The sequence below is a fragment of the Deinococcus sp. genome (assembly GCF_018260405.1).
In the GTDB taxonomy this organism is placed as follows: domain Bacteria; phylum Deinococcota; class Deinococci; order Deinococcales; family Deinococcaceae; genus Deinococcus.
The window spans coordinates 1-44200 of sequence record NZ_JAGLBG010000008.1 but is presented as its reverse complement, the minus strand read 5'-3'; the positions used below and the strand labels follow the sequence as shown (position 1 = coordinate 44200).

At 62.5% G+C, this 44200-nt stretch carries 40 protein-coding genes; 27 read left to right on the top strand and 13 right to left on the bottom strand.

Translation table 11 applies throughout. From position 1 onward, the window contains the following. Positions 1-578 (bottom strand): ABC transporter substrate-binding protein (locus tag QZ269_RS02585; RefSeq protein WP_291423995.1); only part of this gene is annotated, 578 nt, incomplete at its 3' end. Between the two features lie 184 nt (positions 579-762). Between QZ269_RS02585 and QZ269_RS02580 the strand changes: the two genes are divergently transcribed. Further along, positions 763-2574 (top strand): DNA polymerase/3'-5' exonuclease PolX, encoded by a 1812-nt coding sequence (locus QZ269_RS02580; RefSeq protein WP_291423993.1) that lies wholly within the window; start codon positions 763-765, stop codon positions 2572-2574. A 128-nt stretch (positions 2575-2702) separates the two neighbouring features. Here the strand turns inward: QZ269_RS02580 and QZ269_RS02575 are convergent, their stop codons facing one another. Next, positions 2703-3497 (bottom strand): histidinol-phosphatase HisJ family protein, encoded by a 795-nt coding sequence (locus QZ269_RS02575; RefSeq protein WP_291423991.1) that lies wholly within the window; start codon positions 3495-3497, stop codon positions 2703-2705. A 189-nt stretch (positions 3498-3686) separates the two neighbouring features. On the opposite strand from QZ269_RS02575, the gene QZ269_RS02570 reads away from it, so the two are divergent. Both QZ269_RS02570 and QZ269_RS02565 read left to right on the top strand, forming a co-directional pair. Further along, positions 3687-5582 (top strand): alkaline phosphatase PhoX, encoded by a 1896-nt coding sequence (locus tag QZ269_RS02570; RefSeq protein WP_291423989.1) that lies wholly within the window; start codon positions 3687-3689, stop codon positions 5580-5582. 584 nt (positions 5583-6166) lie between these two features. Further along, positions 6167-8179 (top strand): hypothetical protein, encoded by a 2013-nt coding sequence (locus QZ269_RS02565; RefSeq protein ID WP_291423987.1) that lies wholly within the window; start codon positions 6167-6169, stop codon positions 8177-8179. A gap of 204 nt (positions 8180-8383) precedes the next feature. On the opposite strand, the gene QZ269_RS02560 is transcribed toward QZ269_RS02565, so the two are convergent. Together QZ269_RS02560 and QZ269_RS02555 are read right to left on the bottom strand one after the other, a co-directional pair. Next, positions 8384-9292, bottom strand: a complete 909-nt coding sequence (locus QZ269_RS02560; RefSeq protein WP_291423985.1) for an EamA family transporter — start codon at positions 9290-9292, stop codon at positions 8384-8386. Positions 9293-9401: 109 nt separating this feature from the next. Further along, positions 9402-9917 (bottom strand): hypothetical protein, encoded by a 516-nt coding sequence (locus QZ269_RS02555; RefSeq protein ID WP_291423983.1) that lies wholly within the window; start codon positions 9915-9917, stop codon positions 9402-9404. A gap of 287 nt (positions 9918-10204) precedes the next feature. Here QZ269_RS02555 and argF point away from each other — a divergent pair, with 287 nt between their 5' ends. The 15 genes from argF to QZ269_RS02480 all read left to right on the top strand — a co-directional run bounded on the left by argF (position 10205) and on the right by QZ269_RS02480 (position 24353). Continuing rightward, the gene (argF, locus tag QZ269_RS02550; protein ID WP_291423981.1) at positions 10205-11236 is read left to right on the top strand and encodes an ornithine carbamoyltransferase; all 1032 of its coding nucleotides are present in this window, start codon (positions 10205-10207) and stop codon (positions 11234-11236) included. A 41-nt stretch (positions 11237-11277) separates the two neighbouring features. Beyond that, positions 11278-11796, top strand: a complete 519-nt coding sequence (locus QZ269_RS02545) for an NUDIX domain-containing protein (RefSeq protein WP_291423979.1) — start codon at positions 11278-11280, stop codon at positions 11794-11796. Positions 11797-12086: 290 nt separating this feature from the next. Next, entirely contained in the window at positions 12087-13028 is a 942-nt protein-coding gene (argC, locus tag QZ269_RS02540; RefSeq protein WP_291423958.1) for an N-acetyl-gamma-glutamyl-phosphate reductase, read from the top strand. A 244-nt stretch (positions 13029-13272) separates the two neighbouring features. Further along, positions 13273-13569: a V-type ATPase subunit subunit G family protein gene (locus QZ269_RS02535; protein WP_291423956.1), complete on the top strand. Its 297-nt coding sequence runs from the start codon at positions 13273-13275 to the stop codon at positions 13567-13569. Continuing rightward, positions 13566-15674, top strand: a complete 2109-nt coding sequence (locus QZ269_RS02530; RefSeq protein ID WP_291423954.1) for a V-type ATP synthase subunit I — start codon at positions 13566-13568, stop codon at positions 15672-15674. Before QZ269_RS02535 ends, QZ269_RS02530 begins: the two co-directional genes overlap by 4 nt. 155 nt (positions 15675-15829) lie before the next feature. After that, complete coding sequence (locus QZ269_RS02525) at positions 15830-16135, top strand: V-type ATP synthase subunit K (RefSeq protein WP_291423952.1); 306 nt, start codon at positions 15830-15832, stop codon at positions 16133-16135. A gap of 1 nt (position 16136) precedes the next feature. Then, entirely contained in the window at positions 16137-16694 is a 558-nt protein-coding gene (locus QZ269_RS02520; RefSeq protein ID WP_291423950.1) for a V-type ATP synthase subunit E, read from the top strand. Between the two features lie 18 nt (positions 16695-16712). Further along, positions 16713-17693, top strand: a complete 981-nt coding sequence (locus QZ269_RS02515) for a V-type ATPase subunit (protein WP_291423948.1) — start codon at positions 16713-16715, stop codon at positions 17691-17693. After that, a complete protein-coding gene (locus tag QZ269_RS02510; protein WP_291423946.1) occupies positions 17690-18052 on the top strand; it encodes a V-type ATP synthase subunit F in 363 nt (120 codons plus the stop codon). The genes QZ269_RS02515 and QZ269_RS02510 overlap by 4 nt, the downstream gene beginning before the upstream one ends. Before the next feature lie 103 nt (positions 18053-18155). After that, positions 18156-19904 carry a V-type ATP synthase subunit A gene (locus QZ269_RS02505; RefSeq protein ID WP_291423944.1) on the top strand — a complete coding sequence of 583 codons (1749 nt, stop codon included), beginning with the start codon at positions 18156-18158 and terminating at the stop codon, positions 19902-19904. After that, positions 19901-21316 (top strand): V-type ATP synthase subunit B, encoded by a 1416-nt coding sequence (locus tag QZ269_RS02500; RefSeq protein WP_291423943.1) that lies wholly within the window; start codon positions 19901-19903, stop codon positions 21314-21316. The genes QZ269_RS02505 and QZ269_RS02500 overlap by 4 nt, the downstream gene beginning before the upstream one ends. Before the next feature lie 104 nt (positions 21317-21420). Beyond that, the gene (locus tag QZ269_RS02495) at positions 21421-22095 is read left to right on the top strand and encodes a V-type ATP synthase subunit D (protein ID WP_291423941.1); all 675 of its coding nucleotides are present in this window, start codon (positions 21421-21423) and stop codon (positions 22093-22095) included. A 143-nt stretch (positions 22096-22238) separates the two neighbouring features. After that, on the top strand, positions 22239-23033 hold the full coding sequence (locus QZ269_RS02490; RefSeq protein WP_291423939.1) for a thymidylate synthase: 795 nt from the start codon (positions 22239-22241) through the stop codon (positions 23031-23033). A 337-nt stretch (positions 23034-23370) separates the two neighbouring features. Further along, positions 23371-23868, top strand: a complete 498-nt coding sequence (locus QZ269_RS02485) for a dihydrofolate reductase (protein WP_291423937.1) — start codon at positions 23371-23373, stop codon at positions 23866-23868. Next, positions 23865-24353, top strand: coding sequence for an LD-carboxypeptidase (locus QZ269_RS02480; RefSeq protein WP_367272188.1), 489 nt, complete (start codon positions 23865-23867; stop codon positions 24351-24353). The genes QZ269_RS02485 and QZ269_RS02480 overlap by 4 nt, the downstream gene beginning before the upstream one ends. Before the next feature lie 87 nt (positions 24354-24440). On the opposite strand, the gene QZ269_RS02475 is transcribed toward QZ269_RS02480, so the two are convergent. Then, on the bottom strand, positions 24441-25301 hold the full coding sequence (locus QZ269_RS02475; protein WP_291423935.1) for a stage 0 sporulation family protein: 861 nt from the start codon (positions 25299-25301) through the stop codon (positions 24441-24443). A gap of 229 nt (positions 25302-25530) precedes the next feature. On the opposite strand from QZ269_RS02475, the gene rpsF reads away from it, so the two are divergent. The 7 genes from rpsF to QZ269_RS02440 all read left to right on the top strand — a co-directional run bounded on the left by rpsF (position 25531) and on the right by QZ269_RS02440 (position 30490). Beyond that, complete coding sequence (gene rpsF, locus QZ269_RS02470) at positions 25531-25839, top strand: 30S ribosomal protein S6 (protein WP_291423933.1); 309 nt, start codon at positions 25531-25533, stop codon at positions 25837-25839. A 128-nt stretch (positions 25840-25967) separates the two neighbouring features. Beyond that, entirely contained in the window at positions 25968-26888 is a 921-nt protein-coding gene (ssb, locus tag QZ269_RS02465) for a single-stranded DNA-binding protein (protein ID WP_291423931.1), read from the top strand. A 96-nt stretch (positions 26889-26984) separates the two neighbouring features. Beyond that, a complete protein-coding gene (gene rpsR, locus QZ269_RS02460; RefSeq protein WP_291423929.1) occupies positions 26985-27263 on the top strand; it encodes a 30S ribosomal protein S18 in 279 nt (92 codons plus the stop codon). A 12-nt stretch (positions 27264-27275) separates the two neighbouring features. Then, on the top strand, positions 27276-27716 hold the full coding sequence (gene rplI, locus QZ269_RS02455; protein ID WP_291423927.1) for a 50S ribosomal protein L9: 441 nt from the start codon (positions 27276-27278) through the stop codon (positions 27714-27716). A 379-nt stretch (positions 27717-28095) separates the two neighbouring features. Next, complete coding sequence (locus QZ269_RS02450) at positions 28096-29034, top strand: hypothetical protein (RefSeq protein ID WP_291423925.1); 939 nt, start codon at positions 28096-28098, stop codon at positions 29032-29034. After that, positions 29031-29795: a hypothetical protein gene (locus tag QZ269_RS02445; protein ID WP_291423924.1), complete on the top strand. Its 765-nt coding sequence runs from the start codon at positions 29031-29033 to the stop codon at positions 29793-29795. Before QZ269_RS02450 ends, QZ269_RS02445 begins: the two co-directional genes overlap by 4 nt. Beyond that, the gene (locus tag QZ269_RS02440) at positions 29792-30490 is read left to right on the top strand and encodes a hypothetical protein (RefSeq protein WP_291423922.1); all 699 of its coding nucleotides are present in this window, start codon (positions 29792-29794) and stop codon (positions 30488-30490) included. The genes QZ269_RS02445 and QZ269_RS02440 overlap by 4 nt, the downstream gene beginning before the upstream one ends. A 78-nt stretch (positions 30491-30568) precedes the next feature. Here the strand turns inward: QZ269_RS02440 and QZ269_RS02435 are convergent, their stop codons facing one another. The 3 genes from QZ269_RS02435 to lspA form a co-directional block, all read right to left on the bottom strand. Continuing rightward, the gene (locus QZ269_RS02435; RefSeq protein WP_291423921.1) at positions 30569-32035 is read right to left on the bottom strand and encodes a glutamate synthase subunit beta; all 1467 of its coding nucleotides are present in this window, start codon (positions 32033-32035) and stop codon (positions 30569-30571) included. A 187-nt stretch (positions 32036-32222) separates the two neighbouring features. Continuing rightward, the gene (locus tag QZ269_RS02430) at positions 32223-37031 is read right to left on the bottom strand and encodes a glutamate synthase-related protein (protein ID WP_291423999.1); all 4809 of its coding nucleotides are present in this window, start codon (positions 37029-37031) and stop codon (positions 32223-32225) included. Positions 37032-37310: 279 nt separating this feature from the next. Continuing rightward, positions 37311-37883: a signal peptidase II gene (gene lspA / locus QZ269_RS02425; RefSeq protein ID WP_291423997.1), complete on the bottom strand. Its 573-nt coding sequence runs from the start codon at positions 37881-37883 to the stop codon at positions 37311-37313. 161 nt (positions 37884-38044) lie between these two features. Here lspA and QZ269_RS02420 point away from each other — a divergent pair, with 161 nt between their 5' ends. Next, positions 38045-38938 (top strand): MBL fold metallo-hydrolase, encoded by an 894-nt coding sequence (locus QZ269_RS02420; protein ID WP_291423919.1) that lies wholly within the window; start codon positions 38045-38047, stop codon positions 38936-38938. A gap of 47 nt (positions 38939-38985) precedes the next feature. Then, the gene (locus tag QZ269_RS02415; RefSeq protein ID WP_291423917.1) at positions 38986-39597 is read left to right on the top strand and encodes a Dps family protein; all 612 of its coding nucleotides are present in this window, start codon (positions 38986-38988) and stop codon (positions 39595-39597) included. A gap of 285 nt (positions 39598-39882) precedes the next feature. Here the strand turns inward: QZ269_RS02415 and QZ269_RS02410 are convergent, their stop codons facing one another. The 5 genes from QZ269_RS02410 to QZ269_RS02390 all read right to left on the bottom strand — a co-directional run. Beyond that, on the bottom strand, positions 39883-41127 hold the full coding sequence (locus QZ269_RS02410; protein ID WP_291423915.1) for a serine hydrolase: 1245 nt from the start codon (positions 41125-41127) through the stop codon (positions 39883-39885). Positions 41128-41130: 3 nt separating this feature from the next. Continuing rightward, positions 41131-41838 carry an ABC transporter ATP-binding protein gene (locus QZ269_RS02405; RefSeq protein WP_291423913.1) on the bottom strand — a complete coding sequence of 236 codons (708 nt, stop codon included), beginning with the start codon at positions 41836-41838 and terminating at the stop codon, positions 41131-41133. After that, the gene (locus QZ269_RS02400) at positions 41831-42640 is read right to left on the bottom strand and encodes an ABC transporter ATP-binding protein (protein ID WP_291423911.1); all 810 of its coding nucleotides are present in this window, start codon (positions 42638-42640) and stop codon (positions 41831-41833) included. The genes QZ269_RS02405 and QZ269_RS02400 overlap by 8 nt, the downstream gene beginning before the upstream one ends. Next, a complete protein-coding gene (locus tag QZ269_RS02395) occupies positions 42633-43610 on the bottom strand; it encodes a branched-chain amino acid ABC transporter permease (protein ID WP_291423909.1) in 978 nt (325 codons plus the stop codon). The genes QZ269_RS02400 and QZ269_RS02395 overlap by 8 nt, the downstream gene beginning before the upstream one ends. Beyond that, on the bottom strand, positions 43607-44200 hold a 594-nt coding region (locus QZ269_RS02390), incomplete at its 5' end, for a branched-chain amino acid ABC transporter permease (protein WP_291423907.1). The genes QZ269_RS02390 and QZ269_RS02395, both read right to left, overlap by 4 nt.

The window sequence follows — 44200 nt, the reverse complement described above, 5'->3', positions numbered from 1 at the left end:
CCCTGATCCTTGGCGGTCTGCTGGAACGTGCCGGTTTCGGACACCGAGAAGGCGTCATTCTGCGCGTACAGCACCGCTACCTTCTTGATCTTGGGGTCGAGCTTCAGGGCCTGCTTGATGGCCGCCGGAGCCACCACCGAGACGGGCGCCGACACGCGGGCAATGTACTCACCAATCTGCGGAATGCCCTTAGCGGTGTTGCTTGGCCCCAGCACCGGCACCTTGGCGCGGTCGGCGATAGGGTCGGCGGCGAAGGCCTGCTGCGAGAGGGTCGGGCCGACAATGGCAACCACATGATCCTTGTTGATCAGGTTTTGAAAGGCGTTAATAGCGCTGTTCTCGTCGCCCGCCGCGTCCTGAAAGACCAGCTTGAAGGGCGTGCCGCCAATCCCGCCGCGTCCATTGAGAAACTTCTCGGCGGCTCTGGCCCCGATCAGCTGTTCTTGTCCGAAGAGAGACACGTTACTGGTCTGGGCCACCGCAATCCCGATTTGAATAGGGGTATCGACTTTCTGAGCGCCAGCGAACCCCACCAGGGCCGCCGTTAAGGCTGCCGCAAACAATTTGGCCTGTTTCATTTTTATTCCTCCTGTCGGTCCATGTTCAGCCGCGCTAGGGCGGCACGTGGAAACACGCCAATATAAAGGTTCGGGTCCAGGCCGGGTGAAGTGGCCTGCGGCACAGTCAGGGGGAACTCACGTCGCCCAAAAATGAGAGCAAAGGTTCGGCAGCCGCCCCAGACGGTCGCCCTAGACTGTACCCATGACCCGCCCCACCTCGGCCCGCCAGCCCACCCGCAAACTTCTGGTGCTGACCCTGGAACGCACCGCCGACCTGCTGGACATCCTGGGCGCAGATGAGTTTCGTTCACGCGCCTACCGGGGCGCCGCCCGCAGCCTGGAGGCACTGACCCAGCAAACCCCCGAACTGCTGGCAAAGAACTTTGCCGGGATTCCCAAAGTCGGTAAGGGCATCGCCGCCGAGCTGACCGACTTTGCCCGCACCCATACCTTTGCCCCGTACGAAGAGGCCGCCGCGCAACTGCCGCCGGGTGTGCTGGAACTGCTGGACGTGCGCGGGCTGGGGCCGAAGAAAATCCGTGCCCTGTGGCAAGCCGGAATAGAGTCGCTGGAACGGCTGCGCGAGGCGGGTATCAGCGGCGAACTGGCCGCCCAGAAGGGCTTCGGGGCCAAAAGTGCGGCGACCATTCTGGAGAATGTAGAGTTCCTGTTCGAGGCGCGAAAGCGGCAGCTGCTGTCTACCGGTCTGGCCACGGCACAGGCCCTGCTAGGCACGCTGGACGGTTTGTCCCCCCGGATTTCCGGCGACGTGCGGCGCGGCCTGGAAACGGTGCGGGTGGCGCGGGTGACGGTCACGGGCAGCGCTGGGGACGTGCAGCAGCGGCTGCCAGGGCTGCAACAGATTGAAGGCAAACCCGTCGTGGCAGGCGAGCTAGACGGCGTTCCTGTTGAAGTGGCCTATGCCAACGCCGAAGCGCGCGGCGCACTGGACTTGCTGATGACCGGCAGCGCCGAATACCGCGAGCAGCTCCAGGCTCAAGCGGCAGCAAAGGGCTATGACCTGACCGGGCGCGGTCTGCTGCGCGGCACCGAAGTGATGCCGATGCCCACCGAGCAAGACGTTTTCCGCGAACTTGGTTGGTCTACCCCTCTTCACCTGCCCGGGAGGGATACCGCGCAGCGAGGGCGAGGGGGAGGCACGCCGGAAACGCAGTCTCAAGCGGCCTCCCCAACTCTGGCCTTGCGCCCCCCCGAGTACCGCGAACCCGAACACGACGCCCTCTGGCAAACGCTGCCGCCCGCCGCCGAGCTGATTCAGGTGTCTGACCTACGCGGCATGATTCATACCCATTCCACCTGGTCCGATGGGCAGGCCAGCATCGCTGAGATGGCCGCCGAAGCGGTGCGCCTGGGTCACGAATTCCTGGGCACCGCCGACCACAGCCGCGCCGCGCACTATGCCAACGGCCTGAGCATCGAGCGTTTGCAGGCACAACTCAAGGAGGTGCGCGAGTTGCAGGCGGCGGGCGTGCCGCTGGTGGCAGGCAGCGAGGTGGACATCCTCGAAGACGGCTCGCTGGATTTCCCCGACGATGTGCTGGCCGAGCTGGATTACGTGGTCGCCAGCGTTCACAGCGGCTTTACCCTCGACGCCGCCAAACAGACCGAGCGCCTGATTAAAGCCGCGTCTCACCCGTTGGTCACGGTGCTGGGCCACCCCACCGGGCGGCTGTTGCTGCGGCGTCCCGGCTACCCGCTGGACATAGACGCCGTGCTAAGGACGTGCGAGACCGCCGGAACAGTGGTCGAAATCAACGCCAATCCTGCCCGGCTTGACCTCGACTGGCGCGACGTGCTGCGCTGGCGCACTCGCCTCAAGTGGGCCATCAACACCGACGCCCACGTTCCCGGCTCCCTGACCGATGCCTGCTACGGCGTGGCGGTGGCGCGAAAGGCGGGCCTGACTGCGGCGATGGTCGTCAACACGCTGACCCGCGAGGAATTCCTGACCTTCGTGGCGTGGCAGCGCCAGCAGCGTACGCTGAGTAAATAGGTCTATAGCTACCGGGTGTAAATGAGGCTGTCATACAGCTTCCGCCAAACCTGTCTTTGTGCCTCCGTACCCCCGCTCAGACTGAATCCAAAACGGCCCGGTTCAATCGGCAGCTTGTATAAGCCCGTTTAGCCTTGCCTTGTGCGCCCCCGGAACGTCACCACTTTGCCCCCCACCTCCCCGATTTCCTTTACCGCGTCGGCAAAACGGTAACCCACCTCTTCAGGCTTGTGGGCGTCGCTGCCCAGCACGAAGGGAATTGCGCGCTCAGCCGCCGCCCGCACCAGATTGGGGGCCGGGTACGCCTCGGCTACGGGCTTGCGCCAGCCCGCCGTGTTGAAATCAAGGGCCAGCCCCGCCGCTGCAATGGTGTCCAGGGCGTGCAAAGCTGCTTGCCCTTCCGGGTCGCAGTGGCCGAACTTTTTGGGCAAATCCAGGTGCCCGATGGAATCGAACAGACCGGAGCGGGCGGCGGCGGCGGCCAGAGCGTAGTAGTCGCGGTACAGCCCGCTCAGGTCGCGCTCGGCGTACTCGTCCACGAATTCCGGGTTATCGAAACCCCACGCGCCCAGGTAGTGAATACTGCCGATGACATAGTCCCACTCGTGCATTCCCAGCACCTTTTCCACAAACTGCTCGGTGCCAGGATGAAAGTCGGCCTCTAGACCCAATCTCACGTCTAGCCGCCCGGCGAATTCCTGCTGCACAGCCTGAATTTCTCCGATGTACTCCGGCAACTGCTCCAGCGACATGCGCCACGGGGCGTCGTACCAGCGCGGCATAGGCATGTGGTCGGTAAAGCAAATCCCCGCGAGTCCGGCGTCCAGAGCAGCCTGGGCATACTCGCGGGGCGTGCCCGTCGCGTGACCGCACAGGGGCGTGTGGGTGTGCGCGTCGCTGAGAGAGGAAGCATTTGCGGTCATGCCTCAGGGTAGCGGGTTCAGCCAGCCTTCAGCGAACCTGGCTGCCGGAAAAACAGCCTGCGCTGCCCGCAACATCCCGGCCCCTTTGGGCGCAGCATAAGACTGGCTTTTAGACCTAGTTTAACTCTTCGCGCCTTACGGCAGACGCCTACCTGACAATTGGTTTCTACGGTGAGAGGGATGAAAAATATGAAGCCTTCGCTGTTTCTCCCGGGTCTTGCCCTGACGCTGGGCGTCACCTCCTGTGCGCCGACCATGAGCGCCCAAAACAGGGCCGTCAAAAGTGTGGTATTCAGCAATACCCCCGCGCCCCAGAGCGACGAGGAAATGCTGAGCACGTACACCAAGTCGGTGGCGACTGTCACCTACGCCGACGGCAGCACCAAGGATTTTCCGCTGACCTACGACGTGCTGTTCAAGAACACCGACCAGATCAACACGGTGAACGGCAAGACCTATCAGGCCGGACAGCTCTTCGACGCCAAGATGAACCCGATCATGGACAAGAACGGTGACCCGGTGGTGGCCGAAACCGCCGACGGCACCAGTCTGCTGAACGTGGGCGGCAAGCCTTACCTCGTCAACCACTGGGAATACGACAACATCCTGGCAAACGGCCAGGAAGCCTACAAGGTCGAGGGCTGGTACTCGCGGATGCCCATGGAAATGAGCCTGAGCAGCCTGAAGCAGGGTGCAGACGGCAAGTTCAGCGTCGAGCGCCAGACCAGCGTGGACTTCAGCAGCGTGGGCGGCGGCTGGATCTTCTGTGCGGGCGGCACCACCCCCTGGAACACCCACCTGGGCGGCGAGGAAGACTACGACCTGTACTTCGTGCCCGGCGAAAAGGCCTACAAAACCACCGAAGCGGGCCTGAAGGCCATGAACGAGGTCTACTTCAAGGGTGAGAAGCGGGCCAACCCCTACGACTACGGGTACCCGATTGAAGTGGCGGTTAAGCCTGACGGCGGCTACGACGTGACCAAGCACTACGAGATGGGGCGCGGCACCTGGGAAATTGCCCGCTTCGCCAACGACGGGCGCACGGCGGTCTACGGCGACGACGGCGCGTACTCGGGCATCTTCATGTTCGTGGGCGACAAGCAAAACGACCCCAAGGCGGGCGGCAACCTCTACGCCGCCAAGTGGCAGCAGACCAGCGACCAGAACGGCGGCGCGGCTAACATCAGCTGGGTTCGCCTGGGCCACAGCACCTACGCCGAGATCAAGGCGCTGCGCGATAAGGGCCTGACCCTGGGCGACATCTTCGAATATTCGCTGGAAGCCAAAGAAGGCTTCAAGCCCACCCGCGCGGGCAGTGCCCAGACCATCTGGCTCAAGCTTAAGCCCGGCATGGAGCAGGCCGCCGCGTTCCTGGAAACCCGCCGTTACGCCGCCTACCTGGGAGCTACCACCGAGTTCACTAAGGGCGAAGGCGTGACCTTCAATGACGCCGACAAGAAGATGTACTACGCCATGAGCTACGTGCAGACCAGCATGAAGGCCGAGAAAGACGTGCCCGCCGACGACGTGCAACTGCCCGAGAACAAGGCGGGCGCGACCTACACCTTCGAGCTTTCGGGCGGTCAGAAGGACACCAGCGGCAACCCGATCAACAGCACCTATGTCGCCACGCGCACCTACGTCGAGCCGGGACTGCTGGGGCATATGCTCGACAAGGCCGACGCCCAGGGCAACACCGCCGACGTGAACGCCATCGCCAACACCGACAACCTGTACTACTCCGAGGCCATGAAGACCCTGTTCATCGGTGAGGACAGCGGCAACCACGTCAACAACTACCTGTGGGCCTACAACGTAAGCACCAAGAAGCTGAGCCGCATCATGACGCTGGCGGCGGGTTCGGAATCCACCGGCCTCAACGTGGTCGAGAGTATGGGCAACTACGCCTACATCACCAGCAACAACCAGCACCAGGGCGACTGGCTCGCCAGCCAGCCCAAGGAACAGATCGACCGCCTCGAAGCTCTCGCCAAGACCAAGTGGGGGGCCAACAAGTACGGCGTGCTGAACTACAAACTGCAAAACAGCGTCGGCTACCTGCGCGGCCTGCCTGCCGTCAGGTAATACGGCTTCGGATTGAATCCAGCAGTTTCGCCTTCAATCCGAGCTAACGCGAGTAGGTAAGAGTAGCTCTGAGCGGCAGCGGAGGGGGTCTGGGGAAAGCGCCCAAACCCCCTCCGCTTCTACCGGAAGCTACTTTTTTCTTTCTCGCTTCGCCCGGTCAATCTAAAGAGTAACTTCGTGTACCTAGTTCGCCCCGCTCGCTCCCTCCCCTTCTAGAGAGGGTCAAAAGAGCAGGGTCTTTATGCAAGATGCTGTAGTACGGCCTGCCGATTAAACCGCGTAGTCTAGCGACTTAGTTCTAGCAGAGGCGAGTAGAAAAAGCGGCGTGTTTTGGCGTTATAGATGGAAGCGTAGGCGGTGCCCTCTTGACCAGAGCGGTACCCAGGATGGGGCCTGACCGCCTCTTGGTCAGAACGGGCACCCATGAAGGGGCCTGACCGCCTCTTAGTCAGAACGGCACCCATGAAGGGGCCTGACCGCTTCCTGGATAGGCTGGAATTAAGCGGAAGTACGTATAGAGAGCGCGGGGCAGGTGGCCTGAAGTTCCCCTTTTTTAGCCTTTCGACCCACCGGAGAACTCTTATATGGCTCTACAGAAAAATCAGTGGCAGCTCCTTGGCGGCGCGGCGCTATCGGCAGTGCTGGCGGGGGCATTGTTCGGCGTTCAGGCGCAGGGTAGTGGCCCGGCCCGCCTACCGCTGCGGGGCGACTTCATCAGCCGGGCCACCTTTCCTAACCAGCACGCCCACATTCCGGCGCAGTGTTACGCGGAAACCAGTTTCGGCACCCAGAACGCCTGCCAGTATTGCCACACCAACGGGGTCGCCCAACTCGATCTGGGCAACAACAACCCGCAGGCGGGCGACAACCCCAACATCGGCAACTTGCAGGCCGAGTACGCGTTCGGGGCCTACGACTACCCGCGTGTGCAAAATCCCAGTGTCAACCCCTGGGACAACGTACTGCACCCCGAAGTGCTTCAGCAGCTGCTTAGCGCCGAAGGCCAGCGCCCCGCCGGGTGGGATATGCAGGCGTATATTCGCCAGGACAACTGGCGGGCCGCTTACGCCCAGCGTCCCGGCCCGGCGCAGGACTGGGACGGCGGCAGCGACTCGCCTTACCGACTTTTCCCCTCGCTCTCGCCCGACGATCTGCCCGCCCAGGCCGACGGCTATGTGCGCTCGGCAGCCCAGACACGCGGCGTGTTCCGCGACGACCAGTTTCACAATGGGCACAGCTGGGTGACCGGCTGGCGGGCCATTAACTTTATGCCCTACGGCATTTTTACGCCCCAGACGGGCAGTGTCTCGGGCGTGTACATCCGGCTGCCGCAGCCCTTCATGAAAGATGCGGCGGGCCGGTTCGACCTCGCCACCTACAGCCGCAACCTTGATCTGGTGCAGCGTAACGTACAAGACCGCCTCAGCGGTGAAACGGCGTATGTCGGGGCGGCTTCGGGCATTCAGATTGTGCGCGGGCAGTACCCGCTGGGCACCGAATTCGCCCACCCGCTGCATTACGTGGATTTACAGGCCGACGGCTCCGATAAAACCATCAGCCCTTTTCCCGGTACCCGCGCCCACCGCGTCAAGGAAATTCGGTGGATGTACAAGAGCCGCGAGTGGCACCCCGACGAATTCGGGCTGGCGATCAAGGAAGAGTCGGCTCCGGTGTACGCCAGTCGTTCGCAGGGCTGGATTGACAACGGCGTGGGCTGGCTGCTGGGCGGTTGGATCGAGGACAAAACCGGGAATCTCCGCGCCCAGACGCCCAGCGAGCTAACCCAGTGCGCCGCTTGCCACTCGGGCAACGTGCGCCAGTCTGATATCGGCCAGAACTCCACTTTTACCTCTGGCACAGGCAATACCATCGATTCCACCTGGGCCATGCCGAGGCAACTGTCGGGCGCGGCAGGCTGGCACGAGATGGATTATTTGGGTTACAAAGCCCCCAAAAACGGCGCGGCGTTCGGCACCCTCAGCACGCCCGAACCGGTCAACCGGGGCAAGAACGTGGGCGAGTACCGTTACTTCCTCGACCATGTGGTCGGCGTGTCGCTGTTCGGCAATATGCCCGCCAGCGTGGACCACTTCCTGAACGCGCAGATCACGGAGAAAGGGGGCTACAGTGCCGACTGGCCCGCACTGGACACGGAAGTGAAAGGCAAAAATCCGGCGGGCGTGAAAGCCGCGCAGCAACTCCGGCAAAAGCTGATGCGTGAATTCACGGCGCGGGGGGCGTACCTGAACCCAGACGGGGCCGTTCGCTCCGAACTGTTTGTGCCTACCCAGCCGGACGCGCTGGAAACGGCCCGGCGCTACCGCTCGGTGGTCGCTACCCAGCGCTACGACTTCGGCAAGGACATCTTTCCCGAAACGCCCTTTACCTACCGCTACTTTCGCACGCCCGACACGGCTTTTACGCACCAGAACGGCCAGGCGTACCAGCCCGGCGAGGTCATCACCGACCGACCGGTAGACGAAACGCCGCGCAACCTGACCTACGGCCTTGGCCTGACGCCTACCCTGATCGACCCCGAGAAGCCCGCCACCCAGGGCGGCAATTTCGTGCCTGATTACGTGCCGCTGCTGAAGTGAGGCCAATGCTTGGAACGTGGAATACTTGCTGCCCTCCCTGGCCTCCCCTTCCTGCGGAGCTTTTCAGGTCTGCAAGCAGCCGCGCAAGTCCATACCGCTAAACCCGTATCTTTATCTACTGGCCTGCGCCCGGACTGAATCCGAAACGGCCCGGTTCAGTCGGCAGTCCGTAGTACAAAGCCCTGAAAAGTGACCAGTGGTCATTTAGTTTAGAGTGGGCAATTTTTTGACCCACCATTTGCCCCCGAACACATGAAGCACCAGTCCCAAGGCGATCAATAAGGCTCCCAGCACCTTGCCTGCCGGAAATCCCTCGTGGAAGATAACGGCGCTGGCCATCATCCCGAAAACCGGCACCAGCAGCGACAGCGGCGCGACCTTCGATGCCCCGTGGCGCTGAATGAGGGTGGCCCAGATGCCGAATCCCACCACCGTGTTTCCCAGCCCCATAAACAGTACGGCGGCCCACAGCGGCCAGCTCCCGTGCGTCAGGCTGTGGACAACCGGCCCCCAGCCCGCCGTAAGGCCCGCCAGGATAGTTAGCGGAATAGGCGGAATCAGGGCACTCCAGACCACCAGACTGAACACGTTGGCCCCGCCCGAGGCCCGCACCAGCAGGTTGCTGCACGCCCAGCCCAGCGCCGCCAGCAGGGTCAGGAGCAGCGGAAAGGCCGGAACGTCGCCGCCCGCCAGTAGCCCGATCAGGCCCATGCCCCCAAAGGCCAGCGTCATCCCGGCGGCCTGCCAGGGCATGATCTTCTCGCCAAACACGCGGGCGGCCAGCAACGCCGTAAAAAAAGCCTGAGTCTGCATCAGCAAGCTGCCCATGCCCGCGCTCATGCCCAGCTGAATGGCGAGGTACAGCAGCCCGAACTGAATGACCCCCGAGGTCACGCCGTAGCCCCACAGGATGCGGGCGGGCACCGCCGGGCGCGGCACGAAAAACACGGCGGGCAGCGCGGCGACCAGAAAGCGCAGGGCTGCGACCAGCAGCGGTGAAACGTCATGCACCGACCATTTAATAACCACAAAGTTGATGCCCCAGATAAAGGTAATCAGTAGCGCCAGCAGCAGACTGCGGGCGGTCATGGGCTGGTGGAGCGGGGCGGTCATGCGGGGCAGTGTAGTACGGACTGCCGCGCAGTACCCCCGAAGCCCGGTAGCCCACCAGGAAAATAGAAAAAAAGGCAGCTCAGCGGCTGCCCCTAGCTACGCGCAAAGTCTACTGGCAGTGGGACGGGCCGACCAGACCATTGTTGTAGCGGTCAAGCGTGGTCATCCAGCTCAGAACCTGGGCCTGCTGGGACGCGCTCAGGCCGCTCCAGTCGGCGGCGTTGTGTTGGGCCAGGAAAGCGTCGGCCTGCGTTACCGTGTCCTGAATGCTGGAAATGTCCGTGCCGCCGAAAGCTCCAAGCTTGCTGGCCAGCAACTGGGCGTACAGCTTGACGATGCCGTTGGAGGCGTTGCCCTTGAAGGTGAGCAGCTGAGTGGCCTGCGCCACGTTATCCACCAGAAGGGACTTGCTGCCCCCGAATTTCCCCAGCTGAACGGGCAAAAGGGCGGCCAGCTGCTGAGGATGATTCTTCCAGTAGCCGATGGTCCGGGTGCAATTGGGGCCGGTAGGCGTCTGAATGTCCTGGGCACTCAGCGTAGTAGCCGCAGAAGGGGCAACCTGTTGCCCACAGCTCGCCAGCAGGGAAACTCCGCAGACCAAACCAATTTTGACAATGTTTCGCATATTTTTTCTCCTTAGTAGAGATGGGAACGAACATGGGCCTTGCGGGATATATAGAAAAACTATAGACACTCGTGTGCCGCAGTTAAAGATGACTTTCTTCACATTCTGGGGGGGCCTCAGGGGAACAGTCAGGCGGGCACAACCGGCACAGCGACTCGCCACAGGTGCTGACTCGCCACAGGTGCTCCGTTTTTCTCCGACCAGCGAGGGTGCATAATTAGTCAAACAGTTGAATATTAATTCGTCAGGAGCGAGCCTCTCCAAGCGGGCACGGTATACTTCTGGCTATGACCAAGGCTCAGCGCGGTGGTAAAAAAACCTCGAATCTGGCGACAAAAGCTCCAAAATTTCCGCAAGCCAGCCTGCATACTTCTGCTTCGCTGCCCCCGCCGACGCTGGCAGGCCGCGACTTCCTGAGCAATCTGGACATGTCCCCGGCAGAACTCCGCACCGTGCTGGACACCGCCCACAGTATGAAGCGCGGCGAGTGGCGGGAGGTCAAGCCGCTGTCCGGGCTGTCGCTCGCGCTGGTATTCGAGAAGTCCTCGCTGCGTACCCGCACCACCTTCGACGTCGGGATGTATCAGCTTGGCGGCCACGCCATTACGCTGTCCAACACTGAAATTGGCCTCGGCACCCGCGAGCGCGTGTCCGACGTGGCCCGCAACCTGGAACGCTGGGTCGACGCCGTCATGGGGCGCGTGTACCTGCAACAGACCCTGGTGGAACTGGCCGAACACGCCAGCATCCCGGTCATCAACGGCCTGAGTGACATGCTGCACCCGGCGCAACTACTGGCCGACTACCAGACCATCGAAGAGGAGTTCGGCACCGATCTGCGCGGCAGGCGCGTGGTGTACATCGGTGACGGCAACAACCTCGCCAACAGCCACATTCATATGGGCGTGCTGACCGGCAGCAGCGTAACCATCGTGACCCCGGTGGGCTACGAACCCAACGCGGGCGTGCTGATGGACGCGGTGAAGGCGGGCGTGACGATCAACCTGACCAACGACCTTGAAGCTGTGCAGGGCGCAGACGTGCTGTACACCGACGTGTGGATCAGCATGGGTATGGAGGCCGAGGCCGACATCCGCCGCCGCGCCTTTAAGGGCTATCAGGTAACGCCGCAGATGCTCGACACTATCGCGCCGGACGGCATTTTTCTGCACTGCCTGCCCGCGCACTACGGCGAGGAAACCGTGCCGGAAGCTACCGAGCACCCCAAAAGCCGCGTGTTCGATCAGGCCGAAAACCGCCTGCACGCGCAAAAGGCGCTGCTGTATCACCTTCTAGGCGGGATGAAGCCGAGGTGGTGATGGGCCGTGAGCTATAGGCTATGCGGGGCGTGGGCTTAAGCATGGTTTCTGATGAACTGCTAGACCTCGTCAACGAAAAAGATGAAGTCATCGGCCAAATCAGCCGCGCCGACCCCGCCTTGCGTTGGAAAGACGTGCGCGTCGTCAATGCTTTCATTCGCAACCAACGCGGCCAGCTGTGGATACCGCGCCGCAGCCCCAGCAAAAGCCTTTTTCCGGGGGCGCTGGACGTAAGCGTGGGGGGGGCCGTGCAGAGTGGTGAGACGTATCTGGAGGCCCTGCGCCGCGAGAGTGCCGAGGAGGTTCGCTTAAATCTTAGCACTGTGCAGTGGCACGAACTCGCCGCTTTTTCGCCGTATCAGACGGGCCTTAGTAGCTTTGTGCGCGTCTACGAAATCTGCACAGACACTGCCCCCGACTTCAACCCGGCTGATATTGCGGGTGGCGAGTGGCTGACGCCGGGGCAGGTGCTTTCACAGATTGCAGCGGGCGCGGCGGCGAAGGAGGATTTGGCGGAGTTGGTGCGGCGGTGTTATGGAAGCGTGACGGATGGACTATGACGCTTATCCCTGCGTGTCAGGGAGCAAAAAGTGGCTGCTGGTGGAAGGGGACTCATAGAGCTGCTTCCAGAGCGGATTCGGGCGCTTTCCCCGGATACGCGCAACTGCGACCGGGAACTACTTAGAGCATTTTGCAAAAGGGTGGTGCTCTTTTGACCATCTTTTTGCCGAGTGAAACGAGTGAACAAGAAAGAGCAGGACGTAGCATGAAGGGGGCGGCGATGTGTTTCCGACGTGCCCATCATTCGGAGAACTGCTCTAACAAATCCGCTCTATCTGGAGGAACTTTTATGACCTCATCCCGACCCCAAATTTTCATCGACGGCGAGGCCGGAACCACGGGCCTGCAAATCAGAGAACGCCTCAGCGGGCGCACCGACCTTGAACTGCTTAGCATCGACCCGGCGCGGCGCAAAGACCCGGCAGCACGCGCCGAACTGCTCAACGCCGCCGACGTGTCTATCCTGTGCCTGCACGACGATGCGGCGCGGGAAGCCGTGCAGCTAACCACCAACCCCGCCTCAAGGCTGCTGGACGCCAGCACCGCGCACCGAACCGACCCCGCGTGGGCCTTCGGATTTCCCGAACTGAACGCCAATCAGCCCGGAAAAATTCGCGCGGCCCGTTACGTTTCCAATCCGGGATGCTACAGCACGGGCGCCATCGCGCTGCTGGCTCCACTGACCTCTGCCGGGCTGCTGCCTGCCGATTTCCTGCTGAGTATTCAGGGCTACAGCGGCTACACGGGCGGCGGTCGGGCGCTGGTCGATGCCCATGAGCAGGGCGGCGAGCATCCATTCAAGGGCGATTTCATCAACTACGGCCTGACCCTGGAACACAAGCACATCCCCGAGATGATGCTGTACGGCGGCCTGACCCGCACGCCCATCTTCACCCCAAACGTGGGCGGCTGGGCGCAGGGCATGACCGTAACGATCCCGCTGCATCTGGAACAGCTGGGCCTGGAAGCCCGCGACCTGCATAGCACCCTGGCAAAACACTACCTGGGCCAGAAATACGTCAAGGTTTTCGAGCTGTCCGGAAATCCCGCCGCACTCGACCCGCAGACCCTCAACGGCACCAATCAGCTGGAACTGTTCGTCTACCCTTCGCCAGACGGGCAGCGGGCCGTGCTGGCTGCGCGGCTCGACAACCTCGGTAAGGGGGCCAGCGGAGCCGCCGTTCAAAACCTGGAGCTGATGCTGGAGGCCGGGCCGCCCCCTAGCAACTGATCCGGTTCCCACCCGGCGTGGTTTACCTGAAGTTAAAGCTCAGCTGAAACCGGGACGCTTGCCCTCTCGGGAATTATTAAGCCTGTGTTACGATGGGATACGAGTCTGACGCAACTATTACAATGGTCGGGCCACTGAACCTCACCACTTTCTGACCTCATCCCTGGATGGGGATTTCTAGGCGGAAGGTGTGTGTGGTCTTAGAGGGGAAAGGAGGAGTGATTTGGACGTTTCTAGTCGAGTCTTGAGTGAGCTGGCCAGCCGTGAGGCTGCGCTGGACGCGCAAATTGAGGCAGCCCGAGCAGAAGCCAAGCGCGAAGTCGAGGCAGCCGAGCAGGAAGCTGCCCGGATCATGCGTGACGCTGAAGCCCGGGTACAGGCCATGCAGGTTCAGCACGAGCAGGACCTTGCGACCGAGACCCAGCGCATCCGCGAGGAAGCCAGCGCCCAGGCCCAGAGTCAGGCGCAGGCGACCCGCCAGAAGGCATCAGGCCGGGTGCAACAGGCTGCCGAACGAATCCTGAGGGCGGTGCTGCCGTGATCAATCACATGCAGCAGGTCGTGATCGCTACCCGGAAACGGGAGAGCGAAGCGGTCATTACGGCCCTACAGGACGCCGGAGTGCTGCACCTCAAGCCCATCACAGGTGGTCCCCTGAACACGGGTACGCTCGCCGGACAAGACGCCCAGTCGCGCCGCGAAGACGAGCGGCTGCTGGCCCGCGCGGAGAGCACCATCTCCGAACTCGGGGCCTACCGCCCTGCCCCCGCCCCCCTGCCCGCTCTGACCGAGTGGCAGGGGGTGATCGAGGGCGCGGCGGAGCCTGTCTCTAGCCTCGCCCGCCAACGTCAGGACCTCCAGAGCGATCTGGAAGCCGAGCGTACCTACGGCGATACCGTGCAGGCCCTGGCCCGCATGACCGGTGGCCTAGACCGCAGCCAGCGCGTGGGTCTGGTTCCTTTTTTGCTTCAGCCTAGTGATCAGCTGGCCGAACTTGAAGCTGCCCTGCGCGAAGCCCTGCCCGAGCGTTACTTGCTGGCGACGGAGCAGGTCGGCCAAAACCGCGTCGGCGTGATCGCCTCCCTCAAGTCGGACCGTGACCTTGCCCGCGCCGCCCTCTCACGGGTGCGCCTGGGCGAACTCCGCTTGCCCGGACGCTTCGACCAGATGCCTCTGAGCGACGCGGCGCAGGCCATGGCCGACATTCACGCCAACGGTGCGGCGCGTCAGGCCAGCCTGAACGCCTTGCGCGACCAGCTGGCCCAGCAGTACGGCCCCAGCCTGTACGCCGTGCGCGACGCCCTGAAAGACCGGGTGGCGGTGCATGACGTGCGTGCAGTGTCGGCGCGTGGCAAATACAGCCTGGTGCTTCAGGGTTATGTGCCAGCCGACCGCCTCCCGATGCTGGAAAACACCCTCAACCGCCTGGGCGACTCGGTCAGCGCCGAGCTACACCCGGTCGACGAGCACCATGACCACGACGTTCCAGTCGAACTGGTCAACAACGGGTACGTCAAGCCCTTCCAGCTGGTTATGGGCATGATGAGCCTGCCCAAGTACGGCTCTTTCGACCCGACCTGGGTCATCGCCGTGTTCTTCCCACTGTTTTTCGGGATCATCATCGCGGACATCGGCTACGGCCTGCTGTTCTTGTGGTTCAGCATGTGGCTCGCGGGCAAGGCACGCCGCAACGAGGGCTGGGACTTGTCCTTCTTCGGCGCGTACGTGCAGCCCGACGCCCTGCGTAACCTCAGCTTCGTGACCAGTGTTATGGCTGGCTGGACCATCGTCTGGGGCTTCCTGACCGGCGAACTGTTCGGCACGCTGGGCGAGCACCTGGGGCTGTTCTATCAGAACAACGACCTGCTTAACCGTCTGTGGGGCTGGACCGGCGTCCACTGGGGCGAGGCGGCGGAGCACGCCCACGGCCTGATTCCGACCCTCTTCCCGCGCCTGGATACCGTTCACTTCAGCAACATCGCCCTGATCTTCTCGCTGATTTTCGGCATCGTGCAGGTGCTGTGGGGCTGGGCTATCCGTATTCAGATGGGCATTCGTCACAAAGACACGGCCCACACCTGGGAAGGCATTGCCCTTGCCGGGGGCGTTCTGGGCCTCATCATGATGTCCTTTGCAAGCCGCGCCGGGAAGGACTTTGGGGCGCTGTCGCTGGCCCACATCGGGAATCCGCTGGTAGCGCTGATGTATCTGGGCTTTATTGCCTTCATCGTCGGTTACATCCTGATTATCAAGAAGTTCCCCATGCTGCCAATCGAACTGCTCTCGCAGGGCAGTGCGGTGCTCAGTTACTCCCGAATCTTTGCTGTCGGGCTGGTGTCGGCCATCCTCGCCAAGCTGTGCAGCGATGTCGGCTGGTCACTGTTCGAGAAGATCGGCCTGCTGGGCATCATCGTCGGGGTACTGGTGGGCGCTCTGCTGCACTTCTTCGTCCTGGCCCTGACCCTGATCGGTCACATCGTGCAGCCTCTGCGTTTGCACATGGTCGAATTCCTCAACCCCACCGGGTTCAACACCGAAACCAGCCCCGCGTACAACCCTCTGCGCCGTCTTAGCCCCAGCACGGGGGCAACCGCCCAGGCTTCGCTCCAGCGAATTCCCGACGCGGTCAGCGGCTCAGTGAAATAAGTGCAGTGAAATAAGTACGTCAGTTAAGTTAGTTCAGTGCAGTCAAGGCAGTACACCCAGATCAGTACGTCTTAACGGGCCAGATCAACCGGCCAGAACAGTCAGCCTTTCCCGTCCAAACTCATCAGACCCATTAGACTTTCAGGAGATTAACCATGAATAAAACCACCAAAATCGTCGTCGCGTCCCTCGTTCTCGCCCTCGCCACCACCGGCTTCGCCCAAACCGACAACACGGTAGGCGGCCCCGATGACATGTACCGTGGCCTGCGCGCTATCGGCGCTGGGCTGGCCCTGGGCCTCGGCGCACTGGGCACTGGTGTCGCCCAGGCCCGCATTGGGTCGAGCCTGGTCGGCGCCGTCGCCGAAGACCCCAGCAAGGCCGGTAGCCTGCTGCTGTACTTCCTGATTCCCGAAACGCTGGTCATCTTCGGCTTCCTCGCCCTGTTCATCCTGAACTGATATGGCGCTCGACAAGCTCTTAGAAAACGAAGCGCAGTCGGAGATCGAGCGGATTCGTGCCGAAGCCAAGGGCCGGGCCGACAAGATTGTCGCCGACGCCCAGGAACGCGCACAGACCCTGCTGGAGAGCCGAACCCGCGCCCTGGAAAGCCAGCGTCAAGCGGGGCTGGTCCGGGCCAAAAGCGCCGCCGACCTCGAAATGAACGCCGCTCAGTTGAGTGCCAGCGAGTCTGGTCTGACGCAGGTCTACGGTCTGGTCAACGAGTACCTGGGCGGCATTAGCACCGCGCCCGAGTACCGCGACATCCTGGCCCGGCTGGTCGTGGAGGCCCGTCAGGCGGTACCCAATGCTGAAGCCGTCGAGGTCAACCCCGCCGATCTGGGTCTGGGCCGAATTCTGGTGCAAGACATTCCAGTGCGTGAAAACGCCAACATCACGGGCGGTGTGCGCGTGATCGCCCAGGGCGGAAAAAGCGGCATCACCAACACGCTGGCAGGCCGTCTGGAGCGCGTGAAGGCCGACCTCGCCCCCCAGATTAACCGTCTGCTCGCCGAGTAAAGGAGGGGTAGAACAGCCGTGCCCGACGACTACTCGTATATCAATACCCGCGTGCGGATCATGCGCACCAAACTGCTCGATGGCCGCGCCCTCGAATCGGCGCTGGTGTCCGGCAGCTACCAGGAATTCCTGCGCGTGCTAGCCGAAACCGAGGGTCTGGGCGCCAACATGCGCGAGACCACCGGTGAAAACGCCGGGCTGCCTGAACTTGACCGGGCGCTGTCGCAAAACCTCTTTGCGACCACCCAGAAGGTGCTGGGCTTTGCCGACGGTGACGCCAAAAAGGAAATCCAGGCCCTGCTGATGAAATGGGATCTGGTAAACCTCAAAACCATCGCCCGTGGAATTACGTCTGGGCGCGGCGCGGACACCATCGCCGCCAGCCTGATTCCGGGCGGCAGCATCAAGCCCAGCGTGCTGCAAACCGCTGCTGGTTCAAGCGACCTGCAAAGTGCGGCGGCGGCCCTGGCCATGGGCGGTCATCCGCTGGCGGCGGCGTTCCGTAACGGCGCGACTGCTTACGCCGCCAACAACCGCCTGATGGATCTGGAAGTGGCTCTGGATCAGGGCTATTATCACCACGCCCTGAGCGTGGCCCGCGAAACCAGCCTGCGCCGTTACCTGACCCGCGAGATTGACGTGACCAACGCGTTGATTGCCCGCAGCGCGAAGGGGCAGCCCCTCGACCCCAATCTGTTTGTGGCTGGTGGAAGTTACGACGCGGGCGGCTACAGCCGCATGGCCGCTGGCGACGCCGCCGGAAACGCCGATATTACGGCGATTCTGGACGCTCCGACGCTGGAAGACGCTGAAGTGGCTGCGCGGGCCAGCCTCGACCGGGCCGCGCGCAGCAATGCAGCGAGCGACCCCGAGGGCGTGGGCATCATCTTGGACTTTCTGCGGCGCAAGGAAATTGAAATTGCCAAACTCCGCCTGATTGGGCGCGGCAAATTCTATGACCTGCCGACCGAACAACTGCGTAAGGAGGTCGGCGCATGACCGCTGGCAGCAAAAAGGGCCACACCGCCACCATGCAGCGCGTGGCTGTGCTTACCGACTCCGAAACCGCCACCGGTTACCGGCTCGCCGGGGCACACGTCATCGAAACGACGGCGGCCCAGGCAGTGCAGGAACTGGAACAGATTATTCAGGACGGCCAGTTCGGACTGGTCGCGGTAGATACCGGCCTGATTCCCGACCCGGCCACCGCCACTGCCCGCATCATGCGTGGCCGCGACCTGCCGATTCTGCTGCCGATTCCCAGCCTCAAGGACGCTTTTTCTGCCAATACGGTGGATGCCAAGGCCTACATGGGTAAGCTGGTTCGCGACACGATTGGATTCGACATCAAGCTGTAGAGCGGTCTAAGGGTCTGAGGCGCTCAAGGACTAAGGAACATTGAAGAAAGGTTTTTCTGGTCCTTTAGACACTCGACTCTCGGACGCTCCAAAGGAGCATTAAATGACGCAACAAAAGCAAGGCCTCGTGCAAAGCATCGCCGGGCCTGCGGTAATCGCCAAGGGCATGTACGGCGCGAAGATGTACGACATCGTGCGCGTTGGTAAAGAGCGCCTCGTTGGTGAAATTATCCGTCTGGACGGCGACACTGCCTTCGTGCAGGTCTACGAAGATACTGGCGGCCTGACCGTCGGTGAACCGGTACAAACCACCGGCCTGCCACTGTCGGTCGAGCTGGGGCCAGGAATGCTTAACGGCATTTACGACGGCATTCAGCGCCCGCTTGACAAAATCCGCGAGGCCTCTGGTGACTTTATCGCCCGTGGTATCGAGGTTTCCTCGCTTAACCGCACCCAGAAATGGGACTTTACGCCCAGCGTAAACGTAGGCGACGAGGTTGGGGGCAGCAGCATCCTGGGCACCGTACCCGAGTTTTCCTTTACCCACAAAATCCTGACCCCGCCCGACAAGAGCGGCAAAATCAGGTCCATTGTTCCGGCTGGTCAGTACACCATCGACGACACCATCGCAGAACTCGAAGACGGCACCAAGCTGCGCCTGGCCCACTACTGGCCGGTGCGTGCGGCCCGCCCGGTAGCCCGTAAGTTAGACCCCAGCCTGCCATTCCTGACCGGCATGCGGATTCTGGACGTGCTGTTCCCGCTGGTCATGGGCGGCGCGGCGGCTATCCCTGGCCCCTTCGGCTCGGGCAAGACCGTGACCCAGCAGAGCGTGGCGAAGTACGGCAACGCCGACATCGTGGTGTACGTAGGCTGTGGCGAACGCGGTAACGAGATGACGGACGTGCTGGTGGAATTTCCTGAACTGGAAGACCCCAAGACTGGCGGCCCCCTCATGCACCGCACCATCCTGATTGCCAACACCTCGAATATGCCGGTGGCAGCGCGTGAAGCCTCGGTGTACACCGGGATTACGCTGGCTGAGTACTTCCGCGACCAGGGTTACAGCGTGTCGCTGATGGCCGACAGCACCAGCCGCTGGGCCGAAGCTCTGCGCGAAATTTCCAGCCGCCTGGAAGAAATGCCCGCCGAAGAAGGCTACCCACCCTACCTGGGAGCCAAGCTGGCCGCTTTCTACGAGCGGGCTGGCGCAGTCAATACCCTGGCAGGCGAAACCGGCGCGGTGTCGGTTATCGGCGCTGTTTCGCCTGCGGGCGGCGACATGTCCGAGCCTGTGACCCAGGCCACGCTGCGTATTACCGGCGCTTTCTGGCGCTTGGACGCGGGTCTGGCTCGCCGTCGCCACTTCCCGGCAATTAACTGGAACGGCTCCTACAGCCTGTTCACTCCCATTCTGGACAAGTGGTACCGCGCCAACGTTGGCCCCGACTTCCCTGAACTGCGTCAGCGCATTACCAGCCTGCTCCAGCAGGAAGCTGCCCTGCAAGAAGTCGTGCAGCTGGTCGGCCCCGACGCGCTCCAAGACAATGAGCGCCTGATTATCGAAACGGGCCGCATGCTGCGCCAGGACTTTTTGCAGCAAAACGGTTTCGACCCCGTGGACGCTTCGGCCTCCATGCCTAAGAACTACGGCCTGATGAAGATGTTCCTGAAGTTCTACGACGAGGCCGACGCTGGCCTTAAGAACGGCCTGACCATTGACGAAATCATTCAAAACCCGGTCATCGAGAAACTGGCCCGCGCCCGCTACACCCCCGAAAACGAATTCGAGGCGTATGGCAACGGCGTGATGGACGAACTCGACCAGACCTTCAAGGGGGTGAAAGCGTGACGCTTCTTCAGAAGGAATACAACGATGTCGCGTATATTTCTGGCCCGCTGCTGTTCGTGAACGCCGCCAGCGACCTGCCAAACGGCGCGATTGTGAACATCAAGGATGCCAATGGGCATATTCGCGGCGGCCAGGTCATCAGCGTGTCGGATCAGAACGCCGTGATTCAGGTGTTCGAGGAAACCCGTGGCCTGGACCTCGCCAACGCCAGCGTGAGCCTGGTCGAAGACGTGGCCCGCCTGGGCGTGAGCAAGGAAATGATTGGCCGCCGCTTCGACGGTCTGGGACGTCCGATTGACGGTCTGCCCGCCGTGGTCGCCGAGGAGCGCCGCAGCATCAACGGCCAGCCCATGAACCCGGCGGCCCGCGCCAAGCCTGAGGAATTTATTCAGACTGGCATCAGTACCATCGACGTGCAGACCTCTCTCATTCGTGGTCAAAAGCTCCCGATTTTCTCGGGCAGCGGTTTGCCGCACAATGAACTGGCCGCCCAGATGGCGCGTCAGGCCAAGGTGCCCGGTTCCGACGAGCCGTTCGCTGTGGTTTTCGCCGCCATGGGTCTGACCCAGCGCGAAGTAAGCTTCTTTACCCAGGAATTCGAGCGCACGGGCGCACTGGCCCGCTCAGTGCTGTTCCTGAACAAGGCCGACGACCCGGCCGTGGAACGTCTGCTGACCCCCCGCATGGCGCTGACGACCGCCGAGTACCTAGCGTTCGAGCACGGCTACCACGTGCTGGTCATCCTGACCGACTTGACCAACTACTGCGAAGCTCTGCGCGAAATCGGCGGTGCCCGTGAAGAAATTCCTGGCCGCCGTGGCTTCCCCGGCTACATGTACACTGACCTTGCGTCGCTGTACGAACGCGCCGGTGTTATTCAGGGCAAGCCCGGCAGCGTGACCCAGGTGCCGATTCTGTCAATGCCCGACGACGACATTACCCACCCGGTGCCCGACCTGACCGGCTACATTACCGAAGGCCAGATTGTGGTGGACCGCACCCTGAACTCTAAGGGCGTGTTCCCCCCCATTAACCCGCTGCCCAGCCTGAGCCGCTTGCAGGGCAACGGCATCGGCAAAGGCAAGACCCGCGCCGATCACAAGAACGTGGCCGACCAGCTGTTCGCCGCTTACGCCAACGGCCTTGACCTGCGTAAACTGGTTGCTATTACCGGTGAAGATGCACTGACCGACACCGACAAGCTGTACCTGAAGTTTGCTGACGATTTCGAGCAGTACTTCATCGGCCAGGGCGACCAGGACCGCAGCATTGACGACAGCCTGACCGTGGCCTGGGGCATTTTGTCCAAGTTGCCGCAGAGCCAGCTGACCCGCCTTTCCAAAGACACCATCGACAAGTACTACGGCACCAAGATGGATGAGATGTGGAAAGGGAGCCGTTCGGTGCAGTAAAGGCGCTTGTGGCGTGTAGCCTGTAGAAAAAGTAGTGTCTTCTCTTGTTCGACAGGCCACGAGCTACAGGCCACAAGCCTGCTTAGCAGAGGAGGTGAATCAAAATGGCAGAACAAATCAGTCCCACCCGCTCGGCCCTGCTTGCCAGCAAAGCCGCGCTGCGTACCGCTTCGGGCGGTGCGGACCTGCTCAAGCGCAAGCGTGACGCCCTGATTGGCGAGTTCTTCGCGCTGGTCAAGGACGCGCTGGCGGCCCGCGAACAGCTTTCGGGCGTGAGCAAAGGCGCTTACACCAGCCTGTTCGGAGCCAAAGCCTGGGACAGCCCCGAGGCCGTCGAAAGCCTCTCCCTGGCTGGCACCGGCGATTACGCCGTCGATATGCAAATCGAGAGCGTCTACGGCGTGAAGGTGCCCCGCATCAACATTCCCGAACGCGCTCAGGCCGCGCACTTCAGCCCGATTAACGTCGGCGCACGGACCATTCAGGCTTCGGCAGACTTCGGCAGTGTGCTGGAAGCCATCGTGAAGGTGGCCGCTACCGAGACCAAGCTGCGCCGCATCGGCGAGGAAATTAAAAAGACCTCGCGCCGCGTGAACGCCCTGGAGCAGGTCGTGATTCCTGGGATTCAAGACGATATCCGCTTTGTGCGTAGCGTACTTGACCAGCGGGAACGCGAGGCCAGCTACACCCAGAAAAAGATTAAGCAGAAAATCGACGCCAAGTCGAAGGCTGCCCGCGAGGCTATCGCGGCGACCAGTCACGGCAGCGCCGCCGACTGAGCTTCCGCAACACAGAAAGCCGCCTTCCGTATGGGGGCGGTTTTTTGTGTGTAGAACGCATCCTACGACTTTCGCGGTATGGTAACTAAAGTCTGGACGGCGATCTGGAAAAGTCGGCAGCCGCAGTCGCTAGACTGCCCCCTATGCGCCAGTATCTCAGCTTTATGCAGCACGTGCTTGACCACGGCACCCCCAAGGGCGACCGCACCGGCACCGGCACCCGGTCGGTGTTCGGGCACCAGATGCGCTTTGACCTATCGGAAGGCTTTCCACTAGTCACGACCAAGAAGGTTCACCTCAAATCTATCATTCACGAACTGCTGTGGTTCCTGAAGGGCAGCAGCAATACGGCTTACCTGAAGACAAATGAGGTGACCATCTGGGACGAGTGGGCGCGCGGGGACGGCGAACTCGGCCCCGTGTATGGAGTCCAGTGGCGAAGCTGGCCCACGCCAGAGGGCCGCCACATCGATCAGATCGCGCAGGTCATCGAGCAGATCAAGACCAATCCGAACAGCCGCCGCCTGATCGTGAGCGCCTGGAACGTGGGCGACCTGGAGGAAATGGCGCTGCCGCCCTGTCACGCCCTCTTTCAGTTTTACGTGGCCGACGGGCGGCTCAGTTGCCAGCTGTACCAGCGCAGCGCCGACATTTTTCTGGGGGTACCCTTCAACATCGCCAGTTACGCCCTGCTGACCATGATGATCGCGCAGGTCTGCGGCCTGGAACCCGGCGAATTCATCTGGACGGGCGGTGACTGTCACCTGTATACCAACCATGTCGAGCAGGCTAAAAAACAGCTGTTGCGCGAGCCGAGGCCCCTGCCGAAAATGCACCTGAACCCGGCGGTCAGGAACATCGACGACTTCACCTACGAGGATTTCACGCTGGAAGGCTACGACCCGCACAAGGGCATCAAAGCCCCGATCGCCGTATGATCCCGACCGCTGCCTGCTTCAATACACCGCAGTGAATCTCTAGATGAACCGGGCGAAGTGAGAGTCGTCAGAAGTACAGTGCACTGGGGATGCAGAGGTTGAGGCACTGTTCCGAAAGCTCATAACAGACCTCTTGCCAAAGTCGCCGGGTTATTCTGAGTAACTCGCCCTGTTCGGCGAACGCGGGGATTCGGGGCGGCGTGACCCCCACTTTCGCCAACGGGTCAAGTAGCTGCCGGGTACAATTGCGCGTATCTGAGGAAAGCGCCGGAATCGAGGTCAAGCGGGTCGGGGTGCACTTGCAACCCCGCGCCGGTTGCAGGCATTGTAAGCAGGTATGATCTCCCCAGAACTCATCGCTATCGTCGCCATGACCGAAAACCGTGTGATCGGAAGGAGCGGCGGTATGCCCTGGCACCTGCCCGCCGATATGTTCCGGTTCAAGCGGCTGAGTGCTGGAAAGCCCAACATCATGGGGCGCAAGGTCTGGGCCTCGCTGCACACGCAGCCTCTGCCGGAGCGCCAGAACATCGTGCTCACGCGCCAGCCGGGGCTGGTGGCCCAGGGGGCCGTCGTGGTGCATACCCCGGAAGAAGCCCTGTCAGCCGCTGGCGACGCGCCCGAAATCGCCATTATCGGCGGCGCGGAAATCTACCGGCTGTATCTGGAACAGCTTACACGGGCCGAACTGACGATCATTCACGCGACGCTCGAAGGCGACACGTTCATGCCGGAATTGCCCGGAGAGTGGCAGCTGACCGCCGAGAAATTCCGGCCCGCCGACGAGAAAAATAAGTATGCTATGACCTTCCAGACGCTGGTGCGCCGCGCATGAACAAGGTCAGCCAGCCGCCGTTCGTCCGGCCCCCGCGCCTGCGCCGAGGCTCGAAAGTGGCGGCCCTGAGCCTGTCGAGCGGCCTGGTCGCTGAAGTCCCGCACCGCTACGAGGCCGGGGTGCGCGAGGTCGCCCGGCAGCTGGACTGGGAGATCATGGCCGCCCCGAACGCCTTTCGCGGTTCCGATGACCTGTACGCCAACCCGCAGGCCCGCGCCGACGACCTGCACTGGGCGCTCGAAAACCCTGAGATCGAGGGAATGGTCAGCATCATCGGCGGCGACGACAGCATTCGGCTGCTGCCCCTGGTCGACCGCGAAAAGATCAGGCGGTATCCCAAAGTTCTGCTGGGGTACAGCGACACTACCGTGACCCTGCTGCAATTTCTGCGGGCCGGAGTCATGGCGTACCACGGCCCCGCGCTACTGACCGATCTGGCCGAACCCGGCGGCATGCGGCCCGAGGGCGCCCGCAGCTACCGCTAGGCGGGCGGGAGTGGCTGGAATCGCTCCGGCGGGAAATCACCATCACGCTCTAAACTGTAGCTGAACTGTGGGCTACTCGCCTGGGGGCTACTCGCTGAGGTCTTCACCCTGCTTCTCAGCACCAGCTGAAACACTGACTGAACCGCCGCCTGGACGCGAGTCGGCGCGGCGCAGTTCGCTGGCGGGCAGATCGTAGACCGGCCCGTGGTCGGTGTAAATGTCTACCGTGCCCAGCAGCGGGTGCAATTTGGTCACCTTGCCGCACGCGCCGCTGGCGTCGTGACACACGCGGGCATTCTTGCGGGGGAGCGCCCCCAGCAGGTCGAGGTACTGGGTGTGCTCGTATTGCAGGCAGCACAGTAGGCGGCCACACGGCCCGCTCAGCTTTTCGGGGTTCAGCGGCAACTGCTGATCACGCGCCATGCGAATGCTTACAGGCGCAAACTCCTGAAGGTGCGTGCTGGAACAGTTCTCGCGTCCGCAGGCCCCGAGCGTGCCGATCATCTGGGCCTGCTCACGCGGACCGATGGCGGCAAAGTTCACGCGGGCGCGGGTCTTTTCACGCAGCGCACTGATCAGACTGCCGAGTTCGATGCGTTCGTCGGCGCTGTAACTGATCGTGACCAGACTCTCGTCGAGCGTGAATTCCACCGCCACGATCTTAACCTTGAGGCCCTGCTCACGCGTTCGCGCCCGCAGCAGCCATTTCAGGTCGTCACTCTGACGGTACAGCGCGTCCCAGGTCGCCAGATCGTCCGCAGTCGCTGCCCGCAGCACCGCGCCGTAACGCTCCTGCGGGTTGGGCGCAACCGCCTCGCCGCGCACCGTCGCGATTTCCGGCCCGCGTTTGCCCTGTACCACGACCCTGGTCCCGACAGAATGACGCTCCTCAGTGAGCATGGGATGCAGACGCGGACTCCGCTCGAAGCGGACAGGGAGGGCAAACATTTCTGAACAATGCCATGAATGGAGCGCAGCCGTCGAGAGACGGGGCACAGTCTGACGCGGGAGGCGGGACCAGGGTTCATAGCCGGACAGTCACAGGCAGCCAGCAGCCCCACAGCCACAGGGAGACTGGCGCAGGCCGCCCGCTTCTGATAAACTCATCAATTGCGCTGACTGGCGAGGCCTGACCTTGCCCTGACGCCCTAAATCCCTATCTTCAAGGAGGTGAATTATGAACCAGTATGATCTGAACCTGATCCTGAACCCCAACCTTAGCGCCGAGCAAGTGCAAATCGAAAAAGATTACATCGAGAACGCCGTTAAAAATGCCGGTGGTGAAGTAGCCGGACTCGACGAACTCGGTAACCGCCGCCTGGCCTACCAAGTCGCCAAGGACCGTGAAGGCTACTACCTGATGTACGCCATCAGGAGCAGCGGCAACCCTGAAAAGGAAATTGCCACGTCCCTGCGCCTGCGCGACAACGTCCGCCGCGTGTTGGTGGTCCGCGACCGCCCCGAGTGGAAGACCAAGAAAGCCTGATCTCGTTACGTCATTGACAGAACGTTTCAGGTTTGTTACCGTATGGTCAACCTGCAAAGGCCAAGAAGCAACGTAAAAGCCCCAGTACGAGCACCTAGCTCCCGCAAGCAACCAAGGAGACCACGAACATGGCCAGAGGCATGAACCACGTTTTTCTGATCGGCGCACTCGCCCGCGATCCCGAACTGCGCTACACCCCCAGCGGCACCGCCGTATTTGAAGCCACGGTTGCTGGTGAAGACCACATCGTCGGCATAGACGGTAAAGAGCGCAAGCTGCCGTGGTATCACCGCGTGTCTATCCTTGGCAAACCTGCCGAGTGGCAGAACGAAAAGAACCTGAAGGGCGGCGACGCCGTGATGGTCGAAGGCAGCGTGGAATACAGCCAGTGGGAAGCCCCGGAAGGTGGCAAACGCAGTATGGTGCGCGTCAAAGCGCTGCGTATGGAGCAACTCGGTTATCAGCCTGAACTTGTTTCGGATGCCGGAGGCGGCGTGCGAATGGGCAGCGGTATGAACCAGGTGATCCTGATCGGAAATGTTGTCCGCGACCCGGAACTCCGTTACACCCCAGCTGGAGACGCCGTGCTCGGAATCGGTCTTGCCGTGAACGAAACATGGACCGACCGCCAGGGCCAACGCCAGGAAAAGACCCACTGGATCGACGCTACGTTGTGGCGCGAACTGGCCGAAAGCATGAAGGATCTCCGCAAGGGTGACCCTGTGCTGGTTCAGGGACGACTGGTGAACGAAAGCTGGACGGACAAAGACGGCAACAAGCGCAACAGCACAAAAGTAGAGGCGACACGAGTCGAAAGTCTGTCCCGAGGCGCAGCTGCCGGACAATCCGGCTACGCAGCCTCCCCCGCCGCACCTCGCACTCAGACCGCGAGCAGTGCAGCGCGTCCCCAGTCGGGCGGCTACCAAGCCCCCAGCCAGGCGGCGGGCGCTCCCGCGAGCAGCGGCAGTACGGGGAACCGTTCGGGCGGCTTAGATATTGATCAAGGTCTCGACGACTTCCCACCCGAGGAAGAAGATCTGCCTTTTTAAGCAGACATACACCCAGGCAGGCAGCTTAAGCACTCAAAATTATAGTTTTGTGGCTTAAGCTCCCTGACCTGTAGGGCCAGGCCCCAAGGAAACACCATGACCCAGCAAAGAGACAGCGCGGATCGCAAGCCGCGTGGAAAGGGACCCAAGCGTCCCCGCAAGCCAAAGGTCGATCCTTTCTCCATTGGAGAACTGGAAATCACCGATTACAAAGACGTGAAGATGCTCCGCCGTTTTGTCAGTGACACCGGCAAGATTCTTCCCCGCCGCCGCACTGGCCTCTCGGCCAAGCACCAGCGCCGCATCGCGCAGACGATTAAAATCGCCCGCCAGCTGGCCCTGCTGCCCTACACCGAGAAACTGGTCCGGAAATAAGGAGGGTTTGACATGCAGATAATCCTTCTGGAACCCAGTAAGCTCGGCAAAACCGGTGACGTTGTCAGCGTCAAAGACGGCTACGCCCGCAACTGGTTGATTCCCCAGGGCGTCGCTGCCCCGGCGACCAGCCGCAACATGAAGACCCTCGAAGCCCAGATTCGCAGCCGCCAGAAAATTCAGGCTGCCGAGAAGGCCGTGGCCGAGGACCTTGCCAGCCGCCTAAACGGTGTGGCGGTCGAACTGACCGTCCGCGCGGGCGAAGGCAAGATTTACGGGGCCGTGACCCACGCCGACGTAGCGGGCAGCCTCGACAAGCTCGGTTTCGACGTGGACAAGCGTAAGATCGACATGCCGAAGACCGTCAAGGAAATCGGCGAGTATGACATCGCTTACCGCGCCCACCCCGAAGTGACTATTCCCATGAAGCTCGTGGTACACGCTGCGAAGTAATTCAAGGTGAACCCGGAACCCCGTCCTAGTGGCGGGGTTTTGTGTTGTCCAGGCTAGAATTGAGTCTGCCGCTTGTGCAGCTTGCGTTCACTGCCCCCCCGCGCCGCCGAACTGATGAAGGCCCAGCAACGCGAACTGCGCGAACGAACTCTACCGGGACACTATAGTGCCAGCCTAAGCCCGCAGCGTCGGGGGCACATCCTCCCATAGGTGTAGCCCATTCCTCATGCTCCTGAATTGCCAGGGCCGGGTACCTTCCCCTGACACAGAGAATCAACCGGAGCGACACGAAGGCCCCAGATAGTGACACCAGCCTGACAGGCACTCACTACCGTGGGTCATGTTGGGCCACTTCCCGGACACCGTCCATGAGCCATGTTTGACAGGGAGAAAGTCTGATTCGGCGTTCCTGCCCATTCTGATCCCAGGACAGACGACTACGCTATGGCTGGCGCCGCACGCCACCGCGCAGATTCGCCGCCGCACCGAAGGCCGGGGCGACCCGAACAGCACCTTGGTTTGGTCTGGGCATACCAGCGGGCAGGGCCAGGTAGAAGTTACGCTGCCGCCCGGGGCGCCCCAGACCTACGACGGGCTGCTGTTCCGGGTGCTGTGGGAGGTGGAATGCGCTGGGGAGGTGCAGCGGCTGGTGGTTGGCAGCGGCGCGTGGCACCCCGACCCTTACGCCGCACTGGGCTTGCCCGGCAACCCCTTCTGCGCCGAGGAGATTCCGGCGCGGCAGATGGACTGGGAGGGCGTTACGCCGCAGCACTGGCTGGAACGTGGGTATTCGGTGGCCCCCAGCCCAGGAACACAGCCCGGCGTGGGCCAGCTGGTGCAACTGCTGGGCGTAAAAGGCGCGGGGAAATCCTCGCATCTGGCGCACTGGCGCAGGCAAAACCCCGGCCCCGGCCACTACTATCCGCCGCGCGGCCATGAACGCTGGCGACCCCCACCGCTTGCGCCAATCTGCTACTGGGACGAAGCCTGCCGCATTCCCACGCCGCTGCTGCACTGGGGCCTGAGCCGGGCCGCGCGGGCCGGATATACCGTGTGTGTGGGCACCCACCGCGACCTGGCCGCCGAGGCGAGACGCTACGGCCTGACGGTGCAGAGCATCGAGCTGCGCGGAATCAGCGCTGGCGACATTCTGGCCTGGGCCGCCAGAAGAATCGAATCGGCGCGGCTGGCGGCTGGTTTTGAAATCCCGTCAACATTGGCAGAACAACTTGCATGCGAATGCGGCGGCTCGTGGCGAGAGATTGCCACGCGGCTACATATTTTTACGGCGCAGCAGGCTCAGGAGAAACAAAGATGACACGCACGAAGGAACTCAATCGGGGACAGCAGAAAGACCAGTACACTGTTCCGGCCAACTTTCAGATCCCGTCCTTTGACCGTCAGCCGCTCAGCTGGCCCAGCGCTTTTGGCAACGAGTGGGCCATCATTTCGGAAAAGACCGAACCGCCGAGCAGGTTCGCGGCGCTTCTTACGCTGTTTTTCGGCGTCATCGGCTGGCTGGCTTTTATGAACCGCAATGTGCCCGTTGACCCGGACAGCGACTCGGGCAATCCAGTGGTGTTTGTCATCTTTTGCTTTGGTCTGGCACTCGCGTCGGCCCACCACTTTTACCAGCGCCTCAGACAGTACCAGCGGGGGAAACGCTTTGGCTCGCCTATCCTGCTGCTAGAGCACCGGGAATACCTGCCCGGCGAGGCGCTGAGTCTGGCGTTTCGCCGCGACATGTTGCCTGAAGTCACCGTTAACTTGCAGGGTACCCTGAGCGCCTGGCTGGTGGGCATGGAACTGACCCGCCGCACCCGGGGCACCTACAATATTCTTGACCGGGTTATTTTCCACGAGGAGAACCTGGGCAAACAGGTGGTGCGGCCAGGCAGCCACCAGTTGCGGGGCACCTGGCATGTTCGACTGCCCGGCAACGCCCAGCCCACGCTTCTGGAAACGGGGCACTGGGTCGTGTGGCTACTTCAGGTGCGCCAGAACCTGCCGGGGCAATTGGAAGAAGTCAGCGATTTCATGCTTCCAGTGGTGCCGCAACGCGGCGGGAGCCAACCATGACCCAGACTGTCGACACCTGGAAAGAGTACAAAATCAAGAAGCCGCAGAAACTGCCCACGCCCACCAGCTTTGGCGGTGAGTGGGCGATTGTAGCCACAAGAGCCGAAAAACCAACCTTCTGGGAACTGTGTTTTACCCTGTGTTGCCTGGCTATACCCGCTGCTCTTCTCCGGTCGCAACCGCATACCGGACTCTCAAACTCGAGCGACACCACGCCTCTCATGCTGTTGGTTGGCATTTTTGGGCTCTTTAAGCTGTATGAATATGGCCGCAAATGGTGGCTGCACCTGCAAAGCAACCATTTCGGGTCGCCCATTCTGTTGCTTAAGCAGGAGCGCTACCGGCCCGGCGACCCGCTGCGGCTCTCGTTTCACCGTGATATCAAACCGAATACCGAGGTCGGCGCAGGCACCCTCAGCGCCCGGCTGGTCTGCGTGGAAGTCACGCAGCGCACGGTGGGCACCGAGACCACCTATGACCACGCCGTTCACTATGAAAAAGACCTGGGCCGGCAACCGACCTTCGGGGGTCAGCACCGCCTACGCGCGGTGTGGCACGCCGATATTCCAGCGGGGGCCCGGCCCAGTCAGCTGGGCAGTAACCACTGGCTGGTCTGGGAAGTGCAGGTCAGGCAACACCTGCCGGGCCAGCTGGACGAAACCACCAGTTTCCTGATTCCGGTGGTGTCTGTCTGACGGTGACCCTAACCACAGAGGCCGCACCCGAGAAAGCAGGTGCAACCCTCGCCTCGGGAGCAGAGCCTCAGCCTGGCCTCAGCGCGGCAGGACGCTCTCTCCCATCAGAAACTCGTCGATGGCCCGCGCCGCCTGCCGCCCTTCACGGATGGCCCAGACCACCAGTGATTGACCCCGGCGCATATCGCCCGCCGCGAACACGCCGTCTACGCTGGTCGCGTAACCGCCCACCAGTTCGGTGCCTGCGTGGGCGTTGCCACGGGCGTCTTTTTCCACTCCGAAGGATTCAAGAACGCTGCCCACTGGGTTGGTAAAACCCATCGCCAGCAGTACCAACTCGGCCTCGTGAATCTCTTCGCTGCCCGCGACTTCTTCCAGTTTGCCGTCCTTGAATTCCATCCGCACGGTCTTCAGGCCCGTCAGTTTGCCGCCCTTACCGATAAATTCCTTGGTGGCGATGGCAAACTCACGCACGGCCCCTTCCTCGTGGCTGGTGCTGGTACGCAGTTTCATGGGCCAGTAGGGCCACACCAGCGGCTTGTTCTCCTGCTCCGGGGGTTGGGGCATAACTTCAAACTGCGTAACCGACTTTGCGCCGTGGCGATTGCTGGTGCCCACGCAGTCGCTGCCGGTGTCGCCGCCGCCGATGACAATAACATTCTTGCCGTCGGCCCGCAGCTGCCCCTTGAGTTTGTCGCCCGCATTGACGCGGTTCTGGGCGGGCAAAAATTCCATGGCGTAATGCACGCCCTGCAAGTCGCGCCCCGGCACTGGCAGGTCACGCGGCGTCTCGGAGCCGCCCGCCAGCAGGACAGCGTCGAATTCCTGCCGAAGCTGCGCGGGAGTCACGTTTTCCTTGCTCAGGTTGGTGACTTTGCTGTCTTTGGGCCACTCGCCCACCAGCACGCCGGTGCGGAAGGTCACGCCCTCAGCTTCCATCTGGGCCACGCGGCGGTCAATGTGGGTCTTTTCCATCTTGAAATCGGGAATCCCGTAACGCATCAGCCCGCCCACACGGTCATTTTTCTCGAACACCGTCACGTCGTGCCCGGCGCGGGCGAGTTGCTGCGCGGCAGCCAGCCCGGCGGGGCCGGAACCGACCACGGCCACCTTTTTGCCAGTCTTGGCTTCGGGGGGCTGCGGCACGACCCAGCCTTCGTGCCAGCCGCGCTCGATGATGGCCAGCTCGATGGACTTGATCCCCACCGGCTCCTGATTGATGTTCAGCACGCAGGCCGCCTCACAGGGCGCGGGGCAGATGCGCCCGGTGAACTCGGGAAAGTTATTGGTGGTATGCAGCACATCCAGGGCCTGTTTCCAGTCGTCTTGGTACACCAGATTGTTGAAGTCGGGGATGATGTTGTTGACCGGGCAGCCGTTGTTACAAAACGGAATGCCGCAGTCCATGCAGCGCGTCGCCTGCTTGCGTGCTGCTTCGCCCTGAAGCGGCTCGACAAATTCCTTGTAGTTCTTGAGCCGGGCCTCAGGAGCGAGGTACTTCTCCTTGACGCGGGGCTGTTCTAGAAAACCTGTGATTTTGGACATTTGGGAACTCCCGGTGGGTGGTGAGTGGGAAGTGGTGGGCTTTGAGCGTGCGGCGTTTGGATGCTGGGACGCTGGTGGCGTTCAGGTCGGCTGTGACTGCTTCCTCACCCGCTTGCTTCGTCAGGCTCCTCGCCCCCGGAGGGACAGAAAGCAGGCCGCGTAGGGGGCACGGAGGCGGTCACCAGCCTTACTTGGTCAGTACCCCTTGCCCGCCCTTCTCGGCTTTTCCAGCTTTCAGGCTGACGGTGTCGGCGGCGCGAACGGTGCCGGGTTCGGCGTAGGCGCGTTCTTTAAGGGCACGCTGATATTCCAGCGGGAAGACCTTGACGAACTTGCCCAGGGCCGTGTCCCAGTCGTCCAGAATCTCACCGGCACGCTTGGAACCGGTCTGGCGGTGGTGCTCCTCGATCAGGGTCCGCAGCTGGGCCTCGTCGCTCTGCTGGTTGTGCAGCGTCCACACGTCGGCGGCCTGAAGCTGCTCATCTGCGGGCTGAAGCTTATGCAGGCTGACCATGCTGAGGTTGCAGCGTTTCTCGAACTGGCCGTCCACGTCGTAGACATACGCCACGCCGCCCGACATCCCGGCGGCGAAGTTACGCCCGGTCTGGCCCAGCACAACTGCCGTACCACCTGTCATGTACTCGCAGCCGTGATCACCCGTGCCCTCGACCACCGCTTTGGCCCCGCTGAGACGCACGGCAAAGCGCTCGCCCGCCACGCCACGGAAGTAGGCTTCGCCGCTGGTCGCGCCGTACAGCACAGTGTTGCCGACGATGATGTTGTCTTCGGCCTGACCCCGGAACTCGATGGTCGGGCGCACCACGATGCGGCCACCGCTAAGGCCCTTGCCGGTGTAGTCGTTGGCGTCACCAATCAGATACAGGCTGATGCCAGGGGCCAGGAACGCGCCGAAGCTCTGGCCGCCGGTGCCTTCCATCTGAATGTGAATGGTGTCGTCGGGCAGTCCACCGGGACGCTGGCGAATCAGTTCGCCGGACAGCATCGCGCCAACGGTGCGGTTGACGTTCCGCACGGCCTGGAGGAAGTGAACGCGCTCGCCCTTTTCAATGGCGGGGCGGCACTTCTCGATCAGTTGCAGGTCGAGAGCGTTGAGCAGCCCGTGATCCTGCATTTCGAGGTGACGGCGGCCCACCGAGTCGGGCAGTTCATGGGCGCGGTAAAAGATGCGCGAGAAGTCGAGGCCCTGCGCCTTCCAGTGTTCGATGCCCTGGCGGGTTTCGAGCAGGTCGCTGCGGCCCGTCAGTTCGTCGAAGGTGCGGATGCCCAGCCCCGCCATGATCTTGCGGGCTTCCTCGGCCACGAAGAAAAAGAAGTTGATGACGTGTTCGGGTTTGCCCTGGAAGCGGGCACGCAGCACCGGATCCTGGGTCGCCACACCGACGGGGCAGGTGTTCAGGTGGCACTTACGCATCATGATGCAGCCTTCCGAGACCAGCGGCGCGGTGGCGAAACCGAACTCGTCGGCACCCAGCAGCGCGGCAATGACCACGTCGCGGCCCGTCTTGAGCTGCCCGTCAGTCTGCACGCGCACACGGTCACGCAGGCGGTTAAGCACCAAGGTCTGCTGCGTCTCGGCCAGGCCCAACTCCCAGGGGCTGCCCGCGTGCTTGATGCTGCTCCAGGGGCTGGCCCCGGTGCCGCCGTCATGCCCGGCGATCACGATATGGTCGGCTTTGGCCTTTGCCACGCCCGCCGCGATAGTGCCCACGCCCACCTCGCTGACCAGCTTGACCGAGATGTCAGCGCGGGGGTTGACGTTCTTAAGGTCGTGGATAAGCTGCGCGAGGTCTTCGATAGAGTAGATGTCGTGGTGCGGCGGCGGCGAGATCAGGCCCACGCCGGGGACACTGTGGCGCAGGAAGCCGATGTATTCGCTGACCTTGCTGCCGGGAAGCTGCCCGCCCTCGCCGGGTTTCGCGCCCTGCGCCATCTTGATCTGAATCTGGTCGGCGGACACGAGGTAGTTGGTGGTTACCCCGAAACGGCCCGAGGCCACCTGCTTGATCTTGCTGCGGAGGCTGTCGCCTTCCTGAAGGGGGTAGTCCACCTCGACGCGCCGCTGTCCGTCGGCTCCGGCTCCCAGGACGCTGCCCAGGCTTTCGCCCGCGCCCAGCTTTTCACCGCGCATCTCGCGCTCGTAGCGGGCCGGGTCCTCGCCGCCCTCACCGGTATTGGACTTGCCGCCGATGCGGTTCATGGCCACGGCCAGGGTCGCGTGCGCCTCGGTGCTGATGCTGCCCAGGCTCATCGCGCCGGTGGCGAAGCGCTTGACGATCTCGCTGGCGGGTTCAACCTCTTCCAGCGGCACGGGGGTCAGGCCCTCGGTTTTAAACTCGAACAGGCCGCGCAGGGTCATGTGCCGCCTGCTCTGGTCGTTGATGATTCGGGCGTATTCCTCGTAAGTCTCGAATTTGCCGCTGCGAACGCTGTGTTGCAGCTTGGCGACGGCGTCGGGCGTCCACATATGCTCCTCGCCACGGGCACGCCAGGCGTATTCGCCACCCGCTTCGAGGTCCTTGTCGAGCAGCGGGTTGCCCGAGAAGGCTGCGTGGTGAATTCGCAGGGCTTCCTCGGCCACTTCGAACAGCCCGATGCCGCCGATGCGGGTCGCGGTGCCCCTGAAGTACTTCTGCACGAAGTCTTCCCGGAGGCCCACGGCTTCAAACAACTGAGCGCCGCAGTAGCTCATGTAGGTGCTCACGCCCATCTTGGACATAATCTTGCTCAGGCCCTTGCCGATAGCCTTGATGTAGTTGTATACGGCCTTTTCGGGCGTAATATCGCTCAGGTCGGGCAGGCCCGGCACCGGGCGGTGCAGCTCCATGACCGTCTCCAGGGCCAGATACGGGTGAATGGCTTCCGCGCCGTAGCCCGCCAGCGCCGCGAAGTGATGCACCTCGCGGGCGTCTCCGGTTTCCACGACCAGCCCGGTTTTCATCCGCAGACCCTTGTGCACCAGGTGATGATGCACACTGCTCAAGGCCAGCAAAGAGGGAATCGGGGCACGGTCCTTATCCACCCGCTTGTCGGACAAGATAATGATGTTGTGCCCACTTTCGATGGCGTCTACCGCCCAGGCGTTGATGGTCGCCAGCTTGGCCTCGATGCCGCGCTCGCCCCAGTCCGCCGGATAGGTGATGTCGAGTTCAAAAGCCTTGAACTTGCCGCGCGTATGGGCCTCGATGTTACGCACGCGGGCCATGTCGTCGAAGTCCAAAATGGGCTGCTCGACTTCCAGGCGCATGGCCGGGTTGACGGTGTTGATGTCCAGCAGGTTGGCACGCGGCCCCACATAACTGACCAGCGACATAACCACTGCTTCGCGGATCGGGTCGATGGGCGGGTTGGTCACCTGCGCGAACAGCTGGCGAAAATAGTTAAACAGCGGCTTGTTCTTGCTGCTCAGCACGGCCAGCGGCGAGTCGTTGCCCATTGACCCGATGCCTTCCTCGCCCGCTTTCGCCATTGGCCCCATCAGGAATTTCAGGTCTTCCTGGCTGTAGCCGAACGCCTGCTGACGCCTGAGCAGCGGCTCGGCAAACTCGTCTACACTGCCGGTTTCGTCAGAGTCGTCGAGGCGGAAACGGGTGTTTTCGACCCACTGGCGGTAGGGTTTGGCCTTGGCGAACTGCATCTTCAGCTCGTCGTCTTCAATGATGCGGCCCTGCTCGAGGTCGATCATGAACATCTTGCCAGGCTGCAAGCGCCACTTGCGGGTAATCTGGCTCTGCGCAATGGGCAGTACGCCCGATTCGGACGCCAGAATCACCAGGTCGTCGCGGGTCTGGATGTAGCGGGCCGGGCGTAGGCCGTTGCGGTCAAGCGTCGCGGCGATCTGGCGGCCATCGGTGAAGACCATCGCGGCGGGGCCGTCCCAGGGTTCCATCATGCTGGCGTGGTACTCGTAGAATGCGCGGCGGCGGTCGTCGATCAGGGTGTTTTGCTCCCAGGCCTCGGGAATCATCATCATGGCGGCCTGCGCCATCGGGTAGCCCGCGAGGGTCAGCAGTTCCAGCACGTTGTCGAAGGTGGCGGTGTCGGACTCGCCCTCAAAGGAAATCGGGTACAGCTTTTTAAGGTCGTCGCCGAACAGCGGCGAACTGAGGATGCCTTCACGCGCCCGCATCCAGTTGAAGTTGCCCTTGACAGTGTTGATTTCGCCGTTGTGGGCAACCATGCGGTACGGGTGGGCCAGCCGCCACTCGGGAAAGGTATTGGTCGAAAAGCGCTGGTGCACCAGGGCCAGCGCCGACACCACGCGCCCGTCTTGCAGGTCAAGGAAGTACTCACCGACCTGGGTCGCCAGCAGCAGGCCCTTGTAGATGACCGTGCGGCACGACATCGAGGGCACGTAATACTCCTGCCCGTGGGTAAAGTTCAGCCCCAAGATGGCGTTGGAAGCGCGGCGGCGAATAATGTATAGCTTGCGCTCCAGGGCGTCGGGCACCAGCGTGTCGGGGCCAGCGCCGATAAAAATCTGGCGCACGACCGGCTCTTTTGCGCGTACCGCCGGACTCATGGGCATCTCACGACTCACCGGCACATCGCGCCAGCCCAGCACAATCTGGCCCTCGGCGATAACTGCCCGTTCGAGTTCCTGCTCGCAGGCGCGGCGCGAGGCAATTTCCTTGGGCAAAAAGATCATGCCCACGCCGTAGTCGCCCAGCGGCGGCAGCGTCACGCCCTGCTGCTGCATCTCCTCGCGGTAGAACTGGTCGGGAATCTGAATCAGGATGCCCGCGCCGTCACCCATAAGGTGATCGGCCCCGACCGCCCCACGGTGGTCAAGGTTTTCCAGAATCTTGAGGCCCTGGGTCACGATGTCGTGGCGCTGTTCGCCCTTGATGTGAGCCACGAAGCCCACCCCACAGGCGTCGTGCTCGGCGGCGGAATAAAGGCCCTGCTCGGCGGCCTGGCGCTGCTCCTGTACGGAAGTCACTGGGGTCGCTGGTGGAGGCGTTTTCACCGGCTTCATCCGGTTCTGGTCGTGATTCATGTTGCATCCCCCTTAACGTGGGCCTGTAGAACACAGGCGTCTGCCTAAAGGGTACCTAAATATGCCCGGGACAGGGGGACGTTGTTTATAAACTGCCTGGGTACAGCCTGAACAACAGACGCCATTCAGAAGCGCAGAAGAGCATCCTGAGCGGCCTTTAGGAAATTCTATTTCTTGAAATCCTAGAAAAATGTATAGAGAAGTTATCCTAAAGCCGAAGGCGCACCCGGCCCTAACCAGCTGCGCCCGCCTCCGCCTTCAGTCGGCGCGGACAGTTTCCTGGGTTTCGATGGCGGTCTTCTTTCTGGAATCACCGGTAAAGCTGCCGACAAGCAGGAGCAGCGTCCCCAGCACCACGTAGCTGTCGGCCAGGTTGAAGATCGGGAACTCGCTGCCGTTGATGGCGCGGGTCACACTACTCAGCAGCGGTGAATACAGCATGTCGGTCACCTGTCCTGCCCGCAGCCCGTCTATGGAATTGCCTACTGCCCCCGCCGCGATCATGGTGAGCACCACGGTCATGAAGCGCGTCTGGGGGCGCAGGTACACGTAGGCCACAATCGCCAGGCCCACTAGAATGCGCCCGACGGCCAGCAGCCTGGCACTGCCGCTGAACATGCTCCAGGCCGCGCCCGTATTGAAGGTCAGCACCCAGCCTAGCAAGCCCGGCAAAAACGGCACCGGGGGCTGTCCGGCGTGCAGGTGTGCCAGCGCCCAGCTTTTGAGCCACTGGTCGGCGGCGATCAGCAGCACAAAAAGGGCGGCCGGAAACCAGGCCGGAAAGGTGCGAGCAGGCAACAGAGGGCGGGACACGCCCCGCAGTATAAGCAGAGGCGTCTGGGCAAAGTCCGGGCAGCAGCGTTGGGGCAGCAGAGTCCAGGCAGCAGAGTGCAGGCAGACGCCGGCCAAAGGCCCAGTCAGTCAGTCCAGGCACCCACGTTCATTGCCCAGCCCCCGCTGCAAGGAGGAAGGCAGCCGCTAAGCTGCCCTCTATGCCCCTGCTGCGCCTCGCCCCCGGTATCCACTACCTGCCCAGCACCGTCAACAGCGTGGTGATCGAAAACGGCCAGGGCGGCGCACTGCTGATCGACACTGGCCTGGACGAGTCGCACGCCCGCAAGCTGCTGCGCTCGCTGGCCGAACTGGAGTTGCAGCCCAGCGCCATTCTGAATACGCACAGCCACGCCGACCACCACGGCGGCAACGCTTTCATTCTGAGCAAATTTCCCGGCCTGCTCGTCTACGCGCCGCCGCTGGAAGCCGCGATCATTAACCACCCGCTGCTGGAGCCGTTCTCTCTGTACGGAGCCTGCCCGCCGCCCGAACTGCGGACCAAATTTCTGCTGGCCCCGGCCAGCCCCGCGCAGGCGCTGGACGCTGGCACGCAAACCATCGGCGGCGTGCGGGCCGAGCTGATCGAGATTCCGGGTCACGCCGCGCAGATGTACGCGGTGCGGTTCGGTGAGGTGCTGTACGCCGCCGACGGGCTATTCGGCCTGGGCACTCTGCACAAGCACCCGCTGACCTTCTGCGCCGATTCGGGTCAGCAAAAAGTGAGCGCGGCGCACCTGGGCGCACTGAGCGGTGTCGCCACGGTGCTACCCGGCCACGGCGAACCAGTTGGCGAACTGGGCCAGCTGGCCCGCGACAATCTGGCGGCCTACGAGCGCACTACCGCCACCGTTCTACGCGCAGTGCAGGCAGGCCCGGCGACCACCGACGAACTGCTGGCCCGCGTGTGCGACCGCCTTCAGATTGAAATGACCCACGCCGGGGCCGCCGTGCTGAACCGCGCCGTGGTCGCTGCCCACCTTACTGAGTTGCTCGGAGCCGGGCAGGTTGGTCTGGCCGTAGCCGGGAACCGTATGCTGTTCACCGAAACGTGAAGAAAAGGCGTATTGGCGCCGCCGCCGCACAGACGTAGGCTAAAACCATGACTAAAAAATCGAGCAGCAAGAACAGCGCCAAGGACGGCATCCCGAGTGCCGGGGCCAAGGGCGTGGTGGCTACTGGCACCGATCACGCCGACGCCGCGCACCTGCAAACAGTCAACAATGCGCTGGTTAACCACCACTACCTGACCGAAAAGGAGTTCGGCGTGGTGTCCGAGACGTTGCAGCGCAACCTCGCCACGACCATTTCCCTGTACCTGAAGTTCAAGAAGTTTCACTGGGATATTCGCGGGCGCTTTTTCCGTGACCTGCACCTCGCCTACGACGAATTTATCGACATGATCTTCCCTGCCATCGACGAACAGGCCGAGCGGCTGGTGGCTCTGGGGGGCAGCCCGGTCGCCGCGCCCGCCGATATTGCCCGCTACAGCGTGGTCGACGTACCCGTTGAAACCGTGCGTGACGCCCGTTCGCAGGTCTCGGCACTGGTCGAGGATCTCTCACGCGTGGGCCGGGGTTACCGCGACGACAGCAAAGCCGTGGACGACGCCAACGACCACGCCACCGCCGATATGTACAACGGTTACGCCGCCACCATCGACAAGATTCGCTGGATGCTCCAGGCGATCATGGACGACGACCAGCTGAACTGATTTTCACGGGAACCGCGCCTCCAGAGTGGTTAGTCCACCTGGGGGCGCCCTTTTTATGACGTTACGGCAAAACCCAGGCTCAGCGTGTGTAGACCTTGAACCGGGCGCAGGGCCAGCAAAGAGGGGGGACGTTTCATGGAGCCTCCTGAACCAGTTCGGCGCTGCCGTCCGCCGCCGCGTAGCGGCCAGCGAAGTCGGGGCGAGAACCACCGGGCCGCGCCGCCCAGCCGTCCCAGCGTTTGCCGTCGGCAATAGGCTAAACAGTTCTCCCCTGCCCTGGGCGGTTCAGGCTTTCGTTCCGTGCAAGGTCGGTGAATCTTCCAGCGCGGCGTAGACCATCGTGCGGAGGGTCTGGCGCACCCGATCAGGGTAGTACAGCGCCTGGGTCATAAAGATGACGGCCAGATCCTCCACGGGGTCTACCCAGAAATACGTTCCCGCCGCGCCGCCCCAGTAAAAGTCGCCGGGGTTACCCGGTTGCAGGGTGCGGGCCGGGTTAAGCGTCATGGCAAAGCCCAGGCCGAAGCCCACGCCCGCCGACCCTGTCTCGCTAACGGCCACGGCGGAACGGGTCAGCGCGGCGATGTCCTGGCCGCCCGGCAGATGGTTGCGGGTCATCAGTTCCAGGGTCTTGGGGCCAATTACGCGCACGCCGTCTAGCTCGCCGCCGCGCAGCAGCATCCGGCAAAAGCGCAGGTAGTCGGCAGCTGTGCTGACCAGGCCGCCCCCGCCCGACACGAAACGCGGTGGCTGCAAGTAGCTGCTGCGGTCTACAGGGTCAAACACCTGAAGGCCCTGCGGCGTCAGCGCGTAGCAGGTCATGAAGCGCCCAGTCTTTTCCGGCGGCACCTGAAAGCCGGTTTCGTGCATTCCCAGCGGCGTCAAAATCCGCTGCTGTAAAAAGTCCTCGAAGGGTATCCCCGAGATTTTTCCGATCAGATAGCCCAGCACGTCGGTGGCCGCCGAGTAGTGCCACGCCTCGCCGGGCGAGAATTCCAGCGGCAGCTGGGCCAGTTCGGCCATAAATTCGTCCAGGCTGGTGCGGTAGCCCAGGCCCAGTTTGCGGTAAGTCTCATCGAGGTGGCCGCCCTGCTGGATGAAGTAGCTCAGGCCCGCCGTGTGGCGCAGCAGGTCCACCATCCGCATCGGGCCTTGAGCGGGGGTGGTCGTGAACGCGCCCGCTCCGTCCTGTGCTGGGCCGCTCTCGTACACGCCCAGCCCGGCCCACTCGGGAATCACGCTGCTGACGGGGTCATTCAGGCTGACCTTGCCTTCCTCGACCAGCAGCATAAAGGCCAGACTGGTCAGCGGCTTGGTCATGGAGTAGATGCGGAAAATGGAGTCGGCCTCAATCGGCACGCCCTTTTCGATGTCGGCCCACCCCTGCACGCTCTGGTAGGCCATTTCGCCCCGGCGGTACACCAGCGTCAGGGCATTGGGCAAAAGGCCAGGGTCAAGGTACGTTTCCTTAAAATGCGTATCCCAGCGCCGCAGACGTTCGGTATTCACTCCAGCCTTGATATCGCTCATCACTTATACCCCCAGGTAGGCACTGCGCACCCTGTCATCATTCATCAGCTGCTGCTGGCTGCCTTCCAGGCTGACCTTACCGCTTTCGAGCACATAGCCCCGGTGCGCCACCCCCAGCGCAGCGAATGCATTCTGCTCGGCCAGCAGCACGCTGACCCCCTCGGCGTTGATTTGCTTGAGGACCGCGAAGACCTGCTCGACCACCAGCGGGGCGAGGCCCAGCGAAGGTTCGTCGAGCAGCAGCAGTTGCGGCTTGCCCATCAGGGCGCGGCCAATGGCGACCATCTGCTGTTGCCCACCCGAGAGGCTCCCGGCAAGGGCGTTCTTCTTAGGAATCATGCCGGGAAACAGTTCGTAGACGTGCGCCAGCAGTTTTTCATTCTCGGCGTGGTGGCGGCGGTGAACAAAGGCCCCCAGCCGCAGATTCTTGTCCACGCTGAGTTCGGGAAACAGCAGGCGACCTTCCGGGCACTGCGCGACGCCGTGAGACACGTTAAATTCGGGTTTTCCGCCCGTCAGCGGGGTGCCGTTCCAGGTGGCGGTGCCGCCCGAAGGCCGCTGCAACCCGCTGAGCGTGCGGAACAAAGAGCTTTTGCCCGCGCCGTTGGCCCCCAGCAACACCACGATTTCGCCGGGGTTGACAGTCAAGTTCACGCGGTCCAGCGCCATGAAGCCGCTGTATTTAACGCTCAGGTCACGGATTTCAAGCATGGCCCGCCTCCTGAGGGTCAGTGGTGTTGTGTCCCATCTGGCCGCCGTGCGCGTGGCTGCCCAGGTACGCCTCGACCACCGCCGGGTCGTGACCGACCTGCTGAGGCGTGCCCTGCGCGATCTTCTGGCCGTGGTGCAGTACCACAATCTGGTTGGCCAGGCCCATCACTAGACTCATTTTGTGCTCGACCAGCGCAACCGTCAGGCCGCCCGCGACCAGGTCACGGATCAGGCCCATCAGGTTGACCGTCTCCTCCGGATTCATTCCGGCGGCGGGTTCGTCCAGCAGCAGCAGTTTGGGGTCGCTGGACAGCGCCATGGCGATTCCCACGCGCTTTTGCCCTTCTTGCGTCAAGGCCCCGGCGGGCCGGTCGGCCTGACTCGCCAGCCCCACCCGTTCAAGGGCCTGCCTCGCCCCAGCGCGGCTGCCCGCATCGTCTTGGCGCTCACGGGCTGTTCGCAGCAGGGCGTCGAGCAACCCGGCGCGGGTGCGAATACGGTGCCCGATCATGGCGTTTTCCAGCACGCTGAGATCCTTGTAGATGGTAGTGGTCTGGAAGGTGCGGGCGATGCCGCGCCCGACCACCTGATGAGTCTTGAGGCGCGTAATGTCCTCGCCCCTGAAGGTGATGCTGCCCGAGGTCGGCTGGTAGAAGCCCGAAATCAGATTGAAGAAGGTGCTTTTGCCCGCACCGTTAGGGCCGATGATCGCCGTGATCTGCCCGGCAGCGATACTAGCTGTCACGTCGCGCACCGCATGATTGCCGCCGAAGCGGATGCCCAGACCACTTACGTCAAGCATCTTTCTTTCCTCCGCGCCGACCCTTCAGGCGCTCCCACAGGCCCACCAACCCCTGCGGCGCGAACATGACCAGCAGCACCAGCAGCGGCCCAAACACCAGATACTGGTAATCCTGAAGTCCTTTAAGCCCCTGCGAGAGCGTATACATCACGCCCGTGCCCAGCAGCGGCCCCACCAGCGTTCCCAGGCCGCCGACCAGCAGGTACAGCAGCACTGTGAAGGCCGTGACTGGCCCGGTGATGGCCGACCCCATGAAGCCCACGTAGGCGGCGTACAGCCCGCCCGCGAAGCCTGCGATAGCCGTCGAGAGCAGCATGGCCCGCAGCTTGTGCGCGTACACGTCGATTCCGGCGCTGCGGGCCAGATCCTCGCCGCCGCGAATGGCGATCAGCGAACGCCCGAAGGTGCTGAAGCGGGCGCGGGCGACCACAACCACTGTCAGAATCAGGGCCAGCAGCGCCAGATAATAAAAGCCCCCGGTGAGCTTCAGGCCCACCATTTTCGACAGCCCCTCCAGTCCCGGCGGCGGGTTGATACCGTTGAGGCCGTCGTTACCGCCCGTCAATCGATCCCACTTGTTAATCACCAGTTGAATGATGACGCCCACGCCCAGCGTAAAGATCGAGAAGGCGTCGCCCTTGGTTCTGAAGGCCACCAGCCCTAGCCCATAGCCCAGCAGGGCGCACAGCAGCACCCCGGCGGGCCACGCCAGCCAGAAATTCCAGCCTGCCTTGAGGGTCAAAATGCCCACCGTATACGCCCCAATTCCAAAAAACCCGGCGTGCGCCAGCGAAAGCAACCCGGTGTAGCCTAGAATGACGTTCAGCCCGTAGGCGACGATGGCCCAGATCATCACGTTCACCCCGATATCCAGCATGTAGCTCGACGGGTGCAGCAGCGGCACCAGCGCAGCCAGCACGAACAGAATCGGCCAACCCCAGGCCAGTTTTTTGGCGGCTTGCGGCGTCATGCCCCTCTCCTGAATAGGCCCTGGGGCCGAATCGCCAGCACCAGCACCAGCATGGCAAACCCGATCACGTCGGCAAAGTCCAGGCTGATGTAGTACCCCCCGAACACCTCGGCGAAGGCCAGCAAAAAGCCGCCCACGATGGCCCCCGGTACGCTGCCCATGCCGCCCAGGATGATGATGGCAAACACCTTGAGGTTCATGACCTCGCCCATGCTGGGAGCGACCGAGTTAATCGGCGCGATCAGGCAGGCGGCCACCGCAGCCAGCGCCCCCGAAATGGCGAAGGTCAGCATGCCGACCCGGTTGGTGTTGATGCCGACCAACCTCGCTCCCTCACGGTTCTGGCTCATAGCCTCGATGGTCGAGCCGGTCAGGGTGCGCTTGAGGAAAAAATTCAGCCCCAGCATAGCGACCAGACTCGCGGCGATCACCAGCACGCGCTGCCAGGTGATGGTCACGCTGCCCAGGTTCAGGATTCCCGGGATAGGCTCGGCGATCTGCTTGAAATCCGGCCCCCAGATTTTTTGCACGGCGGCCTCGATGAAAAACAGCACCCCGATGGCCGCGATCATCGGCTGCACGTGCGGCGC

Coding starts and splice junctions, on each gene's coding strand:
- QZ269_RS02580 (WP_291423993.1), top strand. CDS start 763: ATGACCCGCCCCACCTCGGCCCGCCAGCCCACCCGCAAACTTCTGGTG.
- QZ269_RS02575 (WP_291423991.1), bottom strand. CDS start 3,497: ATGACCGCAAATGCTTCCTCTCTCAGCGACGCGCACACCCACACGCCC.
- QZ269_RS02570 (WP_291423989.1), top strand. CDS start 3,687: ATGAAGCCTTCGCTGTTTCTCCCGGGTCTTGCCCTGACGCTGGGCGTC.
- QZ269_RS02565 (WP_291423987.1), top strand. CDS start 6,167: ATGGCTCTACAGAAAAATCAGTGGCAGCTCCTTGGCGGCGCGGCGCTA.
- QZ269_RS02560 (WP_291423985.1), bottom strand. CDS start 9,292: ATGACCGCCCCGCTCCACCAGCCCATGACCGCCCGCAGTCTGCTGCTG.
- QZ269_RS02555 (WP_291423983.1), bottom strand. CDS start 9,917: ATGCGAAACATTGTCAAAATTGGTTTGGTCTGCGGAGTTTCCCTGCTG.
- argF (WP_291423981.1), top strand. CDS start 10,205: ATGACCAAGGCTCAGCGCGGTGGTAAAAAAACCTCGAATCTGGCGACA.
- QZ269_RS02545 (WP_291423979.1), top strand. CDS start 11,278: ATGGTTTCTGATGAACTGCTAGACCTCGTCAACGAAAAAGATGAAGTC.
- argC (WP_291423958.1), top strand. CDS start 12,087: ATGACCTCATCCCGACCCCAAATTTTCATCGACGGCGAGGCCGGAACC.
- QZ269_RS02525 (WP_291423952.1), top strand. CDS start 15,830: ATGAATAAAACCACCAAAATCGTCGTCGCGTCCCTCGTTCTCGCCCTC.
- QZ269_RS02520 (WP_291423950.1), top strand. CDS start 16,137: ATGGCGCTCGACAAGCTCTTAGAAAACGAAGCGCAGTCGGAGATCGAG.
- QZ269_RS02510 (WP_291423946.1), top strand. CDS start 17,690: ATGACCGCTGGCAGCAAAAAGGGCCACACCGCCACCATGCAGCGCGTG.
- QZ269_RS02505 (WP_291423944.1), top strand. CDS start 18,156: ATGACGCAACAAAAGCAAGGCCTCGTGCAAAGCATCGCCGGGCCTGCG.
- QZ269_RS02495 (WP_291423941.1), top strand. CDS start 21,421: ATGGCAGAACAAATCAGTCCCACCCGCTCGGCCCTGCTTGCCAGCAAA.
- QZ269_RS02490 (WP_291423939.1), top strand. CDS start 22,239: ATGCGCCAGTATCTCAGCTTTATGCAGCACGTGCTTGACCACGGCACC.
- QZ269_RS02485 (WP_291423937.1), top strand. CDS start 23,371: ATGATCTCCCCAGAACTCATCGCTATCGTCGCCATGACCGAAAACCGT.
- QZ269_RS02480 (WP_367272188.1), top strand. CDS start 23,865: ATGAACAAGGTCAGCCAGCCGCCGTTCGTCCGGCCCCCGCGCCTGCGC.
- QZ269_RS02475 (WP_291423935.1), bottom strand. CDS start 25,301: ATGTTTGCCCTCCCTGTCCGCTTCGAGCGGAGTCCGCGTCTGCATCCC.
- rpsF (WP_291423933.1), top strand. CDS start 25,531: ATGAACCAGTATGATCTGAACCTGATCCTGAACCCCAACCTTAGCGCC.
- ssb (WP_291423931.1), top strand. CDS start 25,968: ATGGCCAGAGGCATGAACCACGTTTTTCTGATCGGCGCACTCGCCCGC.
- rpsR (WP_291423929.1), top strand. CDS start 26,985: ATGACCCAGCAAAGAGACAGCGCGGATCGCAAGCCGCGTGGAAAGGGA.
- rplI (WP_291423927.1), top strand. CDS start 27,276: ATGCAGATAATCCTTCTGGAACCCAGTAAGCTCGGCAAAACCGGTGAC.
- QZ269_RS02445 (WP_291423924.1), top strand. CDS start 29,031: ATGACACGCACGAAGGAACTCAATCGGGGACAGCAGAAAGACCAGTAC.
- QZ269_RS02440 (WP_291423922.1), top strand. CDS start 29,792: ATGACCCAGACTGTCGACACCTGGAAAGAGTACAAAATCAAGAAGCCG.
- QZ269_RS02435 (WP_291423921.1), bottom strand. CDS start 32,035: ATGTCCAAAATCACAGGTTTTCTAGAACAGCCCCGCGTCAAGGAGAAG.
- QZ269_RS02430 (WP_291423999.1), bottom strand. CDS start 37,031: ATGAAGCCGGTGAAAACGCCTCCACCAGCGACCCCAGTGACTTCCGTA.
- QZ269_RS02420 (WP_291423919.1), top strand. CDS start 38,045: ATGCCCCTGCTGCGCCTCGCCCCCGGTATCCACTACCTGCCCAGCACC.
- QZ269_RS02415 (WP_291423917.1), top strand. CDS start 38,986: ATGACTAAAAAATCGAGCAGCAAGAACAGCGCCAAGGACGGCATCCCG.
- QZ269_RS02410 (WP_291423915.1), bottom strand. CDS start 41,127: ATGAGCGATATCAAGGCTGGAGTGAATACCGAACGTCTGCGGCGCTGG.
- QZ269_RS02405 (WP_291423913.1), bottom strand. CDS start 41,838: ATGCTTGAAATCCGTGACCTGAGCGTTAAATACAGCGGCTTCATGGCG.
- QZ269_RS02400 (WP_291423911.1), bottom strand. CDS start 42,640: ATGCTTGACGTAAGTGGTCTGGGCATCCGCTTCGGCGGCAATCATGCG.
- QZ269_RS02395 (WP_291423909.1), bottom strand. CDS start 43,610: ATGACGCCGCAAGCCGCCAAAAAACTGGCCTGGGGTTGGCCGATTCTG.